The organism is Pseudoalteromonas shioyasakiensis (genome assembly GCF_022398475.1).
Classification (GTDB): Bacteria; Pseudomonadota; Gammaproteobacteria; order Enterobacterales; family Alteromonadaceae; genus Pseudoalteromonas.
Map to the genome: position 1 here is coordinate 1 of NZ_JAKEVM010000003.1, position 57,421 is coordinate 57,421.

General features: G+C 42.2%; 57 protein-coding genes (1 of these 57 cut by a window edge). 26 read left to right on the forward strand and 31 right to left on the reverse strand.

Features of this window, described 5'->3' with window-relative positions:
• Window positions 1–50: 50 nt before the first annotated feature.
• The 11 genes from hemB to L1D51_RS01340 form a co-directional block, all read right to left on the reverse strand.
• Window positions 51–1,061, reverse strand: coding sequence for a porphobilinogen synthase (hemB, locus tag L1D51_RS01290; RefSeq protein ID WP_062566302.1), 1,011 nt, complete (start codon window positions 1,059–1,061; stop codon window positions 51–53).
• Window positions 1,062–1,074: 13 nt separating this feature from the next.
• The gene (locus tag L1D51_RS01295; protein WP_239962254.1) at window positions 1,075–2,931 is read right to left on the reverse strand and encodes a sensor domain-containing diguanylate cyclase; all 1,857 of its coding nucleotides are present in this window, start codon (window positions 2,929–2,931) and stop codon (window positions 1,075–1,077) included.
• Between the two features lies 1 nt (window position 2,932).
• Window positions 2,933–3,715, reverse strand: a complete 783-nt coding sequence (locus L1D51_RS01300; RefSeq protein ID WP_054562927.1) for a TatD family hydrolase — start codon at window positions 3,713–3,715, stop codon at window positions 2,933–2,935.
• Entirely contained in the window at window positions 3,715–4,254 is a 540-nt protein-coding gene (locus L1D51_RS01305) for a hypothetical protein (protein ID WP_054562926.1), read from the reverse strand. The genes L1D51_RS01300 and L1D51_RS01305 overlap by 1 nt, the downstream gene beginning before the upstream one ends.
• Window positions 4,255–4,995, reverse strand: a complete 741-nt coding sequence (gene tatC / locus L1D51_RS01310) for a twin-arginine translocase subunit TatC (RefSeq protein WP_054552341.1) — start codon at window positions 4,993–4,995, stop codon at window positions 4,255–4,257.
• A 50-nt stretch (window positions 4,996–5,045) separates the two neighbouring features.
• On the reverse strand, window positions 5,046–5,378 hold the full coding sequence (tatB, locus tag L1D51_RS01315; RefSeq protein ID WP_054562925.1) for a Sec-independent protein translocase protein TatB: 333 nt from the start codon (window positions 5,376–5,378) through the stop codon (window positions 5,046–5,048).
• Between the two features lie 5 nt (window positions 5,379–5,383).
• Window positions 5,384–5,623: a Sec-independent protein translocase subunit TatA gene (tatA, locus tag L1D51_RS01320; protein WP_054562924.1), complete on the reverse strand. Its 240-nt coding sequence runs from the start codon at window positions 5,621–5,623 to the stop codon at window positions 5,384–5,386.
• Between the two features lie 76 nt (window positions 5,624–5,699).
• A complete protein-coding gene (ubiB, locus tag L1D51_RS01325; RefSeq protein ID WP_054562923.1) occupies window positions 5,700–7,301 on the reverse strand; it encodes a ubiquinone biosynthesis regulatory protein kinase UbiB in 1,602 nt (533 codons plus the stop codon).
• Between the two features lie 17 nt (window positions 7,302–7,318).
• On the reverse strand, window positions 7,319–7,924 hold the full coding sequence (locus L1D51_RS01330; protein ID WP_058586104.1) for a ubiquinone biosynthesis accessory factor UbiJ: 606 nt from the start codon (window positions 7,922–7,924) through the stop codon (window positions 7,319–7,321).
• A 28-nt stretch (window positions 7,925–7,952) separates the two neighbouring features.
• Entirely contained in the window at window positions 7,953–8,708 is a 756-nt protein-coding gene (gene ubiE, locus L1D51_RS01335; protein ID WP_055020565.1) for a bifunctional demethylmenaquinone methyltransferase/2-methoxy-6-polyprenyl-1,4-benzoquinol methylase UbiE, read from the reverse strand.
• A gap of 121 nt (window positions 8,709–8,829) precedes the next feature.
• Window positions 8,830–9,816, reverse strand: coding sequence for a GGDEF domain-containing protein (locus L1D51_RS01340; RefSeq protein WP_239962353.1), 987 nt, complete (start codon window positions 9,814–9,816; stop codon window positions 8,830–8,832).
• 359 nt (window positions 9,817–10,175) lie between these two features.
• Here L1D51_RS01340 and L1D51_RS01345 point away from each other — a divergent pair, with 359 nt between their 5' ends.
• Together L1D51_RS01345 and L1D51_RS01350 are read left to right on the forward strand one after the other, a co-directional pair.
• Window positions 10,176–11,954, forward strand: a complete 1,779-nt coding sequence (locus L1D51_RS01345) for a DUF885 domain-containing protein (RefSeq protein WP_054562920.1) — start codon at window positions 10,176–10,178, stop codon at window positions 11,952–11,954.
• Window positions 11,955–12,066: 112 nt separating this feature from the next.
• On the forward strand, window positions 12,067–13,551 hold the full coding sequence (locus tag L1D51_RS01350) for an FMN-binding glutamate synthase family protein (RefSeq protein ID WP_055020563.1): 1,485 nt from the start codon (window positions 12,067–12,069) through the stop codon (window positions 13,549–13,551).
• A 51-nt stretch (window positions 13,552–13,602) separates the two neighbouring features.
• On the opposite strand, the gene mtnK is transcribed toward L1D51_RS01350, so the two are convergent.
• Window positions 13,603–14,820, reverse strand: coding sequence for an S-methyl-5-thioribose kinase (gene mtnK / locus L1D51_RS01355; RefSeq protein WP_239962256.1), 1,218 nt, complete (start codon window positions 14,818–14,820; stop codon window positions 13,603–13,605).
• 145 nt (window positions 14,821–14,965) lie between these two features.
• Between mtnK and mtnA the strand changes: the two genes are divergently transcribed.
• Window positions 14,966–15,994 carry an S-methyl-5-thioribose-1-phosphate isomerase gene (gene mtnA / locus L1D51_RS01360; protein WP_239962258.1) on the forward strand — a complete coding sequence of 343 codons (1,029 nt, stop codon included), beginning with the start codon at window positions 14,966–14,968 and terminating at the stop codon, window positions 15,992–15,994.
• A 1-nt stretch (window position 15,995) separates the two neighbouring features.
• Here mtnA and L1D51_RS01365 read toward each other — a convergent pair whose 3' ends face one another.
• From L1D51_RS01365 to L1D51_RS01385, 5 genes are all read right to left on the reverse strand, one after another.
• Entirely contained in the window at window positions 15,996–18,158 is a 2,163-nt protein-coding gene (locus tag L1D51_RS01365; protein WP_239962260.1) for a winged helix-turn-helix domain-containing protein, read from the reverse strand.
• A 95-nt stretch (window positions 18,159–18,253) separates the two neighbouring features.
• The gene (locus L1D51_RS01370; RefSeq protein WP_055020559.1) at window positions 18,254–18,595 is read right to left on the reverse strand and encodes a gamma-glutamylcyclotransferase family protein; all 342 of its coding nucleotides are present in this window, start codon (window positions 18,593–18,595) and stop codon (window positions 18,254–18,256) included.
• Window position 18,596: 1 nt separating this feature from the next.
• Entirely contained in the window at window positions 18,597–19,139 is a 543-nt protein-coding gene (locus L1D51_RS01375) for a 1,2-dihydroxy-3-keto-5-methylthiopentene dioxygenase (RefSeq protein WP_055020558.1), read from the reverse strand.
• Window positions 19,136–19,822: an acireductone synthase gene (mtnC, locus tag L1D51_RS01380; protein WP_055020557.1), complete on the reverse strand. Its 687-nt coding sequence runs from the start codon at window positions 19,820–19,822 to the stop codon at window positions 19,136–19,138. The genes L1D51_RS01375 and mtnC overlap by 4 nt, the downstream gene beginning before the upstream one ends.
• The gene (locus tag L1D51_RS01385) at window positions 19,819–20,448 is read right to left on the reverse strand and encodes a methylthioribulose 1-phosphate dehydratase (protein ID WP_054562912.1); all 630 of its coding nucleotides are present in this window, start codon (window positions 20,446–20,448) and stop codon (window positions 19,819–19,821) included. The genes mtnC and L1D51_RS01385 overlap by 4 nt, the downstream gene beginning before the upstream one ends.
• A 99-nt stretch (window positions 20,449–20,547) precedes the next feature.
• Between L1D51_RS01385 and L1D51_RS01390 the strand changes: the two genes are divergently transcribed.
• From L1D51_RS01390 to L1D51_RS01400, 3 genes are all read left to right on the forward strand, one after another.
• Window positions 20,548–21,690 carry a methionine aminotransferase gene (locus L1D51_RS01390; RefSeq protein WP_338127918.1) on the forward strand — a complete coding sequence of 381 codons (1,143 nt, stop codon included), beginning with the start codon at window positions 20,548–20,550 and terminating at the stop codon, window positions 21,688–21,690.
• Entirely contained in the window at window positions 21,678–22,451 is a 774-nt protein-coding gene (locus tag L1D51_RS01395; protein ID WP_054562910.1) for an amidohydrolase, read from the forward strand. The genes L1D51_RS01390 and L1D51_RS01395 overlap by 13 nt, the downstream gene beginning before the upstream one ends.
• A 65-nt stretch (window positions 22,452–22,516) precedes the next feature.
• Complete coding sequence (locus tag L1D51_RS01400; RefSeq protein ID WP_239962262.1) at window positions 22,517–23,932, forward strand: mannose-1-phosphate guanylyltransferase/mannose-6-phosphate isomerase; 1,416 nt, start codon at window positions 22,517–22,519, stop codon at window positions 23,930–23,932.
• A 349-nt stretch (window positions 23,933–24,281) separates the two neighbouring features.
• Here the strand turns inward: L1D51_RS01400 and L1D51_RS01405 are convergent, their stop codons facing one another.
• Together L1D51_RS01405 and L1D51_RS01410 are read right to left on the reverse strand one after the other, a co-directional pair.
• The gene (locus L1D51_RS01405) at window positions 24,282–24,713 is read right to left on the reverse strand and encodes a TIGR02444 family protein (protein ID WP_239962264.1); all 432 of its coding nucleotides are present in this window, start codon (window positions 24,711–24,713) and stop codon (window positions 24,282–24,284) included.
• Window positions 24,700–26,619 (reverse strand): ATP-binding cassette domain-containing protein, encoded by a 1,920-nt coding sequence (locus L1D51_RS01410; RefSeq protein ID WP_239962273.1) that lies wholly within the window; start codon window positions 26,617–26,619, stop codon window positions 24,700–24,702. The genes L1D51_RS01405 and L1D51_RS01410 overlap by 14 nt, the downstream gene beginning before the upstream one ends.
• Window positions 26,620–26,748: 129 nt before the next feature.
• Between L1D51_RS01410 and L1D51_RS01415 the strand changes: the two genes are divergently transcribed.
• Window positions 26,749–26,952, forward strand: coding sequence for a YheV family putative zinc ribbon protein (locus L1D51_RS01415; RefSeq protein WP_054562906.1), 204 nt, complete (start codon window positions 26,749–26,751; stop codon window positions 26,950–26,952).
• Window positions 26,953–26,975: 23 nt separating this feature from the next.
• On the opposite strand, the gene L1D51_RS01420 is transcribed toward L1D51_RS01415, so the two are convergent.
• A complete protein-coding gene (locus L1D51_RS01420; RefSeq protein ID WP_054554490.1) occupies window positions 26,976–27,188 on the reverse strand; it encodes a SlyX family protein in 213 nt (70 codons plus the stop codon).
• A complete protein-coding gene (locus L1D51_RS01425; protein WP_055020552.1) occupies window positions 27,175–28,173 on the reverse strand; it encodes a WD40 repeat domain-containing protein in 999 nt (332 codons plus the stop codon). The genes L1D51_RS01420 and L1D51_RS01425 overlap by 14 nt, the downstream gene beginning before the upstream one ends.
• Window positions 28,174–28,373: 200 nt before the next feature.
• Between L1D51_RS01425 and fkpA the strand changes: the two genes are divergently transcribed.
• A complete protein-coding gene (gene fkpA / locus L1D51_RS01430; RefSeq protein ID WP_054562904.1) occupies window positions 28,374–29,129 on the forward strand; it encodes an FKBP-type peptidyl-prolyl cis-trans isomerase in 756 nt (251 codons plus the stop codon).
• A gap of 55 nt (window positions 29,130–29,184) precedes the next feature.
• On the opposite strand, the gene L1D51_RS01435 is transcribed toward fkpA, so the two are convergent.
• Window positions 29,185–30,231, reverse strand: coding sequence for a S66 peptidase family protein (locus tag L1D51_RS01435; protein WP_239962275.1), 1,047 nt, complete (start codon window positions 30,229–30,231; stop codon window positions 29,185–29,187).
• A gap of 142 nt (window positions 30,232–30,373) precedes the next feature.
• The gene (locus tag L1D51_RS01440) at window positions 30,374–30,844 is read right to left on the reverse strand and encodes an Rsd/AlgQ family anti-sigma factor (RefSeq protein WP_054562902.1); all 471 of its coding nucleotides are present in this window, start codon (window positions 30,842–30,844) and stop codon (window positions 30,374–30,376) included.
• A 612-nt stretch (window positions 30,845–31,456) separates the two neighbouring features.
• Between L1D51_RS01440 and hemE the strand changes: the two genes are divergently transcribed.
• On the forward strand, window positions 31,457–32,521 hold the full coding sequence (gene hemE, locus L1D51_RS01445) for a uroporphyrinogen decarboxylase (RefSeq protein ID WP_054562901.1): 1,065 nt from the start codon (window positions 31,457–31,459) through the stop codon (window positions 32,519–32,521).
• Between the two features lie 59 nt (window positions 32,522–32,580).
• On the opposite strand, the gene sthA is transcribed toward hemE, so the two are convergent.
• Together sthA and L1D51_RS01455 are read right to left on the reverse strand one after the other, a co-directional pair.
• A complete protein-coding gene (gene sthA / locus L1D51_RS01450) occupies window positions 32,581–34,011 on the reverse strand; it encodes a Si-specific NAD(P)(+) transhydrogenase (RefSeq protein WP_054562900.1) in 1,431 nt (476 codons plus the stop codon).
• Window positions 34,012–34,024: 13 nt separating this feature from the next.
• Window positions 34,025–35,158 (reverse strand): acyl-CoA desaturase, encoded by a 1,134-nt coding sequence (locus L1D51_RS01455; protein ID WP_054562899.1) that lies wholly within the window; start codon window positions 35,156–35,158, stop codon window positions 34,025–34,027.
• Between the two features lie 116 nt (window positions 35,159–35,274).
• Here L1D51_RS01455 and fabR point away from each other — a divergent pair, with 116 nt between their 5' ends.
• From fabR to L1D51_RS01520, 13 genes are all read left to right on the forward strand, one after another.
• Window positions 35,275–35,907, forward strand: a complete 633-nt coding sequence (fabR, locus tag L1D51_RS01460) for an HTH-type transcriptional repressor FabR (protein ID WP_239962277.1) — start codon at window positions 35,275–35,277, stop codon at window positions 35,905–35,907.
• 216 nt (window positions 35,908–36,123) lie between these two features.
• Complete coding sequence (locus tag L1D51_RS01465; RefSeq protein ID WP_239962279.1) at window positions 36,124–37,167, forward strand: hypothetical protein; 1,044 nt, start codon at window positions 36,124–36,126, stop codon at window positions 37,165–37,167.
• A gap of 19 nt (window positions 37,168–37,186) precedes the next feature.
• The gene (locus L1D51_RS01470) at window positions 37,187–37,843 is read left to right on the forward strand and encodes a PGRP and LysM peptidoglycan-binding domain-containing protein (protein WP_239962287.1); all 657 of its coding nucleotides are present in this window, start codon (window positions 37,187–37,189) and stop codon (window positions 37,841–37,843) included.
• Window positions 37,844–37,846: 3 nt separating this feature from the next.
• The gene (locus L1D51_RS01475) at window positions 37,847–39,553 is read left to right on the forward strand and encodes a T6SS phospholipase effector Tle1-like catalytic domain-containing protein (RefSeq protein ID WP_239962289.1); all 1,707 of its coding nucleotides are present in this window, start codon (window positions 37,847–37,849) and stop codon (window positions 39,551–39,553) included.
• Complete coding sequence (locus L1D51_RS01480; protein ID WP_239962291.1) at window positions 39,538–40,056, forward strand: DUF2931 family protein; 519 nt, start codon at window positions 39,538–39,540, stop codon at window positions 40,054–40,056. The genes L1D51_RS01475 and L1D51_RS01480 overlap by 16 nt, the downstream gene beginning before the upstream one ends.
• Window positions 40,057–40,065: 9 nt before the next feature.
• Entirely contained in the window at window positions 40,066–40,578 is a 513-nt protein-coding gene (locus L1D51_RS01485) for a DUF2931 domain-containing protein (RefSeq protein WP_239962293.1), read from the forward strand.
• Window positions 40,579–40,580: 2 nt separating this feature from the next.
• On the forward strand, window positions 40,581–41,114 hold the full coding sequence (locus L1D51_RS01490) for a DUF2931 domain-containing protein (protein WP_239962295.1): 534 nt from the start codon (window positions 40,581–40,583) through the stop codon (window positions 41,112–41,114).
• 451 nt (window positions 41,115–41,565) lie between these two features.
• Complete coding sequence (gene leuA, locus L1D51_RS01495; protein WP_054562897.1) at window positions 41,566–43,113, forward strand: 2-isopropylmalate synthase; 1,548 nt, start codon at window positions 41,566–41,568, stop codon at window positions 43,111–43,113.
• A complete protein-coding gene (gene leuB / locus L1D51_RS01500) occupies window positions 43,110–44,186 on the forward strand; it encodes a 3-isopropylmalate dehydrogenase (RefSeq protein WP_054554475.1) in 1,077 nt (358 codons plus the stop codon). The genes leuA and leuB overlap by 4 nt, the downstream gene beginning before the upstream one ends.
• Before the next feature lie 58 nt (window positions 44,187–44,244).
• Complete coding sequence (leuC, locus tag L1D51_RS01505) at window positions 44,245–45,645, forward strand: 3-isopropylmalate dehydratase large subunit (RefSeq protein ID WP_054554474.1); 1,401 nt, start codon at window positions 44,245–44,247, stop codon at window positions 45,643–45,645.
• On the forward strand, window positions 45,645–46,244 hold the full coding sequence (gene leuD / locus L1D51_RS01510) for a 3-isopropylmalate dehydratase small subunit (RefSeq protein ID WP_054562894.1): 600 nt from the start codon (window positions 45,645–45,647) through the stop codon (window positions 46,242–46,244). Before leuC ends, leuD begins: the two co-directional genes overlap by 1 nt.
• Before the next feature lie 108 nt (window positions 46,245–46,352).
• Window positions 46,353–47,339: an SRPBCC family protein gene (locus L1D51_RS01515; RefSeq protein ID WP_054562893.1), complete on the forward strand. Its 987-nt coding sequence runs from the start codon at window positions 46,353–46,355 to the stop codon at window positions 47,337–47,339.
• 90 nt (window positions 47,340–47,429) lie between these two features.
• Window positions 47,430–48,023, forward strand: coding sequence for a hypothetical protein (locus L1D51_RS01520; protein ID WP_054562892.1), 594 nt, complete (start codon window positions 47,430–47,432; stop codon window positions 48,021–48,023).
• A 2-nt stretch (window positions 48,024–48,025) separates the two neighbouring features.
• Here the strand turns inward: L1D51_RS01520 and L1D51_RS01525 are convergent, their stop codons facing one another.
• Complete coding sequence (locus L1D51_RS01525) at window positions 48,026–48,391, reverse strand: hypothetical protein (protein WP_055198597.1); 366 nt, start codon at window positions 48,389–48,391, stop codon at window positions 48,026–48,028.
• Window positions 48,392–48,518: 127 nt separating this feature from the next.
• Between L1D51_RS01525 and L1D51_RS01530 the strand changes: the two genes are divergently transcribed.
• On the forward strand, window positions 48,519–48,965 hold the full coding sequence (locus tag L1D51_RS01530; protein ID WP_055198598.1) for a tellurite resistance TerB family protein: 447 nt from the start codon (window positions 48,519–48,521) through the stop codon (window positions 48,963–48,965).
• Window positions 48,966–49,233: 268 nt separating this feature from the next.
• Here L1D51_RS01530 and L1D51_RS01535 read toward each other — a convergent pair whose 3' ends face one another.
• Complete coding sequence (locus L1D51_RS01535) at window positions 49,234–49,803, reverse strand: NADPH-dependent FMN reductase (protein WP_054562889.1); 570 nt, start codon at window positions 49,801–49,803, stop codon at window positions 49,234–49,236.
• Between the two features lie 130 nt (window positions 49,804–49,933).
• On the opposite strand from L1D51_RS01535, the gene L1D51_RS01540 reads away from it, so the two are divergent.
• Window positions 49,934–50,827 (forward strand): LysR family transcriptional regulator, encoded by an 894-nt coding sequence (locus L1D51_RS01540; protein ID WP_054562888.1) that lies wholly within the window; start codon window positions 49,934–49,936, stop codon window positions 50,825–50,827.
• On the opposite strand, the gene norR is transcribed toward L1D51_RS01540, so the two are convergent.
• Complete coding sequence (norR, locus tag L1D51_RS01545; RefSeq protein ID WP_054562887.1) at window positions 50,824–52,386, reverse strand: nitric oxide reductase transcriptional regulator NorR; 1,563 nt, start codon at window positions 52,384–52,386, stop codon at window positions 50,824–50,826. The two genes, L1D51_RS01540 and norR, sit on opposite strands and share 4 nt — an antisense overlap.
• A 156-nt stretch (window positions 52,387–52,542) precedes the next feature.
• Here norR and L1D51_RS01550 point away from each other — a divergent pair, with 156 nt between their 5' ends.
• The gene (locus L1D51_RS01550; protein WP_239962297.1) at window positions 52,543–53,775 is read left to right on the forward strand and encodes an NnrS family protein; all 1,233 of its coding nucleotides are present in this window, start codon (window positions 52,543–52,545) and stop codon (window positions 53,773–53,775) included.
• A 20-nt stretch (window positions 53,776–53,795) separates the two neighbouring features.
• Entirely contained in the window at window positions 53,796–54,959 is a 1,164-nt protein-coding gene (hmpA, locus tag L1D51_RS01555; protein WP_054562885.1) for an NO-inducible flavohemoprotein, read from the forward strand.
• 33 nt (window positions 54,960–54,992) lie between these two features.
• Here hmpA and L1D51_RS01560 read toward each other — a convergent pair whose 3' ends face one another.
• The 3 genes from L1D51_RS01560 to L1D51_RS01570 form a co-directional block, all read right to left on the reverse strand.
• Complete coding sequence (locus L1D51_RS01560) at window positions 54,993–55,367, reverse strand: hypothetical protein (protein WP_217875273.1); 375 nt, start codon at window positions 55,365–55,367, stop codon at window positions 54,993–54,995.
• Window positions 55,360–56,982, reverse strand: coding sequence for a S41 family peptidase (locus L1D51_RS01565; RefSeq protein ID WP_239962299.1), 1,623 nt, complete (start codon window positions 56,980–56,982; stop codon window positions 55,360–55,362). The genes L1D51_RS01560 and L1D51_RS01565 overlap by 8 nt, the downstream gene beginning before the upstream one ends.
• 99 nt (window positions 56,983–57,081) lie before the next feature.
• Window positions 57,082–57,421 carry the 3' portion of an endonuclease gene (locus tag L1D51_RS01570; RefSeq protein WP_239962308.1) on the reverse strand. The gene runs 314 nt beyond the window's last position, so only the last 340 of its 654 coding nucleotides appear in the window; its start codon lies beyond the right edge, outside the window; its stop codon occupies window positions 57,082–57,084.

A 57,421-nucleotide genomic window follows, 5' to 3' on the forward strand; every position in this document is an offset into this window, starting at 1 on the left:
ATGTTAATAAAATAGGAATAATTACCAATTTTTAGAACATTTACTTTAGATTAGTTATTTTTTAACCAAATAGCTGCTTGTTTTGCAAAATAAGTCAGGATGCCATCGGCGCCAGCACGTTTAAATGCTAGTAATGATTCCATGATTATTGCTTCTTCTGCAAGCCAGCCGTTATCAATGGCTGCTTTATGCATGGCATATTCACCACTTACTTGGTAAGCAAAAGTGGGTACACCAAACTCATCTTTTACGCGGCGTACTACATCTAAATAAGGCATACCTGGTTTTACCATCACCATGTCTGCACCTTCTTGCAGATCGAGGGCTACTTCACGAATTGCTTCATCAGAGTTCGCAGGGTCCATTTGATAGGTCTTTTTGTCGGCACCTTTTAAGTTGCCTGCAGAACCTACCGCATCACGGAATGGGCCATAATAGCTAGAGGCGTATTTAGCAGAGTAAGCCATGATACGAGTGTGGATATGGCCTTCGGCTTCGAGTGCTTCACGAATTGCACCAATACGTCCATCCATCATGTCTGATGGTGCAACTACATCCGCACCCGCTTCGGCATGCGATAGCGCTTGTTTAACTAAAATTTCAGTTGTGACATCATTAATCACATAACCGTCTTCATCGATAATGCCGTCTTGACCATGAACGGTGAATGGGTCAAGTGCAACATCTGTGATCACACCTAATGTAGGAAAAGCTTCTTTAAGCGCGCGGACAGTGCGTTGTGCTAATGCATCTGGGTTATAGGCTTCTTCAGCAAGTAGAGATTTTTTATCGCTCGGTGTTACCGGGAAAATAGCCACTGCAGGAACACCTAATTCAACAAGCTCTTTTGCTTCTTCAAGTAGTAAATCGATAGAAAGACGCTCAATGCCAGGCATAGACTCAATAGCTTCGCGGCGGTTTTTACCTTCTAACACAAATACAGGAAAAATAAGGTCATTAACAGTTAGTTGGTTTTCAGCCATTAGGCGACGAGAGAAGTCATCACGACGCATGCGGCGCATACGTGTATAAGGGAAAAGGTCGAGTCCTGATTGGGCCATGCTTTGTATACTCCTAGTCTGGTAGAGGATAACTCACTACGCGATTTCGACCTGTTTGCTTGGCATGATATAAGGCTTTGTCGGCATAGTCAGTGAATAAACTTGGGTTATTAATGTCTTCAGCAATTGCGCTGTAAACACCTGCACTCAAAGTAAATTTAATCGTTGTTCCGGCAACTATTATATCAGTATTTTGGGCTGCTTTGCGTATTTGTTCGGCAATTTCTAATGCACCTGTCAGTGGCGTATTAGGCAACAGCACGACAAATTCTTCGCCGCCGTAGCGCGCCACTTCATCGAGAGGTCGTTTCAGGTGCTGTTTAATGACATCGGCAGCTGATTGAATGGTTTGATCACCGGTTAAATGACCGTAGGTGTCATTAATTACTTTGAAATGGTCAATATCTAACATGATGATGGCTAAAGGTGTTTGTTCACGTCGCGAGCGGCGAATATCCATTAGTAGCTTTTTATCGAAGTAACGGCGGTTCTTGGTTTTTGTCAGCGCGTCTTCCATATTGAGTTGTTCAAGCTCTCGGTTTTTCTCTTCAAGCTCGCGTAATGTCACTTGTAACTCAAAGGTACGCTCCTCGATATTCGCTTCAAGGTCTTGGCGAGCTTGTTCTTGCAGTTCAAGGCGCTCGCGCATTAAAGTATCTTTAGCTTTGCTCTCAGCTAAGGCATTTTGTTGTGCTGCAACTTCAGCATCGCGCTGCATCAAAAACAGTTTTATAACTGCATAGCTTAAACTTAAGCTACAAACCAAAAAGCAAATAAAGGTAAGTGACAGCACTCCGATATTTAAATTAAACGGGTTAAATACCCCAAGTGCGCTGTAAATAATGGCGCAGAAGAAAGCGAATAGGGCGATTAGAAAAGCGCTACAAGGCTGTTTATACTCACGGTTAAACTGCTTTAGAGCAATACTTGCAAAGATGATAAGCACCACAGGTAAACTTAATAAGCAAAGTGTAATAGCAATATGAATAGGTAAGAACCACATTGTTACAGTAATAAGTACAACCGCCCACGCTAGCCAATACTGAAAGCGATTTAAGCGAGATTTGGTAAAGCCGAATATATAGCCTTGCAAGGGCACAAATAACGCACCACAGATAAAAAATAGAGTCGGAATAGTTAACTGTTGAAACGATGAACCGCTCGGTTGTAAGTAACGATAACCATAGCCATAAAGGTAGGCTAATGACAACCAAAGTAAGGTAAGTAATAACCCTGTGTAGGCGAAATAGCGGCGTCTAGAGAAGCCATAAAGCACTAAATTAGTGAGTGCGAGAGATAAAATAAAACCGACTAATAAGCCGTATAATAAATTGAACTTACTTTTATGTTTTAGATATTCAGAGGGGCTCCAAAGGCTTAGGGGCACTCTTAAACCACCATTGTTTTTAACTTTGAGGAAGATTTCGGAATGGCTGGCTTTTGGAATAGTTAATGAGGCTAGCAGCGATTCATTTTTAATTTGCCGACTAGCTAAAGGAACGGCGTCACCAATTTTGGTGTTAAATAACACATGCCCACCTTGCAGATGAAAGACGCTTACTTCATCTAGTAAAGGGTTATCTATCGATAATATCAGGGGGACATCATTTAACGATGTGTTTTTTATCGATAGCTTGAGCCACAGAGGCTTTAAAGTCATGCCTAGATTTAAGGTTTCACCTCGGTTTTTCAGCCATTTTACATTAGCATTGCTAAACGCTTGTTGTTGAGTAATAGGATCAAGGGTGTACTCAACATTTAGCGTATGTTGAGACTTAAATTGTGAGCTAACAATAAGTGGGTTAGCCAATGAATAAGGAGTAAATAAAAAAACGAAGAGTACGCCACAAAGTGACCATAGGCGCTTCATCTTAACCCTTTATGGAAAATAATTGTTGAAAGTTTAGTGTAGTTTGTTTTGCCACTTCAGTAAATTCACAGCCTTTTAAATCAGCAATTTGCTGACACACATAAGGAAGGTTCTGAGGTTCATTGCGACGAGACTTCGGTCTTGGTCTAATATTTCTTGGCATTAAAAAAGGCGCATCAGTCTCGATTAACAAGCGATCTAAAGGGATTGATGGCACTAAGGCTTGAAGTTGCTCACCACGGCGTTCATCGCAGACCCAGCCCGTAACACCGATATAAAGCCCCATTGCTAGGTAACTTTGTAGCGCTTTTTCATCCCCCGTAAAGCAGTGCAATACGCCTCGTACTTTGAAGTCACTTAAAATTGCGAGCATATCTTCACTAGCATCTCGCTCATGCAAATACACTGGCATATTCAGCTGCTCAGCTAGCTGCAGTTGGCGTCTAAAAACGCTGCGCTGAACGTCCCGAGGAGAAAAGTCACGATTGTAATCGAGGCCACATTCACCAATAGCAACTACTTCCTGGTTTTGGCTAAGCGTTGTTAAGTGTTCTTCAAGGTGTTCGTCGGCGGTTTTTGCATCATGAGGGTGAACCCCCGCAGTGCAAAATTGCTTAAATTGTTTGGCGAGGTTAAGAGAGGCTTGGCTACTTTGCAGATCGCAGCCGATAAGAAGCAGCTGCGTTACATTTGCCTCAGCGGCACGTTGTAACACAGCTTCATGAATATCATCAAATTGATGATTGCTTAAGTTGACGCCAGCATCAACCAGCGAAATGCTCATTAGTTAGTGCGCTTTACACGAATCGAACGGTTTTGGCCTTCAACTTTTAAAAGGAAAGAATTGAAAACGCCACGTTCAATAACCACAACATCTTGTTTTTTTAGACGTAAGCTATCAGAGCCAACTTGACGCCATTGTTGACCATTATCAAGTTCGATGATGAGTTCACCGTAAGGGGCTTTTTTCACGCTTTTTACACTAGCGCTAATTTGGTCATCGTTTACTTTAGCAACTTCTTTATGCTCTAAACCAAAGTCTTCATTTTTTGTTCTTACGATTTGTTCATTTGTTGCTCCTGCTGCGGCAACAGGTGCTGGGGAAGCAGCTGCAGCTGAGCTTGCAACAGGTTGTTCAATTTGTTTCTTTGTCGCAGGCTTTGATAGTGATTTACCTGCCATCACGTTGTCGTAACAAAGTAAGCGGTTAAAATCATTTTCAACAAAAGTACAGGCTTGCAATGCTTGTAAGTTAACTTCGTTTGCTTGTGCAGTGCCAGTAATCGTTAACAGTGCAACGAATGGAATGAGTTGTTTTTTCATTTATTCCTCTGATTCCTGTTGAGGTTTGGCGGTATAAAATGCAGCCAAAATTAAACCTAATTCAAATAATAACAGCATGGGTAATGCTAGTAATGTTTGTGACAGTACATCAGGAGGTGTTAAAAACATGGCAACCACAAATACACCTACCACGATATAAGGTCGTTTTTCTTTTAAACTTTTCGTTGTTGTTGCGCCACTCCAGCATAACAGCATGATGGCAACAGGTATTTCAAAGGCAATACCAAAAGCAAAAAATAGTTTTAAAGCAAAACTTAAGTAGCTACTAATATCAGGCGCTAATGTCATCATATCAGGGCCAGTGTTAGTGAAAAAACCTAAAATAATAGGTAACACCACAAAGTAGCAAAATGCGATACCACTATAAAATAGCAAAATGCTAGAGGCCAAAATTGGCATTAGCATACGCTTTTCATGTTGATACAAGCCAGGTGCTATAAAACTCCAAACTTGGTGCAGTATCATAGGAATAGCAGCAAATAACGCCACAAATAAGGTGAGTTTAAACGGTGCAAAAAAAGGTGCCGTTACATCCGTTGCGATCATGGTGGCAGTGCTAGGCAAGTTTGCAATAAGTGGTGCTGCAACAAAGCTATATATATCGTTGGCAAAGTACACCAAGGCGATAAATATTAGCAAAATGCTTAACAAAGCTTTCATGAGTCGATTTCGTAACTCAATTAAGTGGCCAACAAAGCCTGTGTGAGCTTGCTCGGTCATAGTTTACTATTCATCATCATTGTTATTGACCACAAAAGCAGAGATTAAATTCACTTTTTTTCGTCATTATTGTTACTTTCTGCTTTTTCAGGCGTGTCTTTTTTGTAACTGTGGGTGACTGACTGAGCAGCCTTTTGAAGTTCGTTTACAGAGTCCTGCAGATCTGGAGATAGTTCTTGCAAGTTTTGTTGCTCTGCTTTTTTTAAGTTTTCGTGAAGCTCATGGATACGGAGTTCTTCGTTCACTTCTGCTTTCACTGAGTTGGCGACTGACTTTAAGGTTTTTACCCAGCGGCTAACCGTGCGAATTGCCACAGGCAAGCGCTCTGGGCCTAATACAATTAGACCCACGATCAGTACGACAACAAGTTCCCACATCCCCATGTTGATTAAGCCTTATGGTCGTCTTTGCTTTTCTCTACGGTTTCTTTGTTTTGCGTGTTAGAAGCTTGTTCTATTTGTTCGCTTTTAGCGCTAGCTTGGTCATCATCAGATACGGCTTTTTTAAAGCCTTTTACTGCGCTACCTAAATCACCGCCGATGCCACGAAGTTTTTTTGTGCCAAATAACAATACGATGATTGCCAAAATAATGATTAATTGCCAAATACTGATACCACCAAAACCCATGGGTTACTCCGTTTTTTCAAATTTATCGAATAGACTTGTCTCGATTATACTCACCAAAACATAAATAGCACTTAGTTTATGCGCTACGCCATGCTGCAATAAAGCCTGCTACAGCAAAGCCTGCGGTAATTGCAGTGGCAACTAAGTCATGCTGCAAATAACATAAGCCTGAAACAATCAAGCAGCTGCCAGCAAAGATGCTGAGTAACAAAGGTTTAGCAGATTGCGGCGCTGGCAATTGTACAGGTTGTTGTTGACGCTTTAAGTTTTGATAAATTAAATCAGGTAATTCAGGCATTTTTTCTGCCCAAAATGGCAAGTTCGCATACATTTTTTTCATTACTGCAAGCGGACCAACTTGTTCTTTGACCCAATCTTCTAGAAAAGGTTTAGCGGTTTTCCATAAATCAAGCTGCGGATACAGTTGTCTGCCAAGGCCTTCAACATACAACAGCGTCTTTTGCAGTAACACTAATTGCGGTTGAACTTGCATATTAAAGCGACGAGCCGTATTAAACAGGTTGACTAACACATGGCCAAACGAGATTTCGGCCAGTGGTTTATTGAAAATTGGCTCACACACAGTACGAATGGCAAACTCAAACTCTTCAATGCTGGTATCGGCGGGTACCCAGCCAGAATCAACGTGTAGTTGTGCTACTTGGCGGTAATCACGGTTAAAAAAGGCAATAAAGTTTTCTGCTAAATAGCGCTTATCTTCACGATTAAGGGTGCCTACAATACCGCAATCAATACCGATATATTTTGGGTTATGAGGGTTTTCGCGAGAAACGAAAATATTACCTGGGTGCATATCAGCGTGGAAGAAACTATCACGGAATACTTGTGTGAAAAATACTTCGACACCGCGCTCAGCTAGCAGCTGCATATTGGTATTTTGTGCCAGCAATGCGTCGGTATCTGATACCGGAATACCGTAAATGCGCTCCATTACTAATACGTTACTGCGGCTGTAATCGCTGTAAACAAAAGGAATGTAGAGCGAATCTGAGTCTTCAAAGTTACGGCGTAGCTGAATCGCATTCGCCCCTTCGCGCATTAGGTCGAGCTCATCGAGCAAGGTTTTTTTGTACTCGTTTACTACCTCAATAGGGCGTAAACGTTTGGCTTCTTTTAATAGCTTAGCAACTAAGCGCGCGACTTTTTGCATTAGCATTAAGTCGGCATCAATTTGCTCTTTAATGTTAGGGCGAATGACTTTAATTACCACATCTTGTGGTGCGCCATGCTCATCAATTAAGGTTGCCGTGTGAACTTGTGCAATCGAGGCTGATGCTAAAGGTGTTTGCGAAAAATCACTAAACAATTCACTAATATCATTAATACCCAGCGCTTTTTCGATAAGCTGCTGGGCAAGTTCACCTTCAAAAGGTTCAACCTGATCTTGTAGTAGTGCAAGCTCTAATGCGACATCATGAGGGAGTAAATCACGGCGTGTTGAAAGCATTTGGCCAAACTTGATCCATACAGGGCCAAGCTCTTGCAGAGCAAGTCGTAAGCGCATACCTGCAGGTTTATCTTTATGTTGGTTACGTAACCAAAATAAGCTGCCACGGGCGAGTTTGGCAAACCAAGGCACTCGTTTACGTGGAATTAATTCGTCTAAGCCATAGCTCAGTAGGGTTTTAGTGATGTAATAAAGACGAGCAGACGACACACAAGTTCCTTAGCGCATTAGCGAGACTGTAACAGCGCGTTAATTCGCATCTCTAATTGAGATACTTGGCTTTTTAATTGGCGGTTTTGCTGTTTAAATTCAGCAAGCTCAAGCGGGTGTATAGTCACTGCTAACTCATCTTGGCAAAGCGTTGTTAAGGTGTTTTCTAACTTACTTTTCGTTTGTGAGCCACGACGTTTTAAAGCTTGAATAGAGAGCCACAACTGTTGCGCTGGGGCATCGCCAATGTACCGAGAAAAATGTTCTGGCCAATCAATATCAAGCTCAGCAAAGGCATTACTGAAACCTTGTGCAAGATTTAAATCGCCTTGTAAGTCGAGCTTATCTTGGCGAATGAGTTGCGTGAGCATTGATGGATCTTTAAGCGCCAACAAGGTGTCGATATCGGCGCTGATCATGCAATCAAAACTACGCTCTTGCGTACTGTATAAGTGAATTTGCTCGTCGCTGTAAACACACAAAATTGACTGTTGCCAATCACGTATCTCAATCAACAGCTGTTTATCAGCAATTGCAGCAAGCTTACCCTTTAACTGAGGGTCTAACTGCAGCAGTTGATTAATGATTCGTTCGACTAGTGATAACAGAGCGTTTGCTAACATCGCGTTACCTACTTAATTTACAGAATTTTTAGTATTTAAAACCACGGTGAAGGGCAACAATACCGCCAGTAAGGTTTTGATAACTGGTTTGTTCAAAACCTGCATCTTCCATCATGCCTTTTAATGTTTCTTGATCTGGATGCATACGGATTGATTCAGCAAGATATTGATAAGACTCGCCATCATTCGCAACCAGCTCACCCATCTTAGGTAAGATATTAAATGAGTAGAAATCGTAGGCTTTGCTTAATATTTCTTGTTCTGGTTTTGAGAACTCAAGCACGAGTAAACGGCCACCAGGCTTAAGAATACGATACATTGAACGCAGAGCTTTATCTTTATCGGTCACGTTACGAAGACCAAAGGCAATCGTAATTAAGTCGAAGCTGTTATCAGGAAATGGTAATGCTTCTGCATTCATTTGAACATATTCGATATTGCCAACACGACCAAGGTTACGAAGTTTCTCACGGCCAACTTTCAGCATTGAAGAGTTAATATCGCCTAAGATAACCTGACCGGTTTCACCCACTAACTGACTAAATTTAGCGGTTAAATCACCTGTACCGCCGGCAAGATCTAATACATAGTGACCTTTGCGAACACCTGAACTTGCAATAGTTTGGCGTTTCCATAAACGATGAATACCGAACGACATAAGATCATTCATTACGTCATACTTTGCAGCGACTGAGTGGAATACATCTGCAACCATTGATGCTTTGTCGTTTTCAGCAACGGTTTTATAGCCAAAATGCGTGGTCTTTTCTTGATTCTCGTTCATGATTAATCTCTATCGTGGCAATAAAGACTAGTGTACTTGATTGTAGCTGTGGGGTGCAATTTGATTATAACTAAATCATCAGATTAGCGTGGCTTTTCATGACTTAGCGCAGTTTTGAACTTTATTGGCCGGCAATAAAACTACTTTGTCCAAGTGACTTGGCTTTAGCGGCAGCTAAAGAGGCTTTACGGGCTAAGCTGTTAAAGCCGCCATCGCCTTCATGTTTAGCGATACCTAGGGCCAGGGTGATAGCAGGAAGTTTGGTGCCATTTTTTGAGCTGACAAAGCGCAGCTTTTCTACGCCATTTCGTACTTTTTCGGCAATTAAGTTTGCAGTTTCAGGCTCTATATCAGCAAGTAAGATGGTAAATTCATCTTTACTCGTGCGCCCAGGTAAACCGCTTTCTTGTACGTATTTTTGCACTTGCTTGGCGACTTTATTTAAAATGACCTCACCAATGACATCGCCATAGTTTTCAATAAAATGGTTTAAGTTCTCAATGTGAATAGAGATAGCACAAACCGCTTTATTTTGGCCAACCCAAAGTTGGGTTTGTTGATTCAAGTAATGGCGCTTATATAAGCCTGTTTGTTGGTCGGTAATGTGTTGTTTGCGTAATTGAGTGAGTTGTTTTTGGGTTTTTTCTTGCAGTGATTTGGCTTTTGCTATTTCTTGCTTAAATTGACGGTGCTGGTTGAGCAGCACTTCTGATTGCTTACTGAGCATTTTTAATGCGTGACGCGTTTGCTCAATATTGTTTTCATCGATTGAATGCACACAGTCACTAACTTGATCTGCAAAGCGCACAATATTTTGTTCGTTATTGCTAGCATTACGTGAAAGAGTGTTAATTACTGAGTCAACGTTGCGAACAATGGCGGTTTTCATTTTATGGCCTTGCTCTATAAAATCGAAATAAAGCTGTTCTACATAGACACAATCGATGGTTTTTCTTTGTGCGATGGCACGGTCAATAGCGGCGTTAAGTTTTGGATTAGACTGGCTGACGTAGGTGTAAACAACTTGGTAGTTAAGTGGTGACGGCGGTAATGCATGATGTTCTAAAAAGATACATACCTTTGTCATTTTTTCTTGAGCAATAGCCATGGGATCATGGAACATCATTTTTCAATACCACTAAATACGCATATCAACCAATTAATCATCTCTTCCGTAAAGTTTATTTGCTTCCAAGCATAAATACTGAGTCTACAGTAATCTGTAATCAGTCTATTTAAAAGCAAAATCGCTAATTTTGGAACTTAAATTTGTTTCGTTTGTGTCTATTAGCTGATTTTCTCAACAACTTTAACAAGTGTAATTAAAAATTGCTTAAACCTTGCTCATTCTTATTTACACAACGCTGTTAATTTGAGCGTATTTAACCTGAGCTTGGTCGCATTTGCTTGGGTTTTAGCCAGTGCTGCGCTACTTTAGCGATACTGATTAAAACTAAAAAGAATGCTATGAAACAAACACTGTCGCGAACTTTAAACCGTTCTGTTATTGCGGTTGCTTTAGCTTGTACTTTAAGCGCTTGCCAAGTAACAAATATTGATGCTGATCAGCAATTTACTCAAGTAGCCGAAAATATTGTTAATTACCGCCAAAGCATCAGCCCATATGGTAAAGAAAATGGCGTTGATGGTTATTTATTAGAAAATCTATCGGCTGAATTTTTAGAACAAAAATACAAGAAGAATACTGAGTTACTTGCCGAGCTAGACGCTATCGACCGTGATAAGTTATCGGAAGAAAACCGCATTAACCTGACTATTTTGCGTGGCCAAGTGCAAAATAGTGTCGATGAATATGTGTTTAATGCGCACTATATGCCGCTGACATCTGAGTATGGCTTCCATTCTAGCCTATCATTTATGATATCAAGCTCAGATTACACAAAACCACAAGATTACCAGCTATATCTTGCTAAATTACAGCAAATTCCCCGCTATTTTTCGCAAAATATCGGCTGGATGCGTAAAGGTCTTGAAGTGGGTTTAACCCAACCAAAGGCTGTTTTAGAAGGCTATCAAGACTCAATCACGGCTTATATTGTTGATGATGCGACACAGTCTGAATTTTACAAACCATTTTTAAATAACACGGCAGGTTTAAGTGATAGCGAGTTTGCAGCGCTACAAAAGCAAGCGCAAACCATTATCAAAGAACAAGTTATTCCGGCATATCAAGGTTACTTAACTTTCTTTAACAATGAGTATCAACCGGGTGCACGTACAGATATTGGTATTTCAAGTACACCGAATGGCAAAGCGTTTTACGAAAATCGCGCTAAGTACTACACCACCACAGATATGACGCCAAAAGAAATCCATGAGCTGGGTTTACAAGAAGTTGCGCGTATTCGTGCAGAAATGGAAAAAATTATTGAGAAAGTAGGCTTTGAAGGCTCGTTTGCTGATTTTGTGCACTTTTTACGTACTGATCCGCAATTTTACGCAAAAACACCAAAAGATTTACTAAAAGAAGCGTCTTACATCGCCAAGAAAATGGATGCGCAGTTACCTAAGTTATTCCACACCTTGCCAAGAATGCCGTACGGTGTTGCGCCAGTGCCAGAGAGTATTGCCCCTAAATATACAACCGGCCGTTACTCAGGTTCTCGCCGTGATGACCAAGCAGGTTATTACTGGGTTAATACTTATGCGCTAGATAAGCGCCCGTTGTATGTTCTTGAAGCATTAACTTTACACGAAGCTGTACCAGGGCATCATTTACAAATCTCGCTAAATGCAGAACTTGAGTCATTACCAAGTTATCGCCGTAATGCATATTTGTCGGCATTTGGTGAAGGTTGGGGCTTATATTCGGAGTTTTTAGGTATCGAGGCGGGCTTTTATCAAGACCCATACAGTGATTTTGGTCGTTTAACCTATGAAATGTGGCGTGCAGCACGTTTAGTAGTTGATACAGGTATGCATATGTATGGCTGGAGCCGCGAACGCGCAATGAAGTTTATGAGCGAAAACACCGCGCTTTCATTACACAACGTGAAGACCGAAACTGACCGTTATATTTCATGGCCTGCACAAGCGTTGTCATACAAAATTGGTGAGCTAACAATTAAACGTTTACGCCACGAAGCTGAGCAAGCACTTGGTCAAGATTTCGATATTCGCGAATTCCACCATCAAATATTACGTCATGGCTCAGTGCCAATGTCAGTGCTTGAAGAGCAAATTCAACTTTATATTAAAGCTGAATTAGCCAAACGAGCAGCATAGCGGCATAAAAGAAACGAAAAGGCGTGACTTACATCACGCCTTTTTTGTTTATTGCACGTAATATAAACACCTTATATGCTTTGAAGGATGTCATTTCACAAAGGGGCCTTGGATGAGTGATTTTATAATTTTTAGTATCGATGTTTTTGCCAGCTTGTTTATTTTTGCACTCGGCATAGGTTTGCTTGTGATTGTGTGCTTTTACATTAGTGATGTGACGCAATCTAAGCAGGCGATTCGCCGTAATTACCCGGTGATCGGCCGCTTTCGTTATTTTTTTGAACGCCAAGGTGAATTCTTCAGACAATACTTTTTTGCCATGGATAGGGAAGAGCTACCATTTAATCGTGCTGAGCGAAGCTGGGTTTATCGTGCTGCGAAAAATGTTGACCGTACTACGGCCTTTGGTTCAACCCAGAGCCTTGAAGCAACAGGTACTGTGATGTTTATGAACTGTGCGTTTCCGACTTTAGATGAAGACGCACTCGACCCGAGCGAAGTCACGTTAGGACCTTACTGCCAAGCTCCTTATACAACAAACTCGTTATTTAATATTTCAGGTATGAGCTTTGGTGCCTTATCTAAACCCGCTGTTCGCGCACTATCGCGAGGTGCAAAGTTAGCAGGTTGTTGGATGAATACCGGTGAAGGAGGGCTCAGCCCTTACCACCTTGAAGGTGGCGCTGATATTGTGTTTCAGATTGGCACGGCAAAATATGGTGTACGAGATGAGCACGGTAAATTAAGCACCGAAAAACTCAAAGCGATTGCTGAGCACGAACAAGTTAAAATGTTCGAAATTAAAATGAGTCAAGGCGCTAAACCCGGTAAAGGGGGGATGTTACCAGGGCGCAAAGTGACTGCTGAAATTGCAAAAATTCGGGGTATTCCTGAAGGGCATGACTCGATTAGTCCAAATGGTCATCCAGAGATTAAATGCCCAGCAGATTTACTCGATATGATTGAAACGGTACGCAGTACCACAGGTAAACCAACTGGTTTTAAAGCGGTGATTGGTGAATACACTTGGCTCGAAACCTTGTTCAGCGAAATTAATAATCGTGGTATTGAATCTGCCCCTGACTTTATCACTATTGATAGTGCCGACGGTGGCACGGGCGCTGCCCCTCAACCCTTGATGGATTCAGTTGGTTTACCGCTACGAGAGAGCCTGCCTTTGGTTGTTGATCTGCTAAAAAAACATGGTCTCAGAGAGCGAGTGAAAGTGATTGCATCGGGTAAGCTAATCGTACCGTCAAAAGTGGCTTGGGCATTGGCGCTAGGGGCTGATTTTATTGTGTCGGCGCGTGGTCATATGTTTTCGCTTGGTTGTATTCAGGCTCTACAATGTAATAAAGATACCTGCCCGACTGGTATTACGACTCATAATGAACGCTTACAGCGAGGCCTCGATGTGACCGATAAGGCACAACGAGTCGCCAATTATAATAAGTTTATTCATTATGGTGCAGGGCTGATTGCTCATTCATGTGGTGTATCAAGTGCCCGCGAGTTAGCTCGCCAACATGTGCGAGTGGTACAAGAAAATGGTTTATCAGAGCCGCTCGATAAAATGTATGAGCACTACAATAAATAATCTAGTTGAATAATTAAAAGGCGCATTGAGCGCCTTTTTACTTTTTGACTATCAGTTTAATAAACTGATTAATAAAGAAAAGAACTCGTCTTTATTGTTACAGCTTTTGGCATTGAGCATCAGTTGCTCGCCAAGTACGAGCGTTTGCTGTTGTACTGCTAAACGAGCTTGCGCGTCTTCAATACCGTCTATATCTGCAACATGGGCTAAACCAATAGTACGGCGAATAAGTTCAGCGCCACAGTAGCCAATCGCATCACGCAATACATGTTGTAAGTAATCTTCGCTAAAGGCGCGGTTTGCAAAGCTAATATCAGTTGCTTCGCTGCTTTCTAGGTTTAACCAATGTTGCTCAAATTGGCTATAGCAGTCTTGTAAGCAGGTTAATAAATGGGTTTGATACTGGCGGCGTTTTGCTTGCTCTGTAATACGGGCGTTTTGGGCACAGTAATTTATTAGCAAGTTACCCATAAATGAGCCGATATCAAAGCCAACAGGGCCAAAAAAGCCAAACTCTGGGTCGATCATTTTAGTGGTTTTGCTATCAACAAAAATGCTGCCACTATGCATATCGCCATGCAATAAAGTTTGCGGGCATGATAAGAACTTAGCTTTTAATTTCGCTGCGGCCAGTTTTAAACCATCATTATTTCGAATACTTTCGACGTGCTCATTAAGCTCAGTTGGGAAATTATTGCGCTCATGCTCAATGTACGGATCAGTAAAGAATAAGTCTTCTGTGATCTTACATAATTCAGGATTAATAAATTGACTGACTTTGGCTTTTTTATCTTCAGCAGATAAGTAAAAGTCTGAGTTATAAAAGCCTGTTCGGCTTAAGTAGAGCGCAACATGACTGGCCAATAATGGAAATTGCTCTGCGTTGATTTGTGCGCCACGTAAAATTTGTAACTCACCTAAATCTTCTAACACGGTTAATGCCAGCTCTACATTGTGATGCAATATCGCCACGGTATGCTCTGGGCATAACTTACCATGATTAATCAATACTTCGGCTTCGACTCTTGCGCGGTCTAACGATAATGGCCATGACTCACCTACGCAGCGGGCATAAGGGAGTGCTTGCTTTAGAATTACACTGTTGTTGTGCTGATCAGCAACCCGAAAAACTAAGTTTAAGTTTCCGTCTCCAAACTCGTATGCAGTCAGTGTTGCATCAGCAGGGAAGACTGAAATTAGTTCATTTTTAACAAGTTCTTTAATGTAATCAACAGCATGCTCTGCATTAAAGGCAGTGTATTTAGCCATGGCTTTATCTCGTAATACAATTAACTTTGAGCATTCTATACCTGCAACCGTTTAGATGTCCATACATCTAACTTGTTAGTTATCAAAACTGATGTAAAATAACTATTCACTTAAATTAGTTATTCATTAGTTATTCGGATTCAGTATGCAAGATCTCATCGCCAGCAGTATTAAATATCAGCAAGGTACGCTAACCGTGCTTGATCAGTATTTATTGCCACATCAACAGCATTGGCATGTATGTAACGATGTTGAAACGATGAAAGATTTGATTCTGACTTTGAAAATCCGGGGAGCGCCTTTAATCGGCTTAGGTGCGAGCTTATTGGTTGCACACCTAGCTGAGCAAGGCATGAGTCAATCAGCACTTGCTATTGCCATTGATGAACTAGAAGCAACCCGCCCAACAGCGGTAAACCTTATGCACTGCATGGCCAAGTTACGTGCAGCGCTTGCAGAGACTGATTATGTTGCAGCTGTTGTCTCTACTGCTGAGCAGTTATTTAAAGAAGATATTGCCCTTTGCGATAGCATGGCAGAACGTGGTGCGGCTTTGGTAAATAAGGGAGATAACATTTTAACCCACTGTAATACTGGTGCGTTAGCGACTGCGGGCGTAGGCACTGCATTAGGTGTGATTTATAAAGCGCAGCAACGCCATGGTGATATTCATGTTTGGGTTGATGAAACAAGGCCGCTACTGCAAGGCGGTCGTTTAACAGCTTTTGAGCTTGAGCGCTGGCAAATTCCTTATACTTTGATTTGCGATAACATGGCGGCGAGTTTAATGGCTGCGGGCAAAGTAGATAAAATCTTTGTAGGGGCAGACCGTATTGCTGCAAATGGTGATTTTGCCAATAAGGTAGGCACTTATAATCTCGCTGTGTTAGCGCATTTCCATAACATTCCATTTTATGTCGTTGGGCCACTTACTACACTTGATACACAAACGTTGTGTGGTGCAGATATCGAAATTGAGCAACGCAGTCCTAATGAAGTGCGCGGTGTTAGTGGTAGTTTTGGTGAAGCGATGTGGGCACCGATTAACGCGAAGGTTTATAACCCGGCATTTGATGTGACACCGGCGAGCCTAGTCACAGGCTGGGTGCTCGATAGCGGAGTTTATAACCAGTCCGATATCAAGCAAGGTATTCTAAAACAGTTAAAGTCGTAAATTACTCTGCACTTTTTTTAGTGTAGAGCTCAATGCTATTTTGATTGTTGGCAGTTAAGAAGGTCACTGCCAGCTTGTCGTTTTTAGCATTAAGGCGCGATATATAGTGAGAAGGCTTCATTTGAAGTACTGACTCAACGCCCTGCATTTTGGCTAAATTAATGCTGAAAACTTCAGTATCAGTGGCGATATACAAGCTATGTAGGTTACTTGCCATCGACACAATAGAAGGCTTTAACTCAGTTAGTTTGTCTGGTGTAGTCAGCTCACTATAGATATTGTTATCGCTGTCTAAAAGCAGGTATTTATCGTATTTAGAATGCACAATTAGCTGTGTATCGTCATACCAGGCAATAGCTAGGGGTGTATCTATAGTGCTTTTGATTACTTCATCGCTGTTGGTGTGAAGAATCATTATTTGATTTAGCTGATTGCTAAGATCGGTATATAGCACGGCAATCTTGTTACCTCTTATAGCTGCCAACTTGGTACTACCAGGAAGTGTCCAGTGCTTAATTTCTGAGAAATCAGCGGCATTTAATAATGTTAATTGCTGATTGGTTTTATTAAAACTAACAAGTCGGCTACTGTCACTATTTGCTGCAATTACTGAACTATCTTCACCAATTTTGCCAGTGATATTGATGTATTGGTTTGCTTTTCTGAGCCAGTGTTGTCGTTCTGAAAACTCAAAGTCAGAGAAGTACACATCATTATTGGCTAATGCGACTAAGTCGTCTTCATGCTTATTCGCTGTGGCGATGTAGCTCATTGTTTTTGAATTAAGGTCAAAGACTGCGGCATCTTTATCGTGAAGGTCTGTACTGATCAATACACTTTCTTTGCTTAAAGGGTAAGCATAATTTGCTCGTTTTACTGGCGCTTTTATAGCGGGTTGTCGACTCATACTATCAAAAGAGAATGACTCAATAGTTGAGGTGCCGCGGCTATACCAAATTAGTGAGTTGGTCTGCTCATCATATGTGGCTACCCATGCACGGTAATCGTTGGTAGTTAAAAGCTTTAGCGAGCTGCCATCTAAATTCGCCATGTATATCTCTACTTGGCCAACATTATGGCGCTCAAAGATGATGCGGCTCGGGTTTTTTATAGTTGTTAAAATAAAGTCCCCAGTGCCAGTGATGTTGGGTGTGCTAATGCGAATTTCTTCACCGGTTTTTAAATCTTGTGCATATAAAGCATATAAATGAGTTAAGCCACGGTAATTATTACGCCTTGAAATTGCGACATCACCCACTTCAATGTACTGACTTGGCTGAGAATTAAGTAAAGATTGGTTGATACGTGGCTTTATTAACGCTTCACTTGATAACAGGTTGCTTGCTTGCCAAGTGATGCAATCGCTGTAGTCTTTGTTTTCACAAGAGCCGTAAAATAATCGCTCTCCATCCTCAGACCAACCCTGTAAAAAGATATTGCCAGAGGCAATCACGTATTCTTTTTTAGTGGTTAGGTCGACGACAAAAAGACTTTGACCATCATTTTCTAGAATATAAGCAAGCTTAGTTTTGTCATGGCTTAGCATTAAACGATAGTGAGAGCCTTTATGCCATGAAATGGTTTCAGCTTGTAGGTCTAAAAATGGCGCGTCGTTTTGTACTTCATCATTTGCTTTAGGCTGTTGTGAAAATAACCAAATAGCAGTAATCAATAAACCAAGCACTAACGCTGCAAAAGGCCATGGCCAGCGTGAAGAATGCGCTTTTTGTTCATTAATGGCCGTAGGTTTAACTTGAGTATCAGCGTCTTTATCTACTGTTATTACATTTTCTGTTTTTAGCGGCTCTGTACTCACAGTGTGATCAAGAGGCTTAACTTCAATAAATAGGCTATAACCTTTGCGATAATGGGTTTTAATGGTTTGCCCGGGCTGTTTTTCTGATTTAAGAGTTTTTCTTAGTTCAGAGATGGCACGGTTAATGGCATTGTCATCAACAAAGCTTTGTTGCCAAATATTCTCAACCAGCTCTTGGCGAGTGATAATGCGATCATTATGCTCAATAAAGAAACACAGTAATTTAAATAATAAAGGTTCTAGTTCACGCTTATGAGTGCCATCGCTGATGGTTTGCTGCTGAGTGTTAAGTTGCCACTCACCCACATAAATAACGGTATCGCGTAAGGGTGAAAATGCCGACCCCATGTTTAGTCCTTTAGCAAATAATTAGTACTTATTAATGGGGAGGATAATAGCAGCTTTTGTTCTTAATTTGGGTCTTTTTGTTTTATATTTGTAAATTAAAGGCTGTTTTTTGCAACATATAGCCAAGCTTGGTTGTTACATTGGAATGTTTCTGCAATTCGCTGATAATCATCTACTTCGTAAGTATCTGCCTGAGCAAGCTCTTGTTCGGTGATTAAATAAATAGTGCCATTAACAATATCAGTTTGTTTGCCTGTTTTGATTAAAGCCGGGTGAAAACGTTGACCACTACTTTTAAGTACGGCTTCGTCGGTGATCTCGACTTCACCAATGACATACCCAGTTAGCGTAGCAGGTTGACCTTCGAGCAAACGCCCGAAGGTATCAAGCTGAACCTGCGGGTACTGTAAGGTACCGTACGAGAATAGTTTTTCCATGTTAGTCCAGCAGTGGGAAGTTGGTAGCAATAGTTGACTCAGTGCTTTTAGCGACCCAACCTTCGGTATTATTGAATAAGCGAATTGCAGTAAATTCAGGGTCGTTGCCCATATCAAACCAATGTGGTGTGAGTTCTGGTACTGAAATTAGGTCGCCCTGTTGGCAAAGCACTTGATACACTTTGTCGCCTAAGTGTAAGCAGAATAAGCCTTGGCCTTTCACAAAAAAACGAACTTCATCTTCGCTATGTGTATGTTCAAACAAGAATTTACTGCGTAGTTCGCTGGCATTTGGATTACCCTTAGCAAGCGAAATAACATCCACTGTTTGATAGCCGCCTTCAGCTTTTAAGCGCTCTATATCTTTAGCATAAGCAGTTAAAATAGCGCCATGACTGGTCTCTTGGTCAATCTGTGCCGTTGCTTGCCACTGCTCAAAGCGAACGCCAACCGCATTCAGCTCACTCGCAATCGCGCTTAAGTCTTCACTATGAAACAGTATGTCGTTTGCGTTGTTATCGTTATAAATAGTTAATTGACTCATGCTAACAGCTCCGCGCTAAATTCCGAAAAGTCGTTGATATATGGGTGAGCATCACTTACCGCTTGGCCATCGCGAACAAGGTGCAAAGTTCTAAGGCCTGCTGCTTTGGCAGCATCAAGCTCTGCCACCACATCGCTTAAAAACAATACTTCGGCAGCGTCAAATGGCAGCTCGGCGATAATATTCTCATAAGAGCTTTGCTGTTGTTTTGCACCGACTTTAGTGTCGAAGTAATCACTAAATAAAGGTCTAACATCACCGTAGTCAGAAAACTCAAAAATCAGGTGTTGGGCTTTTACTGAGCCTGATGAGTAGACATATAAACTTTTACCAGCATGCTTTTGGGCTTGTAAAAAGTCATAAGCATCTGGGTAAAGGTGGCCAGTAAAATCACCACTTTCGTAGCCCGTTTGCCAAATTAACCCTTGCAACTGCTTGAGTGGGGTAATTTTTTGATCTGTTTCAATCCAATGAATTAAATGTTTAATGACCGTGTCGATATCGGCTTCTGGTTGCTCTATATGTGCCTTAACAGCCTCAATTTGGGCTGCTACTTCTGGGTCGCTTTGATGTGACTTTACAAACTCAGGTAATTGCCCTGCCGCGTAAGGAAATAATACGTCTTTAACAAAAGAAATGCGGGTAATAGTGCCTTCAATATCGGTTAAAATTGCTTTGATCATGGCTGAACTCCAGCTTGAATACCTTCTAGTTTTAGGCGCTCAAGCTCACAGCTAAATAGAAACTCTAATCCTTCTAAATGACGAAGTACCTCTTTGATATCTCGGCCAACGACATATAAACCATGGCCACGAATTAATACGGCATGCTCAATAGGCGTGTGAAGATGATGATCACTGACCAGTAAGCTTAAACGGTCAATGTCTTGGTCATTATCAAAAATAGGAATAGTTAAGGTATCTAAGTGCGATTTGACACCGCTTAAAGATTTTTGCATTTCGTAGCCATGCAAATTGATAGCGTGGCCTTTGATCACACGCGATAACACGGTTGCCGCAACAGAATGAGTGTGCAAAACAAATTTAGCTGATGGGATCAGCTTATACATATTTAAATGTAGCTCAGTTTCAGCTGATGGGTTGCCAGAGCCTCTAGTGCGATTACCTTCATGATCAAATTCAATAAATGCATGAGTGCCGAGTTGACCTTTATCGAAACCACTTGCTGTTACGACATAACCGCTTGCAGTGCGGGCTGAAAAGTTACCACCAGTAGCAGGGACCCAGCCACGTTGGCTTACCCATTTACCAGCTTCAATTAGTTCTGAAATAGCGGTATTGTTATGCATATATTCCTCGACATTCTAAAAGTTATTTAGACGGCTATACATCTGTTTTAAGCAATGATAGCATCGCTTCGGGCGCAAAACCATCTTTAAGGAACCTCTGTGTTTGAAAGTAAATTGCCGAATTTAGGCACCAGTATTTTTAGTCAAATGACCGCTTTAGCAAATAAGCACCAAGCGCTTAATTTATCTCAGGGTTTTCCTGAATTTGATGCGCCAGAATTACTAAAAAAACAGCTCAATCATTATGTACTTGAGGGGGTAAATCAATATGCGCCTTCAAGTGGGGTTGCAAAGCTACAACAGCAAATAGCGGCTTTGATAGCTAGAAAATACCATAACAACATAAATTACGAGCAACAAGTTACTGTCACTTCAGGGGCAACAGAGGCATTATTCGTAGCAATTCAAGCGCTTGTTAAAGAGGGTGATGAAGTTGTGGTATTTGACCCCGCGTATGACTCGTATCAACCGGCAATTGAGCTTGCTGGCGGTCGCTCAGTTCATGTTGCTTTGCATGCGCCAGACTACAAAATCGATTGGCAAGCTGTAGCCGATGTTATAACAGACAAAACACGTGTCATCATCATCAACACGCCACATAACCCAAGCGGTAAAATCTTTAAAACAGAAGATATTAATGCCCTTAAAGCGCTTGTTACTAAGCATGATTTATTTGTAATTAGCGATGAAGTGTATGAGCACATTACCTTTGATGGCGCTTTGCATTTAAGTGCGCTGACCGACCCTGAGTTATTTGCACGCAGTTTTGTGATCTCAAGCTTTGGCAAAACCTTTCACAGCACCGGCTGGAAGATGGGCTATTGTGTTGCACCTGCTCAGCTCATGGTGGAGTTTCGTAAAATTCACCAATATGTGACTTTTTCAAGCTTTACGCCTGCCCAGCATGCACTAGCTGATATGCTCGAGTTAGAGCCAGAACATGTTGATGAACTTAGTTGCTTTTATCAACAAAAGCGCGACTTGCTCAGCGAAGCACTAGCGCAAAGCCGTTTTAAAATATTACCAAGTGAAGGCACCTACTTTTTATTACTCGATTACAGTGATGTGTCTGATCTTGATGATGTTGAGTTTTGCCATTGGTTGGTCGAGCAAGCGGGTGTTGCAGCTGTACCACTCAGTGTGTTTTATAACAGCGCAAGCAGCGCCAAAGTGATTCGTTTATGTTTTGCAAAAAATAATGACACATTAAAACGTGCCGCGGAGATTTTATGCCAACTTTAACCTTAGCTTTAGTGCAGTCATCACTGCATTGGCTTGATAAAAGCGCCAACCTTGCGCACTTTGCAGAGCAGCTTAACAGTTTTAACGAGCAGGTTGATTTAATTGTCTTGCCAGAAACATTTGCCACGGGTTTTGCGATTAATCTAGATTGCAGCGAACCAGAACAAGGCGAGGTACTTAGCTGGTTAAAAGCCACTGCTAAGCAAAAAAATGCTGTGGTTGCAGGCTCTGTTTTAGTTGCAAAAGGCGACAAAAAGGCTAATCGCTTTTATTGGGTTTGGCCAAATGGCGAAGTGAAGTATTACGACAAACGCCATTTATTCTGTTTAGGTAACGAAGGCAATTTCGTCGCAGCAGGCGAGCAGCGCGAGATATTCGCTATCAATGATTTTCGTATTTTACCGCAAGTGTGTTACGACTTACGCTTTCCTGTATTTCAGCGTAATTGCAACGACTACGATGTGATGATCAACGTAGCGAATTGGCCAGCAGCTCGTCGCCATGTCTGGGATACTCTTCTAAAAGCACGCGCAATGGAAAACCTTTGTTATGTTGTGGGTGTGAATCGCATTGGTGCTGATGGTAATAATGTTGCCCACAGTGGTGGTACTGCCGTTTATGATTTTAAAGGCGACACCTTGGCGAAGCTTGAAGATGACCAATCGGGCATCATTATTCAGCGCTTAGAAAAATCACCGCTTGATGACTTTCGAAGAGCGTTTCCTGCTCACTTAGATGCTGATCAATTTCAGTTACTGTAATTGCTCGAAGCCGCATACTCAAAAATTTGTTAAACTCATGGTTGGATTATTTACTATAAGCAATCATGAGTCGCAAAATCACCCCCGTTATTCTTGCTGGTGGCATAGGTTCTCGTTTATGGCCTTTGTCGCGTAAAGCGATGCCTAAGCAGTTTTTATCTTTACTTAGCGAAAAATCACTGTTACAGAGCACGCTTTTACGAGTGGCTGACTCACGATTTAATGCGCCAATTTTAGTGTGCAATGAAGAGCATCGCTTTATCGCTAAAGCGCAAGTTGCAGAAATCACAGATAGCTATACTTTATTGCTTGAACCTGAAGGTAAAAATACCGCGCCAGCGATTGCCTTGGCCGCTGAATTTGCATTGCAAAATGGTCTAACCGATCCCTTACTAGTCATGCCTGCTGATCACCATATCAGTGATTTTGATAAGCTTATTGCCTGCTTAGATAATGCGATAGCGCTTTGTCAGCAACAACAATTAGTAACCTTTGCTATTACTCCCACTGAGCCACATACCGGCTATGGTTATATTCGCCAAGGCGAGCCATTAGCCCATGAAGGTTGTTTTAAGGTGGCTGAGTTCAAAGAAAAACCAGCCCTGCAATTAGCCGAAAAATACCTTGCCAGTGGTGAGTATGGCTGGAATAGCGGCATGTTTTTATTTTTGCCAAATGTGTATTTAAGTGAGCTTAATCGTCTTGCGCCAAAGATTGCTAACAGTATCGCAAAAGCGGCAAGCTTCACCGCAGATTTAGGTTTTCAACGGCCTGTTGCGGATGCGCTCACAGCATGCCCAAGTGATTCTATTGATTATGCTATTTTGGAGCGTAGCGCTAACGTTGCTGTTATTCCTGTTGATTTGAATTGGAGCGATGTTGGCAGCTTTTCAGCATTGTCGAAAATCGCAGAAAAAGACCAGCATGGCAATTATTTAGCTTCGCAAGGGGTGAGCTTAGATAGCGAGAATAATCTACTTATAAGTGAAGCTGACCACACTATCGCGGCGCTCGGCGTGAGTAATAAAGCAATTATACATACTCATGATGCCACCTTAGTGGCAGACAAAAGTGCGCTCGATAAGCTCCCTGATTTACTTAAACAGCTTGCTGTTGTCGATAACGATAAACTAACCCACCATCAAGCCGTATTCAGACCTTGGGGCAACTATCGAACTTTAATTGAAAGCACTGGCTTTAAAGTAAAGAAAATCATCGTAAACAGCGGCGCAAAACTCTCAACTCAACGACATCAGCACCGTGCAGAGCATTGGGTTGTTGTTTCTGGAGTGGCAAGTGTGCGAGTAGGCGATGACGAATTTGAATTAACAGCTGATCAATCTTGTTATATTGCGGCTAAACAATTACACAGTCTTGCTAATCAACAACACACACCACTGATCGTTATCGAAGTACAAACCGGAGCGATACTTGATGAAACTGACATCGAGCGATTTGATGATAGATATGGAAGGGAGTAGACATAGCTATCAGCTTTCAGCCGTCATACATCAGTTGAGCGCTGGAGTTGTTGAGTGCAGTGTCTTACTCAGCATTCACTCTGTTCATTCTTTGAGTAGGTTGGTTTGAGCGGAGCGAAACCCAACGTAAGCGGAGCTATCAGCTTTCAGCTTTCAGACGTCAGATAAGATCGATGAGGTTGTTAAGTGCGGTGTCTTACTCAGAAATAAAATACCGTAGGAGGCACTTTAGTGCCGAATTAGAACCATTCTCACAATTAGGCTTGACCTAGACTCTTTAAACTTTACTCTCGCTAACTCGCTAACTCGCTAACTCGCTAACTCGCTAACTCGCTAACTCGCTAACTCGCTAACTCGCTAACTCAGTACCGACATAAAGCCTTATATTTTCAGCATTTTTGTACTGAGTGAATGCCATCGTATTCGCTGTGTTTATCAGTAATTGTTGCTGTTGTTTTTCTAGTTTTAGTTCTGCACTAAGTAGCTCTTTGCGGATGGTAGGGTAGTCTGAAATCTCGTTTTGAATAGTTTTCAGGTAGGCGCGTGTGGCTCGTAGGGGCTGTAAAGCTTGTTGGTCAAACTCGGCAATGCACGACTCAAGCTCACTCAGTTGAAAGGGTGTTACAGCCAGCTCTAAAGAATCAAGATAATAAAGCAGCAGGCAAAGGTTAACATTTTTGCCTTGCTGGTCTTGATAGCCTAGTAGCTTTGCTTGCATGCCGTCTTTGCTGTAAAGCTTGCATGCAAACTGCCAAAACTGTTCGCTGTTAAGCGGTTTCATCGGCAAAGGCCTGCTCTTTTTCTTCAAGTTCTTCAAGTGCTATGAGTAGCTCTTCTTCAACGTCATTAAGCTTGGGTGTTAAGCTTGCTTGCTTAGCGAGCAGCTCTGTCAGTTTGGCTTTATTTTCATCATTGTATAACTCATTGTCGGCAAGTGCGTTTTCGATTTCACCAAGCTCTGTAGAGTACTTATCAAGTTGCTTTTCAAGCTTTTCGATTTGCTTTTTCAACGGCTGCACTGACTTTCTGAACTCAGCTTCTAAGCGCTTTTGCTCTTTGCGGTTAACGCTTGAATGGGCTTTAGGGGCATTATCTTCAGGGCTTTTAACAGCTTCTTTATTGGCATTCAGTAGCCATTGGTAATAGGCATCAAGGTCATAACCAAATTGTGTTACTTCGCCGTTATCAACAAGGTAATACTCATCAGCGGTATTTTTAAGCATATGACGGTCGTGCGATACGGTAACCATAGCGCCTTCAAAGCCTTGCAGCGCCATAACTAAAGCATGGCGCATTTCTAAATCGAGGTGGTTAGTCGGCTCATCCAGTAACAGTAGGTTTGGCTTTTGGTACACCAGCATAGCTAGCACTAAACGGGCTTTTTCACCGCCAGAAAATGGCGCAACTGGCTCAAGAGCTTTATCGCCAAAGAACGCAAAGCCACCTAAAAAGTCACGCAGTGATTGCTCTGGAGCTTGCGGATTTAAACGTTGTAAATGGGTAACCGCGCTGGCTTTTAAATCAAGTGACTCAAGTTGATGCTGCGCAAAGTAACCAATATTTAAGCCCTGATGCTGAAATACTTCACCTGCTTGAGGTTGTAAATCGCCAGCTAATAATTTAATCAGTGTTGATTTACCCGCACCATTTCGGCCAAGCAGCGCAATACGGCTACCCGGCACAAGGTTTAGCTTGATGCTGTGTAAAATTGTGGTGTCGCCATAGCCTGCTTTGGCTTGGTCGAGAGTCATTAACGGGTTAGGCAGCGCTGTAGGCTCGGCAAATTCAAAATCAAAGGGTGAGTCAACATGGGCTGGGGCCAGCTTTTCCATACGCTCTAAGGCTTTTACGCGGCTTTGTGCTTGCTTAGCCTTACTGGCTTTTGCTTTGAAGCGTGTAATGAATTTTTCTAGATGAGCAATTTGTTCTTGTTGCTTTTCGAACATCGCTTGTTGTTGTAATAAGCGCTCTGCTTTTTGGCGTTCGAATTGCGAGTAATTGCCTTTATAAACATTTATTTTTTGTGCGTCTATGTGCCAAATTTGGTCAACAACGGCATCTAAGAACTCTCGGTCATGGGAAATAAGCACTAGCGTGCCTGTGTAGGCACGTAAAAAGCGTTCTAACCAGTAAACAGCATCGAGATCTAAGTGGTTGGTTGGCTCATCCAGCAGTAATAAATCGGCATCACGAATAAGTGCTTGTGCTAAGTTTAAGCGCATACGCCAACCACCAGAAAAGGCGCTCACTGGGTTGTCTATTTGCTCATTACTAAAACCTAAACCGTGTAATAGCTCTCCTGCTTTTGCCTCAATGCTATAGCCTTGAATATGTTCTAGGCCAATATGTGCTTTTGCTTGCGCATCGCCGTCGTTATTTTGCTCAGCTTCGCGTAGTGCAATTCTTAGCGCGTAATATTCAGGGTGACCTTGTAATACATAATCTAGAGCGCTGATTTCGAGCGCGGGTGTTTCTTGCTTCACAGAAGCAATTGACCAGTCTTTAGGAATTTGGCATTCACCGGCATCGAGTTGCAATTCAGACTTTAATAGCGCGAACAGCGTTGATTTACCACAGCCATTAGCGCCCACAAGGCCGACTTTATGTTCTGGGAATAAGGTTGCAGAAGCCCCTTTAAGTAAGGCGTTACCACCACGTAGAAGTTCGATGTCTGAAATTTGGATCATGAATGTTTACTTGCACAGCACTGATTTAATTGTCGCTATCATAACACGGATCACATTAGCCTTCGCAATCGTATCAAACAGAGAATTATTAGGCTAAAATAGCCGCCTACATGCCACGGGAGATCATCTATGAGACAAAAGAAACGCTTTATTGCTGGCGCATCATGCCCTGAGTGTAAGGCCATGGATACCATGATGCTTTATAAAGAACATGATGTGGAAAAAGTGGAGTGCGTACAGTGTGGCCACAAAATGACGCAACCAGAGCAGGCAGTGCAAGCCTCAACACGCCAATTTGAGCAAGTGATTGGTGTATTTAAGCCGGGCGATTAATTCCCGGCTCTATCACTACCTAATTAATAGTGCGGCGGTGGCGGCTCTTGCATTTGTGACATTAAAGATGGCTGCTGTGCTTCTTTAATCTTTTCTGCAAGTAACTCTGTCTGGCGTTTCATTTTAGCCAGCTGCTGTTGGTGCGCTTTAAGCTCATCGTTTAATATTTCAATTGTTTCATCTTGAAAAGCGACTTTCGCTTCAAGTTCCATTAGACGATCTTCAATTGTATTCATTTGATTCTCTTAGATTAAAACTTTCAGCGAATCCGCTGGAGCTTTCGGTTAATAACGCTTGGTTGTTATCAGTAAACGCAACATCTAACACCACGGCTGATTTCGGGCGGCTTCCTTCTCGAGGAATCACTTGCCACGTTTGTAATTTTTTACCCGACTCTAGCTGCCATAAATCAACCAATCGATTGGGTGAACCTGTGGCAATTAAAGTGCCTTCATCGTTAAAACGGACGGCGGTAAAAATTTTCTGACGAGCAATATACGCCAGTTTGCTAACAAGATCACCTGTAGTCAGTTGCCATACATTTGCTTGCTTCATACTGTCTGCGGTAAATGCGTAACGACCTTGTGGATCAAGGGTGACTTGAGTAACGCGACTTGGGTGATTAAAGCGGTGGATCACTTGCCCTGTGCGAGTATCCCAAAAGTAAGCAACATAATCATTTGAGCCGCTAATGGCGTAGTGACCGTTAGGCGATAGATCAACAACATTGACTTTTTCTTGGTGGCCAAGGAACTCTATGCGCCTGCCACTCTCTAAGTCGAGGTAAACGACTACACCGTCGGCGCGACCATATAATACACTGCGCCCTTGGTTACTTATCGCGATATCTCGAATTGTTGAGGCGTGTATTTTGTAATAACCCGTGTTGTTGCCCGTGGCAATGTCCCACACTGCAAAGGTGGACTTCTCAGCGGTAACTGCATGGCTATTGTCGAACGAGATAGCAACAGTATGAACTAGGCTATCTTGATTTTGTTGTTGGAACCATTGGTATTTTAGCACCTGTTGTTGATTATCCCACAGTGCGACCCCATGGTGTATTGATGAGATTAAGCTGTATTTACCATCGTGCGACAGCGCGGAGGCGAAGGCACCTTTAGCCGCATGCTCATAGCGTGCAGTTGATTGCTCATGTTGCTCAGAGCAGGCTACAACTAAGCAAAGGCTGAGCAGATACAAAAAAGTACGAAATATCGACATATTACGAGTATTTCCCCTTAACTCTTAGTGATTGAGAGGTTAGACTAGGTCTCGTTGAAGGCCTAGGTTGTTAGTCTAATCGCTGATCATGCATAGGCATGACGTTAGTTATTAGACAAGCAGCCTACCATGTAGGTCGTTAATCTTTAACTAGTAATAATACAATAATTGACAACTGCAAAGTGTGTCGGAGATATAAAATGAGAAAGACGATTAAATTGTCATTGATTGCAGCGTCAGTTTTAGCGCTTACAGCTTGTAATCAGGAAGCAAAAAAAGAACAGCAAGCTGAAGTTAAACTAGAGACTGAAGCTCAACAACAAGCATACGGTATTGGTGCATCTGTTGGTAATTTCTTAAACCAAGACCTTGCTGATAAAAAAGCGCTAGGTGTTGAACTAGACGAAGCACTTCTTAAGCGTGGTTTTGAAGACGCACTAGCGGGTAACGCTAAACTTGATGACGAAAAAATTCGTGAAGTGTTAACTGCACTTGATCAAAGCATTCGCACTAAACAACAAGAAAAAGCGAAAGTAGAATCTGAAAAGAGCAAAGCTGAAGGCGAAAAATACCTAGCTGAAAACGCGAAGAAAGAAGGCGTTACAGTAACTGAATCTGGCCTACAGTACGAAGTGATCACTGAAGGTGAAGGCGAAAAGCCAGTAGCAACTGACGTTGTTAAAGTTCACTACAAAGGCACTTTATTAGACGGTACTGAGTTCGATAGCTCTTACTCACGTAATGAGCCAACTACTTTCCCACTTAATCGTGTGATCCCAGGTTGGACTGAAGGTTTACAATTAATGCCAGTTGGCTCTAAGTACAAGTTCACTATTCCATCTGAACTTGCATACGGTGAGCGTGATCTTGGTAAGATCCCTGCAAACTCAACGCTTGTTTTCGAAGTAGAATTACTTGAAATCCAAAGCGATGACAAAGCTGTACCAGCTGAGTAATATTTAACTCAATAAAAAAGGGCTTTTTAGCCCTTTTTTTATGCGCAAATTTTTATTAACTAAATGCCGCTTCTTTCATTTTTAATGTGCCACTATCTGCATCAAGCTCAACCACGGTGCCAACAGGCAGGATAAATTGGCGCTTAATATGGCCAATCATGGCCCCACGATAAGCAGGAATACCCAGCGGTTTTATATAATCTGCAAAAATATCGTCAAGGGTTAAAGAGCCATAACCACGGCCAGGCTTACAGTCATTACAATCACCAAATACAAAGCCTGCAATTTTATCCAGTGCGCCCATAAGTTTTAGTGTGCTCATCATCCTGTCAATTCGATACGGCGCTTCGTCGATATCTTCTAAAAATAAAATTGCGCCATTAAAGTCAGGTAAATAATTCGAGCCTGCGAGGGCTGTCAGTACTGTTAAGTTGCCACCGATTAATCGTCCCGTGGCTTTACCTGGTGTAATCGTTTGGGTCAGGTACTGAGTGTTAACAAGCTCATCATCGGCTTTTGGTAAGTTTTGGAAATGCATCAATTTACGCGCTTCGAACATGCTCTTAAATTGCGCGACATGAAACGGGTTCCAGTCACTTGATGCATTTGGACCATGAAAGCTGATTAACCCAGCTTGAGACAGTAATGCATTGTGAAGAGCGGTAATATCTGAATAGCCCATTAGAGGTTTTGGATTGTTACGGATCATTGCGTAGTCGAGCAAAGGTAGAATACGGGCAGCGCCTGAACCGCCACGTAAACATAAAATGGCATCAACCTCTTTGTCGCTGAATAAACTATTTAAGTCGCCGGCTCGCATTGCATCAGTGCCAGCTAAATGCCCACGTCTTGCTAAAATGTTTGGTGCAAGCTTAGCCTTGTAACCCAGTGCTTCTATAACGCCTTGTGCTAATAAAATATCAGCGTGCGCAGCAGTGGCAGCTGAAGGGCTACATAGCCCAATTGTGCCACCTTTAGGAAGAGCTTTTGGCTTGATTAATGTTTGGGTACTAGCATTCTGTGCCGCCATTAAAGGAGCTGATGTCAGACTTGCGCCTGCGGCAAGAATTGAAAGTGACTTTAAAAATGACCGTTTATTCATAGCGAGCCTCATGTTTTTATAGTATGAGTATCGCATTGAAGAAAGTATTTCAAATATTTGTTTCGAAATGGAATAGATGATTCTTTTTGGCAAGGCGAAAACACTTCAGCAGAGAGTGTTTCTCTGCTGTGCAACTAAGCTGTTAGCTGGTGTGATTAGAATATAAGTTGTCGATTAACTCATCTTCTAGCTCAAAGCGCAGTTCAAGTGCTTCGCCTAAGATTGATAGGTCTTTATCAAACTCATCAAGCAAGTCATCTTTGTCAACTTCTGCGTATTTGTCGTTAAAGTCGAGTGCTACATCTGTGGTTTCAGAAATGCGCGGGTATAAGGCATTCGCCAGCTTTTGGCTCTCAGGACCTTTTTCTTCACACGCTTTGGCAATGTCGTCGTAAATTTCGAAATGGCCAGCAGAAAGGTAATCCATCAGAATTTGGCAAAAGTTTTGAATTTGCAGCTGATCAGGAAGGGCATGATCTTTCTTTTCGTACGGTGAAAAGCCTGCAATACGGCAGAACAACACAAGCAGCTCTTGACGTTCTGTGAGCCATTTGTCGATTACAGAGTGACTACCACCCCACTTTTGTTGAGCTTTTTCCAAACGCGTCAGCATATTTCATCTCCTCGCTGAGTAGGTTTTCCTTTGTATATATAAAAAGGAAATATGACACAAAGATCAACTAAATTCTTAGTGTCTAATTGCAACAGATTGTAAAAGTCATTCTAAAGACATACTTTTTAGCGCTGAATAGGCCAAAAAATAACCTCATTTTAAGAGTGGACTTTTTTTGCTCTCATTGCAGTGTATGGGAATTGATTCAAAACTACTAGTATTAATTTTGCAATTTTTATCTAAGCGGATGAGTTGTAATTTGCTGATTTAGAAAAGAAAAAACCACCAAAATTGGTGGTTTAATTCTTTTTCTAAGACTTGTTAAAACAAGCGTTCTTATTATTATGGGAAGATTGTTGTTCTTATTGTTATAAGATTTTTATTATTGTTTTTGTTAACGCGGGATAAGTTATACCAAGCTTTTTTGTATGTTGCAAATTTATTAATGAAAAGTTTTAATTTTATTTTGTTTTCGCTCAAAAAACGCACATTAGGCTTAGGCAGGCTTAAAAAACATGATCTATATCTAGCCTTGATTATCTATCCATAGTGAGACGCGCAATATGGTGATACAATCTGCTCAATTTCATTCAGTTCTAGGATTCTATACGCATGAGCGAATTAAAAAACGATCGTTATTTACGTGCACTACAAAAGCAACCTGTTGATGTCACACCGGTATGGATGATGCGCCAAGCTGGCCGTTATTTACCTGAATACCGTGCTACACGTGCCCAAGCAGGCGACTTTATGAGTTTATGTAAAAACGCTGAACTTGCTTGTGAAGTAACGTTACAGCCATTACGTCGTTATCCGCTTGATGCTGCAATTCTATTCAGTGATATTTTAACTATTCCTGATGCTATGGGCTTAGGTCTTTACTTCGAAACAGGTGAAGGTCCGAAATTTGAACGTCCGATTTCTTCATTAGCAGATGTTAAAAAAATCCCAAATATCGATCCAACTGATGAGCTTGGTTATGTGATGAATGCGGTAAGTACGATTCGTCGCGAATTAAAAGGTGAAGTACCGCTAATTGGTTTCTCTGGTTCACCTTGGACACTTGCCACTTACATGGTTGAAGGTGGTAGCAGCAAAACATTCGGTAAAATCAAGAAAATGGCCTTTGCAGAGCCACAAACACTGCACCTATTACTTGATAAATTAGCTGACTCAGTAATCGACTATTTAAACGCGCAAGTTAAAGCGGGCGCGCAATCGTTAATGGTATTTGACTCATGGGGCGGTGTATTAAGCCCACGTGACTACAATGAGTTTTCATTACAATACATGCACAAGATTGTTGATGGCTTAATTCGCGAACATGATGGCCGCAAAGTACCAGTGACGTTATTTACTAAAAATGGTGGTCAGTGGATTGAAGCAATTGCAGCAACTGGCTGTGATGCAGTAGGTCTAGACTGGACTATTAACATCGGTGATGCAAAACGTCGTGTTGGCGATAAAGTCGCGCTGCAAGGCAACATGGACCCAGCAATGTTACATGGCACGCCTGAGCGTATTCGCCAAGAAGTTGCCACTATCCTAGAAGACTTTGGTACAGGCTCTGGCCATGTATTTAACCTAGGCCATGGTATTACACCAGATGTAGACCCAGAAAATGCAGGTGTATTTATCAACGCCGTTCATGAATTCAGTGGTAAATACCACAAATAAGCAAAAGCTAATCGTAAAAAAGCCCGCATTAAGCGGGCTTTTTGTTGTAATTTACTTCGTTACTTAAACAAACGGTTTAAACCATTTAATGCAGCTACGCGATAGGCTTCTGCCATGGTCGGGTAGTTGAACGTGGTATTTACAAAGTAATCAATGTTATTACCGCCGTTCTTTTGTTCCATAATCGCTTGACCGATGTGAACGATTTCAGAGGCACGCTCACCGAAGCAGTGCACACCCAGTACTTCTTTGGTATCAACATGGAATAAAATCTTTAAGCTACCCACCTCAGTGCCTGCAATTTGCGCACGCGCTAAATGCTTAAATTGAGCACGGCCTACCTCGTAAGGGACTTTTGCAGCAGTTAACTCTTGCTCGGTTTTACCCACTGAGCTCATTTCAGGGATTGTATAAATACCTGCTGGGATATCAATGATCAGCTTTTCATCACAGTTACCACATGCAATCGCATCGGCTGCAATACGGCCTTGGTCAAATGCCGCACTGGCAAGGCTTGGGTAACCTATTACATCGCCCACAGCATAAATGTTATCGACTTCTGTTTGGTATGTTTCGTTCACTTTAAGCTGACCACGACCATCTGCTTTTAGGCCAACAGCTTCAAGGTTTAATGTGTCTGTGTTACCCGTACGGCCATTGGCAAATAAAATACAGTCAGCTTTTACGCGCTTACCTGATTTTAAGTGCATTACCACACAATCATCGCGAGTTTCTACGCGATCAAACTCTTCATTATGACGAATAACAATGCCGCTATTCCAAAAGTGATAGCTCAGAGCATCTGAAATTTCTGCATCCATAAAGGCAAGTAGGCGGTCACGGGTATTCACTAGGTCAACTTTGGCGCCTAAACCTTTAAAAATAGAGGCATACTCACAACCAATTACACCTGCACCATAAATCAGCACACGATGAGGGTCATCTTCAAGGCCTAAAATGGTATCGCTGTCGTAAATACGTGGATGTTTAAAGTCTACACCCGGTGGACGGTAAGGGCGCGAGCCAGTAGCAATAACGATTGTTTGTGCAGTAAGAGTTTCAAACGAACCGTCTAGGTGCGTCACTTTGATAGTGTGTTTATCAATAAACTCAGCATCACCTTGATACATATGAATGCGGTTACGTTCATAAAAGCTGCTGCGTAAATTAGATTGCTTTGAAATGACGTTACTTGCGTGACGCAAAATATCTGGGAAAGTTAAGCGGTTAGGGCGCTCACTAATATTAAATAGCGGGTTTGCTTTATATTCAATATAACGACTTACAGAGTGACGTAATGCTTTTGACGGGATAGTACCCCAGTGCACACAACCGCCACCTACTGCTTCTTGACGCTCAATAACAGCGACTTTTTTGTTACTTTTAGATAGGTTCATGGCGGTACCTTCACCGCCAGGACCTGTACCTATGATGATCGCATCATATTGATAAGATGGAGTATCTTTTTGCTTTACTTGTTGTTTGGCCACAGCCGCTCCTATGTTAACTAAAAGAGGCTTTTAACAACCTCGCATTTAGTGCAAGCCAAGCCTGCTTTTGGTTTTCCCAAGCGGCTTCAAGCTCGTGATATTGTGTCATTAATGCTGATTTTTCACACTGTTTCATCATTTTATTACGTTTGATTTCTAACACGCGTTTTTGCAAGGCACAGAAGTGTTGCAGTTTTTTCAGCAGTAAATCGTACTCAGATTGTAATAATGTAAGCTTATCTTGCGCTAAAGGCAATTTTGCAAGGCGACCTTGAGTCTTATTCATCAAGGTTTCTGCTTTGGCTTTTTCGATTCGCTCAATCGGTGTGCGCTTTAATTTTGAAGCAAGACCGATTGCAGCTAGAGAGCGGATTATCCACTTAGTTGGATCATAGTGATACCACTTAATGCCATTGCGATAGTCGCTAGCAAAAATGTGATGGAAGTTATGATAGCCTTCACCGTATGTGAATAGCGCTAAAAAGCCATTATCACGGGCGGTGTTTTTTTCTGTGTACGGACGTGAACCCCAAATATGCGCCAGCGAGTTGATAAAAAAGGTAAAATGTTGGCTCAATACTAAGCGTAGTAAACCAACCAGTAATAACATGCCCCATACATCGCCAAGCATTAAACCTAGCAATAAAGGAATACCAAAATTAGTCGCGACGACTAACTTCATATAGTGACGGTGTTGCCACATAACGACTTTGTTTTTTTGTAAGTCACGACAGTTACTGTAGTTACCATATTGCTCGCCTTGATAATCGCGCAGCATCCAACCGATGTGGCTATACCAAAAGCCATTAGTAGCGGCGTAAGGGTCTTTGATGGGATCATCAACTTGACCATGGTGAATACGGTGATCGCTACTCCAGTGTAAAGCACTATTTTGTAATGCAAAAGCACCACCTAAGGCAAAAATCACTTCAATAACAGGATGCACATCATAGGCTTTGTGTGCCCATAAACGGTGATAACCTGCAGTAATAGAAAGTCCGGCGTAGAACATACAGCCAACAAAGGCTATCCACTGTGTACTGGTGTATCCGTAGCTAAAGCCATACCAAGGAACAAGGGTGATCGCGGCCAAAAATGTAAGGCTAAAAAATAGCACATTGGTCCAAATAATCGGTGGTTTTTTCATCTGAATAAATCTCGGCGTACAGTTGTACGCTAAAATAGTGTTTCATTCTCTCCGCGTCAAGTATTAGACTAGCTCATTAACCGAAAAATCATTAAAAGTTCACGCTGGGAGTTTCCATGTCGGGTGTTAGAGCGCAACAGAAACAAAAAACACGACAAGCACTAATCGAGGCTGCATTCAATCAATTGAGTGCCGATCATAGTTTTTCTAATTTAAGCTTGCGTGAAGTTGCCCGTGAAGCAGGGATTGCCCCCMCCTCTTTTTACCGCCACTTTAAAGACATGAATGAGCTCGGTTTGACCATGGTTGATGAAGCCGGTTTAACACTGCGCCAACTTATGCGCCAAGCGCGCCGCCGTATTGAGAGCGGTGGTAGTGTGATCACCACATCAATCGTTACCTTTATGGAGTTCATCGATAACTCGAGCAACCAATTTAGATTGTTATTGCGTGAGCGCTCTGGGACTTCAAAAGCATTTCGTGCCGCGGTTGCGCGTGAAATTAAACATTTCATTTTAGAGCTTGCGCATTATCTTGAAAGCGAAACACCGTGTGACCCAACTCATGCATACATTCAAGCCGAAGCCATGGTGACTTTAGTATTTAATGCCGGTGCCGAAGCCCTCGATATTGAAGGGACACAACGCGAAGAGCTAGTTGAGCGTTTAATCTGGCAATTACGCTATATTGCTCGCGGTGCCACTTTGTATGGTCGTGATAGTAAAGGTAGTGTAGAAAAAACAGCCTAAAGCATGGTGGATTTTTGTTCCCATTTTGTGTATCGTTTTTTTGTTTAAATTTAGTGACTGAATTCTAAATAGTCAGTTACGCCACAAAATGAATAAATAGCGAGGACGCACATGCTCACCAAGGATCCGGTGAATAATACTCATGGCCATTTTTTAGAACAGAGTGAAGAAACAACGGTAAAAAACAGCCCAAGCTTTCGGGACCTGAGCCGCAGTTTGTTATATTCTTTACCGAAAAGTCTGCAAAAGAAAATTCAAGATAACTTGTTTGGCGTATTAGACGCTCATCAGGTCTCACAATTTCGAGATGACAAACGCTGCCAGTTTTGGATTAACCAAAATGGTTGGAAGCGAGTTCCCTACAGTCAGTTTCGCCATGTCTATAGCCGAATTGCGCTATACCCAAAAAGCGCCACTATTTCAAAGATCCATAGCTCAGAGGCTGCTAGCAATGCAACATCAGTTGATTTGAGAGATCATCAAGCTAGGCTATTACAAAGCAATGGCAACGAAGGACAACCCAACAGGATAGATCAACACATAACTTATACTCGTCGTGTTATCCGCCCAACAGCAACTCAGCAATTTCAACCTACGTTAGCTCTTTATAAGCCTGTTGCAAATAGTAAGGTAGAGTTAAAAGCATCTCACCAAGTTCGGCAAAATTTCACAACCCATGTGCTCCAAGCATCTGAAACGGTAGAAATGTTAGCTCAACAATATACAGGCTATAAAAATGCGAACCTTATTTATGATTACAATTTGGGGTTTAGTCGTGCTAAGCCCGCACCGGTAGGTACTGGATTGATAGTTCCCAATGGTTGGAAATTAAATATAGAAGGCTCCTGCAGTAATTGCCGCAGTATAGATATAGTTTGGCAAGGGCCTACAAATGGTCAAATTACATTGCAATTAGAAAAAAAGCGCCCAGATGAAATATCGTTTTGGCAGCATTATTTTGTTGTGAAGCCAGGTGTTTATGCTGTCACTGTGAGTGCGTCAGGTCTTGTGGAAACCACCTCTTTTACAGTGCTTCAACCAACACAAGAATATGAAATTGAGTTGCTTGATCAAGCAGGTAACCCACAGGCAAACATGGGCTATAAAATTCGCTTGCGTAATGGGCATGTAGTCAGTGGAGTATTAGATAGTAAGGGTTATGCCCACGTATCAGGCCCTGACTTTGAAAACGCTAAAATAAGCTTTCATGAGTTAGATGACAAAGACTGGCAGGTGGCCAGCCCTTCCCGTAATGAATAAATTTATAGGGATATAATTTATGACCTTACAACATACTGTGTCGCAAGGCGAAACCTTGCTACGCATTGCTCGTCAATATGGGTTTAGAACCTCTAATGGTCTTTACTTGCATCCGCTTAATGCTGAGTTTCGTTCTTTAAGGCCTGATCCTAACCAAATTTACCCCGGCGACGTAATTACTATTCCAGCAAAAGTTGAAAAATTCATGCCACTGAAAACAGATAGTAAAAACTCTTTTATGGTGCGTGATGAAAAAGAATTCTTTCGTTTAAAACTAGCTTACGAAAATGGCGAGCAAATTACTGGAAAGCGCATTGTATTGAATATCGCAGGGCAAACAATTGATACCGTCATAGCAGAAGATGGTTTAATTGAAGTAGAGCTCACCGAAAATAAAACGCTTACGGGGCAAGTAGATTTATATCTCAATGACGAAGACACCACACCAACAAAGAGTTTTGCTATTCAAGTTGGGCACTTAGACCCTATTGAAACCTTGTCAGGAGTGCAAGGGCGTTGCAATTTACTTGGATTTGATTGTGGGAAGGTTGATGGAATTAATGGATCAAAAACACAAACAGGTGTTAAAGCTTTTCAGCTTGCACAGCAGTTGCAAGTTGATGGCATAGCAGGGCCTATTACTAAACGTCGTCTTGTTGACGTATACGGAGCATAAGTAATGAGCCAAGCAATGCCAATGGCAGTAAACCTTGTTAATACACTTGTTATTAATACCGGTGCGGGTGCAACAACAAAGCATATTATTGTAAAAGTACTGGGCGATGTTGATGTAGAAATACAGCTACTTTCACAAGGCAACAAGGTCGTAGTTGAAAAACAAGCAGCGCAGCACTACCGTTTTAATAACCTGTCGCAAGATACACCTTACACTCTCAAAGCAATTGTTGCTGGTAAGGCCGAGTTTACTCTTGTAAATGAGCAGCAATTTGCAGACTATTTTAATTCAAACACGGTAAAGTCATTTAATATTGGCAGTAAGGGCGGCCCGCAACTATTTAAGCATAAAATTTTACCTAAAGGCCATGTAGAACTCACCTTACTTGCCGAACCGCCTTGCTTTGGGGTGTTTTTTGATGGCACAGGTAATAACCGTTTTAACGACATACAAGACTCAACAGACAGCAAGGAGCCTACGAATGTTGTTAAGTTGTTTGAGTTATATCCCGCTGAAGACTTTCAAGCACGCCATTACGTAGAAGGAATTGGTACCAAAGCGAATAAAAGTGATTCAACACTAGATATGGGCTTGGCGTTTAGTTTTGACGAGCGTATAAAAAAAACTATATCTGCTATGAACGTATTTTTTGAGAGTTTTCAAAAAGTACGAGTGGTCTTCATAGATGTGTTTGGTTTTAGTCGAGGTGCAGCCCAAGCTCGAGCGTTTATTAATCAGGTCAATGCAATATATCAAGACAAGCCAAATTATTGGGGCAGCATTAAGCCTGTTATTCGTTTTGTAGGCTTATTTGATAGTGTTGCATCTATTGGCGGCGATGGCGATAATAACCACAGCGAGTTTTACGCCGATGACGAACTTGACTACCCCATTAACTTAAATTTAGCGAGCAGTAGTGCCGGGTATGTAATGCACTTAGCTGCGTTTGATGAAAAGCGCGATAAATTCCCTCTTAGCTCATTACTCAGTAGTAACATGCAGCTATCAGAAAACCACAAAGAAATTGAGCTCCCAGGTGTGCACTCAGATATTGGTGGCGGTTATGGCCCCGTCGAAACGAGTATTCTTTACCCTCGGCAGTATATTGTGGGCCAAGCCGGTGAGCTAGAGCACGACAAAGAGCTCGTACAGCTTAAACAGACACTTGAACAAAAATATTATTGGCCAACAATTAATATTCAATTTAAAGCAAGCCGGCCAAGAATAAATCGGCAACCAAAGCGGATTTGGAATAAATCAGAAAATACAATTTACACCAGCTATAGGCCGTATTGGCGTCGTAAATTAAGTAATATTCTGCCGCATTACAGTTTAGCGCTAATGCACGAAACGGCTGTAAATCAAGGGGTGCCGTTGCAAAACCTAGCAGAGCTTGCCAACCGTAAACAAGCTGATGGTCAGGCTTTTCCTTATGTTTTACCAAGCGAGCTTAAATCGCTTGTAGATACAGCGCGCAGTTTTGGGCCGCAAAGTGATGCCTGGCATGCTTTATACAAAGACTACATTCACCATAGTGTTAAATACGCAGCAACGATTGATGCGATAGCTCACGGCCCTGAAGAAGAAGCAGAATTTACCACTAAAAACCAACAGCGCGAGCTTTTTTATAACCAGCCAAGCCAAGCTGAAACAAGCACACAATGGCAATCACAACTAATAAATGGATACCGACTATGGACAAGTTTATAAAACCACTCATCTCACTTGCATGTGCTTTGCTCATAGCCGGTTGCTCGTCAACAGGAAAAATAGATTACATGGTAGCAGGCGTAGGCACTGAGAATGGGAATGCTATTTGGGGGCGCTCGGTGATATTTGATGATGCATGGGGCATACCATCAGGGGCTATTGGTTGCTGTTATGGAGAAACAAGAGCGACAGTTGGTGTATACGACCAAAAATTCCCCGAAAAAGTGGCGGTTGAATGGCTCGATAAATCAGAAAATAGAATTTATTACGGTGAAGTGGCCATAGATAAGGCTGGGTATAAATTAGCTAAAACCTTACCTAGATACACCGTTGTGAGCACTGGGCGCAAAGCAAAAGAAATCATACCTTATTTAATAATAGGAATGAGCGAGACAGGTGAAATCAACGTTTGGCTATCCAATGCGCCCTCGGGAAGAAATAGAACTGAGCGTGTATTACATGAACTTGGCTCTGGGCAAGCGCAATGGCGTGAGAATAAATAAAAACCGACTATGGACAAGTTTATAAAACCACTCTTCTCACTTGCATGTGCTTTGCTCATAGCCGGTTGCTCGTCAACAGGAAAAATAGATTACATGGTCGTATCTGGCTCAACTGATGAAGGTAATGATATTTTTGCGACATTAATAGAATTTGATGGGCGTTGGAGTGTACCTGCAGGTGCAATGTCGTGTTGCCGAGCTACGGCAGGTGCAATGGTCGGAGTTTATGAGCAAAAATTCCCGGAAAAAGTTGAAGTTGAATGGCTCGATAAATCAGAAAATAGAATTTATTACGGTGAAGTGACCATAGATAAGGCGGGGTATAAATTAGCCAAATCACTCCCTACCTTCACTCTATCAACAGGAGAGGTATTTAAAGAAATAAAGCCTTATTTAATTATTGGTATGGGAGAAACTGGTGAAATAAAAGTGTGGATATCAAATACACCTTCAGCAGGGGTCACAGGGCGAGTATTACATGAACTAGGCTCAGGGCAAGCGCAATGGCGCGAGAATAATTAAAAATGCATTTAGTGACTATGGACAAGTTTATAAAACCACTCATCTCAATTGCATGTGCTTTGTTTTTGGCCGGTTGTTCGTCAACGGGAAAAATAGATTATATGGTAGCAGGCGTAGGCACTGAGAGTGGAAATGCTATTTGGGGGCGCTCAGTGGTATTTGATGATACATGGGGCATACCATCAGGGGCAGTTGAGTGTTGTTATGCTGAGGCTGGCGGTACAGTCAGTTTGTACGACCAAAAGTTCCCCGAAAAAGTGGCGGTTGAATGGCTCGATAAATCAGAAAATAGAATTTACTACGGTGAAGTGGCCATAGATAAGGCAGGGTATAAATTAGCTAAAAATTTACCTAGATATACATGGGTAAGCACAGGAGAAATAGAAACAAATATAACCCCCTACTTGATAATTGGTATGGGAGAAACTGGTGAAATAAAAGTATGGCTAACTAATGCGCGCTCTGAAAGGAATAGAATTGGCCGTGTATTACATGAACTTGGCTCTGGGCAAGCGCAATGGCGTGAGAATCAATGATGTTTTTAGAACACCTCACTAAACAATTAGATTTTTTCCTCGTGCTGTTACTTTATGTGTATGTGATAACTATCACATTTAAAAGTTAATCTAAGCAATAGAAGCTTTACCTTCCGAAACTTTAAACGTTCAACGCATTTAATTGGGTTTAATTAACCTTTAAAGTGTGCTTTTGTGGATTTTTAATTTCATTAAGGCGATTTAAAAATCGCTTTTGTGGAAAAATTATGCTTGCAAGCAAGTTTTTTGAATGTTAAAAATACAGCCACTGAACACACATTTAGTAAATTAAGATGCAAATTACACATTCAATTACATTAAAACTAAACCTCTTACTGCTTAAATCAGTGAGCGGGGCTTAGTGTATTTGCATTTGTAGAACATTAAAAAACCCCGCAACCGCGGGGTTTTTTTTATCTCGCTAATGGGTCATTGGGAACGAGGACAGTTTATGAAAGATAAGGTTTGGATTTTTGACACAACGTTACGTGATGGTGAGCAAGCATTAAAAGCAAGCCTAACCGAAGACGACAAAATTCAACTTGCGCATACCATTAGCCGCTTAAATGTGGATGTAATGGAAGTGGGTTTTCCGGTATCTAGTCCGGCAGATTTTCGCTCTGTACAGCGCATTGCGACTGAAGTGAAAGGGCCGATTATTTGTGGCTTAGCACGTGCTGTAGCAAAAGATATTGAAGCATGTGGTGAAGCACTTCGCCCAGCAGAGCAGGGCCGTATTCATACATTTATTGCAACCAGTCCATTACACCTTGAGCACAAATTACGTATGAGCTTAGACGATGCAACGGCAATGGCTGTTAAGTCGATTAAACTTGCGCGTAACTACACGGATGACGTTGAGTTTTCGTGTGAAGATGCAGGTCGTACACCGCATTGGGATTTATGCCGTATCGTTGAAAGTGCTATTGATGCGGGTGCATCAACTATCAACTTACCTGACACCGTAGGCTATGTAACGCCAGACGAATACGCTGCGATGATCCACCACTTAATGAACAATGTGCCAAATATCGACAAGGCGCGTTTAAGCGTGCATTGCCATAACGATTTAGGTTTAGCGGTTGCTAACTCAATCGCTGCAGTACAAGCCGGTGCTCGCCAAATCGAATGTACAATAAATGGTATTGGTGAGCGTGCAGGTAACTGCTCGCTTGAAGAAGTCGCGATGATCATGAAGATGCGTGAAGACCACTTAAAAGTGCATACCGATATTCGCAGTGAAGAGATTTACCGTGCTTCGCGCCAAATAGCGAAGATTTGTAATATGCCAGTGCAACCAAACAAAGCAATTGTTGGTGAAAACGCCTTTGCACACAGCTCAGGGATCCACCAAGACGGCGTATTAAAAGCACAAAACACTTACGAAATTATGTCGCCAGAAAGTGTTGGTGTACCAAATAACCAATTAAACATGACTTCGCGTTCAGGTCGTCATGTTATTGAGCATCGTTTAGAAGAGTTAGGCTATCAAAAATCTGATTACGATATGGATAGCTTATACAGTAGCTTCTTAGCATTAGCAGACCAAAAAGGCACTGTGTATGACTATGACTTAGAAGCGATGATTTACTTTAATCAAATCAAAGATAAAGACGAAAAGTACCAGCTTGAGTTTGTGAACTCTACGTCTAACTCACAATCGGTGGCGAGCTCAACAATCGGCATGACAATTGATGGTGAGTCTAAGCAAGAGGCAGCAACAGGTAATGGCCCTGTCGAAGCATCATTCTTAGCAATTGAGCGCTTAACGGGTATGTCGGTCGAAATGATTGAATATAACCTAGAAGCAACAGGCCAAGGTGCCAGCTCACTAGGGCAAGTGAATATTATCGCTAAATATGATGGTCGCCCTTATCACGGTGCGGGCATTGCAGCGGATGTGGTTGAAGCGTCGGTACGCGCCATGATCCGCGTTTATAACTTAATTTATCGTGCACAAAAAGTGTCTGATTTAAAACAACAGAGGAAAGCAGGATGAGTCAATCGAATTACAGTATCGCAGTATTAGCAGGCGACGGGATTGGTCCAGAAGTTATGGCAGCAGCAGAAACCGTCTTGGATGCTGTAAGCGAAAAATTTGGTTTTACTTTGACTCGTCATCACCATGCGATTGGTGGTGCTGCCATTGATGAGTTTGGTCAGGCACTGCCGCAAAGTACATTGAGTGCTTGTGAAAATGCCGATGCGATTTTATTTGGCTCGGTAGGTGGCCCTAAGTGGGAAAACTTACCACCGAATGAGCAACCAGAGCGAGCTTCACTGTTGCCGCTGCGTAAGCATTTTGGTTTGTTCTGTAATTTACGCCCAGCACAATTATTACCAGCACTAAGCGCTGCGTCACCGCTTCGTGCAGATATCAGTGCACAAGGCTTTGATATCTTATGTGTTCGCGAGCTAACAGGCGGTATTTATTTCGGTGAAAAAGGTCGCAGTGGCGAGGGGGAGCAAGAAGCCGCTTTCGATACCCAAACATATTCTCGTAAAGAAATTGAGCGCATCGCACGCTTTGCATTTGAAGCCGCAAAGCTGCGTAGTAATCATGTTACCTCGGTTGATAAAGCGAATGTGTTAGCGACCAGCGTACTTTGGCGTGAAGTGGTCTCTGAAGTGAGCAAAGATTACCCAGAGGTAAGCCTTGACTACATTTATGTTGATAACGCGGCAATGCAGTTAGTTAAGCAGCCAAGTCAGTTTGATGTATTACTTTGCGATAACTTATTTGGTGACATTTTGTCTGATGAGTGCGCGATGATCACAGGCTCTATGGGCTTATTACCATCAGCGAGTTTAAATCAGTCTGGCTTTGGTTTGTATGAGCCAGCTGGTGGCTCAGCACCAGATATCGCTGGCAAAGGGGTTGCAAACCCAATCGCGCAAATTTTAAGTGCTGCGCTTATGTTGCGTTACTCACTAGGGCAAGATGAAGCGGCTCGTACGATTGAAAAAGCGGTGGCAGAAGCGGTTGAAGCCGGTGTTGGTACGCCAGATATCTACCCAAATGCAGGGTATACCACCAGTGATGTTGCTGCGGCAATTGTGGCACGTATTTAATTAAAAATTGTTTGCGCTGAGCTCGTCACTCAGCGTAACTAAAATGAGGGAATAGCAAGTGGCCCAAACCTTATACGATAAAATTTGGCAAGCTCATGTAGTCGCCAGCATAAATGATCAAACTGATTTACTTTATATCGACCGTCACCTAGTTCATGAAGTTACATCGCCGCAAGCCTTTGCTGGTTTACGTGAGAAAAACCGCAAAGTACGTTGCCCAGAAAAAACCTTTGCGACCATGGACCATAACGTTTCAACAAAAAGCCGTTCATTAGATGCTGCGAGTGAAGTGTCGAAAAATCAATTAATGGCACTGGATGCAAACTGTAAAGAGTTTGGTATTCAACTTTATGATTTAAATTCGATTAATCAAGGTATTGTGCATGTAATGGGGCCTGAGCAAGGTATTACCTTACCGGGCACAACCATAGTGTGTGGTGACAGCCATACCTCTACCCACGGTGCATTTGGAGCACTAGCGCACGGTATCGGTACTTCAGAAGTTGAGCATGTTCTAGCCACTCAAACACTGCAGCAGAAAAAAGCCAAGTCATTAAAAATTCAAATAAATGGTCGCCTTCGCCCAACTGTTACTGCCAAAGATTTAATCATGGCGGTGATTGGTAAATTAGGCACTGCGGGTGGTACTGGCTATGTTGCTGAATTTTGTGGCGAAGGAATCGAAGCGCTGTCTATGGAAGCGCGCATGACGCTTTGTAATATGAGTATTGAAATGGGTGCAAAAGCGGGGTTAATAGCACCAGATCAAACAACTTATGATTATTTAAAAGGTCGCCCATTTGCACCACAAGGTGCTGACTTTGATAGTGCCGTTGCCTATTGGCAAACACTAAAAACAGATGAAGGCGCAGAGTTTGATCATGTTGTTGAATTAGAGGCCGCTGATATTCAACCGCAAATTACTTGGGGTACCAGCCCTGAGCAAGTGATTGGCGTAGATGAATTCATTCCTGATCCTGAGCAAGAGCCAGATCTAATCAAGGCTGATGCAATCCGCAGCGCACTAAAGTATATGGGTTTAAAAGCCGGTGATAAATTGTCTTCTGCGACTGTTGATACGGTGTTTATTGGCTCATGTACAAATAGCCGAATTGAAGATTTACGTGCTGCCGCGCAAATTGTTGAAGGTAAGCAGGTTGCAGCGGGTGTTGAAGCGCTGATTGTTCCTGGTTCTGGCCTTGTAAAAAAACAAGCTGAAGACGAAGGCCTTGCAGATATCTTCAAAGCAGCTGGCTTTGAATGGCGTGAGCCAGGTTGTTCAATGTGCTTAGCAATGAATGACGATAGATTAGAAGCCGGTAAACGCTGTGCGTCGACCTCAAATCGCAACTTTGAAGGTCGCCAAGGTCGCGGTGGTCGCACTCACTTAGTGAGCCCAGCAATGGCAGCGGCAGCGGCAATTCATGGTCGTTTTGTTGATATCAGAGGAGAAGCCTAATGAGCGTATTTTTTAGTGGCTTAATGGCCCCGTTAGATAAAAACAATGTTGATACTGACCAAATTATTCCAAAGCAGTTTTTAACGTCGACAAGCCGTGATGGTTTTGATGCGGCGCTTTTTTACGATTGGCGTTATTTAGATAACGGCGAGCCAAACCCTGAGTTTATTTTGAACCGCCCTTGTTACCAAGGTGCGCAAATTCTTTTAACTCGCGACAATTTTGGTTGTGGTTCATCGCGTGAGCACGCGCCATGGGCATTAAAGCAATATGGTTTTGAAGTTATCTTAGCGGAAAGCTTTGCCGATATTTTCTTTAATAACTGCGGCAATAACCAAATGCTTGCTATCGCATTACCTGCAGAAACACTTGAGCAATTATTTGTGCTGAGTGAGCAGCATGATGATATTCATATCGAAGTTGATTTAGAAAACCAACAACTTCGTAGCGATAAGTTTGACACTATTCACTTTGATATTCGCCATGATATTAAAGAGCGTTTATTAAGTGGCTTAGATTTTATCGGTGTGACTGAAACACTTAACAGCCAAATTGATGCTTTTGAGCAGCAACTAGCAGCAGAGCGCCCTTGGCAATAACCTGTTTTTCCATGTGAACCTAAACGCGGCCAAGGCCGCGTTTTTATTTGTTTCTAAAAAAGAAAGTTGCTAATTTGGTTGGTAAAATAACGAAAACAACAAATAACTATGTGGCCTCTTTCTCCTAAATCTATCGGCATCTTGATGGGTGTGCTTTATGGCATCAGCGTGCGCATCTTTCTTGAAGTTAGCGAAACGTTTAATTTCGGTAGCCTCGTTACTATTTCGTTTATGTTTTTAGTGCCTGTGGCTATTGGGTTTATACGGGTACATTTTGAATATAATCAACTGTCGCCGATGACATATGGAAGAATGGCGGTAGTCGCTTGGCAGCCTATTTTTGTGTTCTTATTTGTCAGCGTAGTAACTCTTTTAGAAGGAAGTATCTGCGTTGCAATGGCCCTCCCTGCATTTATGTTTTTTGCTAGTATTGGCGGTATGTTAGCAGGGCTATGTCATCGCCTTTGGGAAAAGAAAAGCAACAAAGCGGTGATGTCGGTAGCTTTGTTGCCGTTGATCCTTTCTCCTTTAGAGCTCAACTTTTTACACTTATCGAAAACTTACGAAGTTAAAAATGCGATTGTTATCAATGCGCCTGTTGATGTTGTGTGGCAACAATTAGCTAATGTTAGCCAAATTCATGAGGGCGAATATCCAAGTTCATTTTCGCAATTAATTGGTATTCCTAGGCCAATTCGAGCTGATATGAGTGGTGATGGGGTAGGTGCAATTAGAACCAGCCAGTGGCAGAAAAATGTTGTATTTAAAGAAGTGATAACCGAGTGGCTGCCGAATGAGAAAATGCTTTATAACTTTGAGATTGACCCTGAGTTAATTCCTGATCATGCACTTGATCAGCATGTGAAATTAGGTGGTGAATATTTTTCGCCGCTGCATGGCGGTTATGAGTTAGTTACAAGTGGTAATAATCAAACGCTGTTAAGCCTTAAAACGACGGTACTTGATAACACTAACTTTGGCATTTATTCACGAGTCTGGGGGGAAGTGATCTTTCAGGATTTTCACCGAGCACTTCTCAAGCTAATGAAAGATCGCGCTGAAAATGACAACAAATTAGTTGCAAAAACAGGATGACCACTCGCTGTCTAGCAGCTTATCGTAATTGTTTTCTTTATGGCCTTTAAACCATTAGCCTAGGCTGAAATTTTATTTAGGGAACACACCATGAAATACTTAGTAGCATCGATGCTCGTGGCAGCGTCATCAGTAGCGGCTGCACGACCTGCACCATTAGTGTCAATTCCAAGCCATGATGGCTTTTTTGATAATATTGCTGCCCATTGCGGTAAAGCTTACGAAGGTAAAGTGAGCGTTGATAACGCTGCTGGTCCAAGCTCATTTGCGGGCAAAAAGTTAGTAATGCATGTACGTCGTTGTAACGAGCGTGAGTTACAAGTGCCATTTCATGTAGGTGATGATGCATCTCGTACTTGGATCATCACAAAAACGGGCAGTGGTTTGAGTTTAAAGCATGACCATCGTCATAAAGATGGCAGCGATGATAAATCAACCATGTATGGTGGGCATACTCTTGATGCGGGTTTTGCTAACGCGCAGTCGTTCCCGGCTGATCAGTATTCAAAAGAGTTGTTTGTGAGCCAAGGTATTCCCCAATCAATGGGTAACACGTGGCAAATGTATATTTACCCTAAGCAATTTACCTATCGCTTAGTGCGTGAAGGGCGTGAATTTCGTGTTGATTTTGACTTAACTAAACCTATCACGCCGCCAAGCGCGCCGTGGGGATATGAAGACTAGTGCTATTTAGCTTCGTCTTCACACTGTAAAACAACCGTTAAAGGTGGCTGATAGGCGCGTGGTTTAGTTGGAAAACGTTCATACTCCTGCACCCCATCAGTCACTCTTAGCATAAATGGTTTGTCTCTACATAAGCGACTTGCATGGCGCAGTAAGAATACGCTTTGATTGCGAAAGTGCTTATAGTCGTCAGACTGAATTTCGAGGTGATAGCGGCCGTCGGCCAATTTAGTTTGGTAGTAATGGACTTTTTCGTCGAAGTCATAGAGCTTTTCGGTTTCGCCTTTTGCTGCCTGCGCATTACTGCACCCCGCTAACATTAAAACGGCGCTGATTAATAGTGCTTGTGTACTTCTCACTTCACTCATAAACACTTAACTCCATGTGATTAATACCTTGTTTCATTGAGATGTTGAACCTGAGTTAGCATCCATAGTCAAACTAAGGTAACGTTACGTCTTACATGTAGTCTAACACCCAAAAAGGGAAAATGTGATGCTCAATAAAATAAAACAGCTGTTTTCAGCGCTGAATGATACCCAATCTAACATTGCTGAGCATGACCTAAAAACCGCCGTTGCTGCGTTATTAATTGAGGTTATGCGTGCAGATAATGAGTTACAAGATGATGAGCAACAGACCCTGAATGAGACCTTAAAGAAGTATTTCTCGCTTAACGAGGAAGAGGTTCAAGAGTTAGTTGCAAGTGCATCGCAAAGCTTAGATGATGCAATAGATTATTTTCAGTTCTCAAAACAAGTTAATGCCCAGTGCAGTGCCGAGCAGCGTATTGAAATCATCGAGCTGTTGTGGCGTTTAGCCTATGCAGATGGCAATTTAGATAAGCATGAAGAAATGGTTATTCGCCGCGTCGCAAGCTTGCTGTATGTAACTCATGAAGACTTTATCGCTGCTAAGCTAGCAGCGACAAAGCTAAGCTAGGGCGTGTTGACCTTTGTGGATTAAAATTTGTTCACTCTAGGGGCGATTTTATCGCGGCGCGAGATTTGTAACCTAGTGGGCTAAGTAAAAATCGAGCAACAAAGAGTTAATCGTCCCTAGGAAGAACCCGAAGGGCAGCGCGTGTTTGGCATTGATACTGCGTTATCGCCTATTTATGTGGAACAACCACACTACATAGGCTCTGCCTTGCCTAAATACCAAACACACTGCTGAAAAATTAATCATAAAAGGTCAACACGCCCTTATATTACTTATTTAATTTGCTCGCTACGCTCACAAGTTGCTGGGCAAGGCTGGCAACTTGCTCGGCTGTATCAGCATCGCTGATGCGGCCTTGCTCATCTAATTTAGTGTGGATAGCAGGTACTGCGAGTTGATCTGCAAGTACTAAACTACCAATACCTGATAAAATATCACGCACGTGATTTAAACCACGTAAACCACCTAAACCACCCGGTGAAGATGCATAAAGTGCAGTCACTTTATTACGAAATGCAGGCACTGCGCCTTGCTCTGTACGAGAAGCCCAATCGATTGCGTTTTTAAGTGGCGCTGTAATTGAGCCATTATATTCTGGGCTTGCTAATAAAATGCCATCAGCAGCGCGAAGCTTATCTTTTAATAATTGTGCGCCAGCAGGCGTACCTTGTGCTTCAATATCTTCATCAAATAATGGTAAGTCTAAATCACTTAATTTAATCACTTCTACTTCAGCACCACTTTCGAGGGCGAAGCGTGCAGCTTCATTAATCAGTTTTTGATTAAAGCTGTCTTTACGTAGGCTGCCTGCTAGGGCAATAATTTTTGGTGCTGTCATGATGGCTTCCTTTTTTAAGCTTCACTATTGATATGCTCGCTGTTGATATACTCACTGTAGCAAAAAACAGCTTGCAGAAAAGCCAAATAAACGCAAAACTTATGTGCGTATATGCACACAAGGAGCCGTTATGGCGATTCAATTTGATGATTGGCAAGATGTAAAAGTCGCTTATGAGGTGGCAAGGCTCGGCACGTTAACCGCTGCTGCCGAATCGTTAGGTGTTCACCACAGCACAGTGCTTAGAAGAATCAATAATTTAGAAGATAACCTTGATGCGCGGTTATTCCACCGCCATGCCCGTGGCTATACAGTGACAGAAATCGGCGCTAAGTTGTTTGCGACTGCAAAATCGATTAACGCTGAACTTGAAAAACTTCACAACGATATTATTGCCGCTGATAGCCAACTGCGAGGCAGTTTATTATTAACTACGGTTAGTGGTTTTATTGATGTGCTTAGTGATGTCTGTGAGCAGTTTCAAAGTCTGCACCCGCAAGTGCAACTCGAAGTTATTCTTGATCAAAACCGTTTACGCCTTGATCACGGTCAGGCGCACATTGCTGTGCGAGCGGGTCCTCGGCCTGATGAAGGCGACTATATTGCCCAGCATTTAGCTGAACTTTCGTCAGGGTTTTATGCCTCTAAAAGTTATATTGAAAAGTATGGCATGCCAAAGAATATTGAGCAGTTGCAACAACATAGTTTTGTTTCTGGGGTGGCTGGGTATAACGGTAAAGTGCCTTATTTTGCATGGGTTGATCAACATATTGAACCTTCGCAAATTAAGTTACGGGTGTCTGAAACATCAGAAGCTACACGGGCGATTGTTAGAGGCTTAGGAATTGGTGGTTTACAGCATGAAGTGGCAAGCCAATACCCTGATCTGCTGCCAGTGCTTCCTAAAGAGCTAAACTGGCCAACGGATCTTTGGCTGGTAACGCATCACTTGGTGCATCGCACAGCCAAAGTCCAAGCATTTAGTCAGCTTTTAAAAGCCTATTTTAAAGATTTAAAAGCTTAAACAGACTTTTTAACGCTAATGCCTAGCCGTTTGGCTAGACGCACAAGGTTGGCTCTATCAACACTTAAGCTACGTGCTGTGGCAGCCCAGTTTAGGTTATGTAGTTCAAGCTGTTGCATAATCAATTGATAACTAAAAGCGTCAGTTGCCTCTTTCAGCGATAAGCGAGTGGCTTTTTGTTCGTTAACTGCAACAGGGCTTGGTGCGGCAACGGCGGTTTTAGCAATATCACAATGCTCAGGCTCGATTGTGACAATGCTTTGTTGCCATTGCTGTTGTTTGGCTTTGAGTGCTGCGCGACTGATCACATGTTCAAGCTCTCTCACATTGCCTGGCCAATCATATTGACGCAGTAGTAACTGTGTATCGCTACTAAGCTTAAGTTGTTTAATTGCCAATTTTTTAGATGTTTGCTCAATAAAAAAGCCTGCCAATAAAATAACATCGTTATCGCGCTCTTTTAGTGGTGCAACATACAATGGGTAAACGCTTAAGCGGTGATAAAGGTCTGCACGAAAGCGCCCCGCAGCGACTTCTTGTTTTAAATCGCGGTTGGTTGCTGCAATCACTCTGACATCAACATAACGGCTTTGATCTTCCCCGACGGTTTGTACTTCACCACTTTGTAATACGCGTAATAACTTACTTTGCATAGCAAGCGGAAGCTCGCCGATTTCATCTAAAAACAGGGTACCACCATCGGCGAGTTGAAACTTACCCTGGCGAGCAGTATGTGCGCCAGTAAATGCGCCTTTACTGTGACCAAAAAACTCACTTTCGGCTAAGTTCTCTGGTAACGATGCGCAGTTTAAGTGGATCAACGGCATGTCACGGCGTTTTGAGTTTAAATGGATATTGCGCGCAACGAGTTCTTTACCTACGCCTGTATCACCTTGTATTAATACACTAAATTCTGAGGCAGCTACGAGCTGGATATCATTTTTAAGGGTCTGCATTACTTGGCTATTACCAATAATTTCGACACCTTCTCGTGTTAGTGCCTCAAGGTTAAGCTGCTGCGCAACTTGATGGTTGTGCTGTGCGTGCTGCATAAAATGCTGCAAGGTTAAGGCATGCTCAACATAACCTGCGGCTAGCTGTTTTAGTTGATTGAGCTCGTTCATTGCTAAAGCGTCAAAGGCATGTTCATCTAAACTATCAAAGGTCAAAACACCCAATAGTTCGTTATTGTCTTTGCTGCTCAGCAGCGGCACACCCATGCAGGCATGAACAGGAAAGTCTCCATGCTGGCTTTGTAATAAACCATCGTAGGGGTCGGGTAGGCCACAATCTTTGGCAAATTTTAGCGGTTCACTGCCACGGCATATTTCAAATAAGCGCGGATGCTCCGCTATTTTAAAGCGTCTTCCTAACGTATCGTCCGACAACCCATGAAGGGCTACGGGCTTTAACACATCGCCTTGTTTCAATAATAAGGCAACTGCATCACATTCAAGCCAATCATTAATGCAACTCAACAGATAACTGAAATTATGATCAACACTGCTTGCTTTGGTAAGTGCAAGTGCAACATCAAGAAGGGATTTTTTGAACGTCATGTCAATTTGACCTGAATATGTTTTATTGATGTTTTTAATGGTGTGTCATTTTGACTTATTTATCAAGCGTCCAAATTTAATACATTGATATTTAATGACTTTTGTTTTTGGCTCGAACTGTGCAATAGCTAGGGAAATTAAACGCTGAGAGCACTAATGAAAGTCATTAATTTAACTGAACCTATGCCAACTAAGATCAAATTTTATCAACTCAGCCAGTGGCCGTTATGGGCATTAGCATTTCGGCCTTTTTTCTTGGCGGCAGGTGCCTTAGCTGTGTTTGCAATGAGTTACTGGTTTTTAATCTTGGCGGGTTATGCACAGTGGCATCTAACAATGCCCGCAACGCTTTGGCATGCTCACGAAATGCTGTTTGGCTTTGCAGGCGTGGTTGCCATGGGCTTTTTGCTAACCGCCGCACAAACATGGACAGGTGTGGCGAGTGTAAGTGGTATTAAGCTTTGTTTGCTGAGCATGGTTTGGCTTGCTGCAAGGCTTAGTTTTTTTATTGAGATTGCAGGGTTCGAGCAGCTAAACCTTTATATTGTTAGTGCGCTACAACTCGTTTGGTGGCTAGCTGGAATTATTATTCTAGCTGACATGCTGATACAGGCAAAAAGCAGCCATAACTACTTATTTGTTGTCATCGCATCTTTGCTCTGTGCGCTCAATGTGATTTTTTTGAGCTTAGTTGTACTCAATAAAATGTCGCTGGCACTGGGGGTTGTTGATACCGCTGTACTTATCATGACACTGCTAGTTGGTGTTGTGGCTGGGCGAGTTGTGCCATTTTTTACCGCACGCGGCCTTAACCTAAGTGAACAAGTTAGAACCCCCGAGCTCGATAATTTAGTCGTATTTAGCTCATTTTTCGCCATTGCGTGGTTTTTTATGAGTCAGCTATTTTTTAGCGCAATGAGCACTGGTTGGGTTTTTGCTTGGCTTGCTTGTTTACATTCAGCCCGGTGTGTTTTGTGGTGGCATAAAGGCATTCTAAAAGTGCCTTTGCTATGGTCATTACATGTGGCTTATTGGGCTTTATCGGTTGGTTTAATACTCGTCGCGCTGAGCTATTTCAGCCCTATTATCTTATTCAAAGATGCGCTTCATCTGATCACTGTTGGCACCATAGGTGTGATGATCATCGCCATGATGGTACGTGTCTCTCATGGTCACACTGGGCGCGCATTACAAGCCCCTGCGTACATTAGTTTGGCATTTGTACTCATTGTGATAGCTGCCATTGTACGTTCGTTACTTCCTGTTTATTTAGGTCATCACCTTGCATGGCAGTTAAGTGCGTTGCTGTGGGTTGCTGGCTTTAGCTTATTTTTATTTCATTGTGCGCCCATCTTAGTGAATCGTCGTGTTGATGGTCGCCGCGGTTAATCTCTCCAATAGGAAAAACTATGTTATCTGAAAAAACGATCCAGATTGTTAAAAGTACTTTGCCGTTGCTTGCACAAGCAGGCCCTCAAGTGACTGAGTATTTTTATGATCGTATGTTTAGCTACAACCCTGAGCTTAAAAATATTTTTAATATGACACATCAGCAATCGGGCTCTCAGCAATTTGCGCTGTTTAATGCCTTAGCTGCCTATGCGGCAAATATTGATAACTTGGCAGTGTTAAAAGGTGCGCTTGCGCGCATTAATCATAAACACACCAGTTACCATATTTTGCCAGAGCATTATCCTATTGTTGGTGGACATTTGATTGCGACTTTAAAAGAGTTATTGCCAGAACAATTTACTCCTGAGGTCGAGTATGCATGGCGTGAAGCCTATTCATTATTAGCTGATGTATGTATTAATGAGGAGATGTCGCTATATCAAAAAACCAAAAAGGCACCGGGAGGTTGGTTTGGTACTCGTACTTTCACTATTACAGAAAAACGTATGGAGTCATCGCAAATTTGTAGTTTCACCTTAACGCCTGCCGATACAAAGCCTGTAGTTGCGTATTTACCGGGCCAATATTTAGGGATTAAAGTAACGCCTGCAAACAGTGATTTAACGCAAGTGAGGCAATACTCTTTATCGCAGCAAAGTAATGGTCGTAATTACCGTATTAGTGTGAAAAAAGAAGGCTTGGTATCTAACTACCTTCACAGCTTAACTGAGGGGGATGAGGTAGAAATTTACCCACCTGCAGGCGACTTTGTGCTTCGCGAAATTGACTCGCCTGTTGTATTGATCTCAGCGGGAGTTGGTCAAACCCCTATGATGGCGATGCTCGAAACACTATTAAGTAATCAACCTAATCAGCCAATTCATTACCTGCATGCTTGCGACAGTGAGACGCAGTTTGCCTTTAAAGAGTATTTATTTAAGCAACAGCAAGCGCACGCTTCATTACATTGTGTTACCTGGTTTAAAGATGGCAAGAGGGGCGATTTTGCGGGCTTAATGGATGTAAACCACATCGCTGACAGCTTACCAATAAGCAAAGGTGACTTTTACCTGTGTGGCCCAATCGCATTTATGGCAATGATAAAAGAGCAACTACTAGGTATTGGGGTTGCAAGTGAACGCATTCATTATGAGGTGTTTGGCCCTCATCAAAGCCTATGATGTAAAAGGCGCAGCTGAAGCTGCGCCTTTTTGTTAGTTAACTTCGCACTCTACATTAGGAAGTGGAATACGGAGCTCTTTTTTGGGGTAGTAAAGCAGGCATTGCTCGCCCGCCTTTTGCAACACAAACTTCTCAGAGGGAATTGAATGGGCACCCATAATTGGCAGGCCATCAGGCCCTTTGTTGGTGCCGTGGTCAATCAGCAACTCTGCGCTTTTAGTAAACACATCATCGGCTAAGGTGACCAGTGCACCGCCTTTAGCTGATTGAATAGCCTGCTGTATATCAGTAATCACTCCCGGGTTTACCCGAACAAGCGTGGCATCTTGCGGTTGCTCCGCTTGAGTACTTTTACAGCCAGCTATGCTTGCCAGTAAGGTGCAGGTTAATAACAGTGCTTTATTCATTATCACCTTCCTTAGCTGGTAGCGGACGGGTTAAATCCATATTATTTTTGTAAAGTGTAGTATTGGCTTTTAGCGCAATACCAGCTTCATCAGCAGCATAAGATGAGGTTGTCGCTTGCTTAGCTGTGACACTTTGCGTTAACACTGGGCAACTATCATTCTCAATATGATAAAGCGCTGCACTCAGAAGTGTTTCATCACTATCACCTAACTGGTGGTTAAAGTCGTCATCGAGTTCACAGCCTTTTACATCTGCATCGAATTGCGGTGAAGGAGTTGGTACTAAGCCGTCAGAGTATTCGCCAAAGCCTTTGTAATTCACACCCGTTAGCTGAATGGTGTAGTAAGTGGTTGCACAGTTATGCGTTGGGGTAAAACCATATGGTTTACCGCAGGTTTTACCACCTATTAAAACAACTTCAGTATCTATGCCTTTTAAGCCATTGATAAGTGCTTCTGATGCTGAACACGTATTATCAGTGCTGAGTACATAGACTTTCGATAAATTTAAGTCAGGGAGAATGTTACCTGTTCCCTCGAAAGTAGAATAATCGACTTCAATATCAATAAACGGGTATGGGTCGCTCTCGGGCTGCTTGTCATTTTCAATGACTTGATAGTAAAAATAGTCACTCGTATTGGCTGGACCTGCAATCATATAGGCAAGTTGTGAAGAAAGCGCTAATAAACCACCGCCATTGTATCTAAGGTCGATCACAAGCTCGTCGATATTGTCGGTTTTGAACTTATTCACAGCACTTATCAGCTCAGGCTGAGCAATACTTATATGGCTGTTAAACTGCATGTAGCCAACTTTAGTGCCATCTCCTGTGGTAATAGTATCGACATTTTGTACAGGTGTTTGGGTTATATTACCTGCGACTAGAGTAAACGATTTTTCGGTGCCATCATTACTGCGTACAACAAAATTGTGCGAGTCGCCAGCTGTCGGCCCAAATAGCGCTTCATTTAGAATATCTACGCCTTGTTGAGTATTAGTATCAATGCTGACGTCGTCGACCATTAAAATAGTATCACCGCGTTGTAAGCCTGCATTTGCAGCTGGTGAGTCACTCTCTAAATAGGCTACACGTAACTCTCGTGGCGGAACATTACTGATAAATGCCCAGTTAATTCCATAGCCAGAAACGACCCCAGATTGAGCCTCTTGAAAATACTCATCTGTCGGCCTGCTGAAATGGAATTGATCTTTATAAGCACCAGAGTCTGTTTTTTCGAAGGTTTTTAATTGATCAAAATAAGCGGCGACAGAGCTGAAGTTATCTGGGTCATTGTCTTCTATTTCATCGTACCAAAGATAGGTTTCGTCACTCCATGAACGAAGCCACATCTTCTCAGTAAACTCAGAGCCTGCTGTATCTGGGTAAGGTTGATTATCGTTATATGGATCATTGCCAGTTCGTGGTACAGCGCATTGATCTTTAAATTCGCTTGATGGCTCAAAGACACCAGCCGTCCAAGTGGGTTCAGAAGTTGTTGGTGGTGGATTCGTGGTATCGGTATTGCTCGATGAGCCACCACCGCCGCAGCCAGATAAAGACATGCCTGAAGCCGCTAAGAAGACAGCTAAAGCGAGTTTGTTATTTTTAAACATGGTGCTTCCTTTCTTATATAAATTGTTTAAAAACTAACAATTACTTAATCTGAAAGCAATAAATTATAGTGTCTAAAATGTAAACGAATGTGCTGCTAGTTATAAAGATTTGCGATTGCTAATTTCAGCTATTTCAAGCTTTTGCCACGATTCAAATAATTTACGTTGTTTATCAGATATTTTTAAGCCATAGGTTTTTTGCATATAAAAATAGGTATCGGCTATTTGCTTTCTTGCATAAATGGGTGGCTCAAATACGCGTTGCTTAAAGTCGACTTTTACAGGGCATGCTCCGTAACTTGCACTTGATGTTGACACCATGCCGTAGCGAAAGTTTGAACGGTCAGCATTGATCTCGCCTATAGCAGGTGCAAGGTTATTAATGTCAGCTTCCATTTGACGAAACTTTTCACTGACCTTTTTACAGTTTTTGCGACCG

Bases quoted from the DNA above. Each gene is read 5' to 3' on its own strand.
- hemB (WP_062566302.1), bottom strand. From the start codon at position 1,061: ATGGCCCAATCAGGACTCGACCTTTTCCCTTATACACGTATGCGCCGC.
- L1D51_RS01295 (WP_239962254.1), bottom strand. From the start codon at position 2,931: ATGAAGCGCCTATGGTCACTTTGTGGCGTACTCTTCGTTTTTTTATTT.
- L1D51_RS01300 (WP_054562927.1), bottom strand. From the start codon at position 3,715: ATGAGCATTTCGCTGGTTGATGCTGGCGTCAACTTAAGCAATCATCAA.
- L1D51_RS01305 (WP_054562926.1), bottom strand. From the start codon at position 4,254: ATGAAAAAACAACTCATTCCATTCGTTGCACTGTTAACGATTACTGGC.
- tatC (WP_054552341.1), bottom strand. From the start codon at position 4,995: ATGACCGAGCAAGCTCACACAGGCTTTGTTGGCCACTTAATTGAGTTA.
- tatB (WP_054562925.1), bottom strand. From the start codon at position 5,378: ATGGGGATGTGGGAACTTGTTGTCGTACTGATCGTGGGTCTAATTGTA.
- tatA (WP_054562924.1), bottom strand. From the start codon at position 5,623: ATGGGTTTTGGTGGTATCAGTATTTGGCAATTAATCATTATTTTGGCA.
- L1D51_RS01330 (WP_058586104.1), bottom strand. From the start codon at position 7,924: ATGTTAGCAAACGCTCTGTTATCACTAGTCGAACGAATCATTAATCAA.
- ubiE (WP_055020565.1), bottom strand. From the start codon at position 8,708: ATGAACGAGAATCAAGAAAAGACCACGCATTTTGGCTATAAAACCGTT.
- L1D51_RS01340 (WP_239962353.1), bottom strand. From the start codon at position 9,816: ATGGCTATTGCTCAAGAAAAAATGACAAAGGTATGTATCTTTTTAGAA.
- L1D51_RS01345 (WP_054562920.1), top strand. From the start codon at position 10,176: ATGAAACAAACACTGTCGCGAACTTTAAACCGTTCTGTTATTGCGGTT.
- L1D51_RS01350 (WP_055020563.1), top strand. From the start codon at position 12,067: ATGAGTGATTTTATAATTTTTAGTATCGATGTTTTTGCCAGCTTGTTT.
- mtnK (WP_239962256.1), bottom strand. From the start codon at position 14,820: ATGGCTAAATACACTGCCTTTAATGCAGAGCATGCTGTTGATTACATT.
- mtnA (WP_239962258.1), top strand. From the start codon at position 14,966: ATGCAAGATCTCATCGCCAGCAGTATTAAATATCAGCAAGGTACGCTA.
- L1D51_RS01365 (WP_239962260.1), bottom strand. From the start codon at position 18,158: ATGGGGTCGGCATTTTCACCCTTACGCGATACCGTTATTTATGTGGGT.
- L1D51_RS01370 (WP_055020559.1), bottom strand. From the start codon at position 18,595: ATGGAAAAACTATTCTCGTACGGTACCTTACAGTACCCGCAGGTTCAG.
- L1D51_RS01375 (WP_055020558.1), bottom strand. From the start codon at position 19,139: ATGAGTCAATTAACTATTTATAACGATAACAACGCAAACGACATACTG.
- mtnC (WP_055020557.1), bottom strand. From the start codon at position 19,822: ATGATCAAAGCAATTTTAACCGATATTGAAGGCACTATTACCCGCATT.
- L1D51_RS01385 (WP_054562912.1), bottom strand. From the start codon at position 20,448: ATGCATAACAATACCGCTATTTCAGAACTAATTGAAGCTGGTAAATGG.
- L1D51_RS01395 (WP_054562910.1), top strand. From the start codon at position 21,678: ATGCCAACTTTAACCTTAGCTTTAGTGCAGTCATCACTGCATTGGCTT.
- L1D51_RS01400 (WP_239962262.1), top strand. From the start codon at position 22,517: ATGAGTCGCAAAATCACCCCCGTTATTCTTGCTGGTGGCATAGGTTCT.
- L1D51_RS01405 (WP_239962264.1), bottom strand. From the start codon at position 24,713: ATGAAACCGCTTAACAGCGAACAGTTTTGGCAGTTTGCATGCAAGCTT.
- L1D51_RS01410 (WP_239962273.1), bottom strand. From the start codon at position 26,619: ATGATCCAAATTTCAGACATCGAACTTCTACGTGGTGGTAACGCCTTA.
- L1D51_RS01415 (WP_054562906.1), top strand. From the start codon at position 26,749: ATGAGACAAAAGAAACGCTTTATTGCTGGCGCATCATGCCCTGAGTGT.
- L1D51_RS01420 (WP_054554490.1), bottom strand. From the start codon at position 27,188: ATGAATACAATTGAAGATCGTCTAATGGAACTTGAAGCGAAAGTCGCT.
- L1D51_RS01425 (WP_055020552.1), bottom strand. From the start codon at position 28,173: ATGTCGATATTTCGTACTTTTTTGTATCTGCTCAGCCTTTGCTTAGTT.
- fkpA (WP_054562904.1), top strand. From the start codon at position 28,374: ATGAGAAAGACGATTAAATTGTCATTGATTGCAGCGTCAGTTTTAGCG.
- L1D51_RS01435 (WP_239962275.1), bottom strand. From the start codon at position 30,231: ATGAATAAACGGTCATTTTTAAAGTCACTTTCAATTCTTGCCGCAGGC.
- L1D51_RS01440 (WP_054562902.1), bottom strand. From the start codon at position 30,844: ATGCTGACGCGTTTGGAAAAAGCTCAACAAAAGTGGGGTGGTAGTCAC.
- hemE (WP_054562901.1), top strand. From the start codon at position 31,457: ATGAGCGAATTAAAAAACGATCGTTATTTACGTGCACTACAAAAGCAA.
- L1D51_RS01455 (WP_054562899.1), bottom strand. From the start codon at position 35,158: ATGAAAAAACCACCGATTATTTGGACCAATGTGCTATTTTTTAGCCTT.
- L1D51_RS01470 (WP_239962287.1), top strand. From the start codon at position 37,187: ATGACCTTACAACATACTGTGTCGCAAGGCGAAACCTTGCTACGCATT.
- L1D51_RS01475 (WP_239962289.1), top strand. From the start codon at position 37,847: ATGAGCCAAGCAATGCCAATGGCAGTAAACCTTGTTAATACACTTGTT.
- L1D51_RS01480 (WP_239962291.1), top strand. From the start codon at position 39,538: ATGGACAAGTTTATAAAACCACTCATCTCACTTGCATGTGCTTTGCTC.
- L1D51_RS01485 (WP_239962293.1), top strand. From the start codon at position 40,066: ATGGACAAGTTTATAAAACCACTCTTCTCACTTGCATGTGCTTTGCTC.
- L1D51_RS01490 (WP_239962295.1), top strand. From the start codon at position 40,581: ATGCATTTAGTGACTATGGACAAGTTTATAAAACCACTCATCTCAATT.
- leuA (WP_054562897.1), top strand. From the start codon at position 41,566: ATGAAAGATAAGGTTTGGATTTTTGACACAACGTTACGTGATGGTGAG.
- leuB (WP_054554475.1), top strand. From the start codon at position 43,110: ATGAGTCAATCGAATTACAGTATCGCAGTATTAGCAGGCGACGGGATT.
- leuD (WP_054562894.1), top strand. From the start codon at position 45,645: ATGAGCGTATTTTTTAGTGGCTTAATGGCCCCGTTAGATAAAAACAAT.
- L1D51_RS01515 (WP_054562893.1), top strand. From the start codon at position 46,353: ATGTGGCCTCTTTCTCCTAAATCTATCGGCATCTTGATGGGTGTGCTT.
- L1D51_RS01520 (WP_054562892.1), top strand. From the start codon at position 47,430: ATGAAATACTTAGTAGCATCGATGCTCGTGGCAGCGTCATCAGTAGCG.
- L1D51_RS01525 (WP_055198597.1), bottom strand. From the start codon at position 48,391: ATGAGTGAAGTGAGAAGTACACAAGCACTATTAATCAGCGCCGTTTTA.
- L1D51_RS01530 (WP_055198598.1), top strand. From the start codon at position 48,519: ATGCTCAATAAAATAAAACAGCTGTTTTCAGCGCTGAATGATACCCAA.
- L1D51_RS01535 (WP_054562889.1), bottom strand. From the start codon at position 49,803: ATGACAGCACCAAAAATTATTGCCCTAGCAGGCAGCCTACGTAAAGAC.
- L1D51_RS01540 (WP_054562888.1), top strand. From the start codon at position 49,934: ATGGCGATTCAATTTGATGATTGGCAAGATGTAAAAGTCGCTTATGAG.
- norR (WP_054562887.1), bottom strand. From the start codon at position 52,386: ATGACGTTCAAAAAATCCCTTCTTGATGTTGCACTTGCACTTACCAAA.
- L1D51_RS01550 (WP_239962297.1), top strand. From the start codon at position 52,543: ATGAAAGTCATTAATTTAACTGAACCTATGCCAACTAAGATCAAATTT.
- hmpA (WP_054562885.1), top strand. From the start codon at position 53,796: ATGTTATCTGAAAAAACGATCCAGATTGTTAAAAGTACTTTGCCGTTG.
- L1D51_RS01560 (WP_217875273.1), bottom strand. From the start codon at position 55,367: ATGAATAAAGCACTGTTATTAACCTGCACCTTACTGGCAAGCATAGCT.
- L1D51_RS01565 (WP_239962299.1), bottom strand. From the start codon at position 56,982: ATGTTTAAAAATAACAAACTCGCTTTAGCTGTCTTCTTAGCGGCTTCA.